Annotated in this window: 56 protein-coding genes and 1 tRNA gene (1 of these 57 running past the window's edge); 47 read left to right on the top strand and 10 right to left on the bottom strand. The window is 51.0% G+C overall.

The window, feature by feature from the left end:
• From rbsR to NGM66_RS01825, 7 genes are all read left to right on the top strand, one after another.
• Positions 1–732 carry the 3' portion of a ribose utilization transcriptional repressor RbsR gene (gene rbsR, locus NGM66_RS01855; RefSeq protein WP_208909404.1) on the top strand. Its footprint begins 276 nt before the window's first position, so the window shows 732 of its 1,008 coding nt (coding positions 277–1,008); its start codon lies beyond the left edge, outside the window; its stop codon occupies positions 730–732.
• Positions 733–865: 133 nt separating this feature from the next.
• Entirely contained in the window at positions 866–1,786 is a 921-nt protein-coding gene (gene rbsK, locus NGM66_RS01850; RefSeq protein ID WP_208909405.1) for a ribokinase, read from the top strand.
• A 313-nt stretch (positions 1,787–2,099) separates the two neighbouring features.
• Entirely contained in the window at positions 2,100–4,118 is a 2,019-nt protein-coding gene (gene tkt, locus NGM66_RS01845) for a transketolase (RefSeq protein ID WP_208909406.1), read from the top strand.
• A gap of 805 nt (positions 4,119–4,923) precedes the next feature.
• Positions 4,924–5,817 (top strand): C40 family peptidase, encoded by an 894-nt coding sequence (locus NGM66_RS01840; RefSeq protein WP_208909407.1) that lies wholly within the window; start codon positions 4,924–4,926, stop codon positions 5,815–5,817.
• A gap of 112 nt (positions 5,818–5,929) precedes the next feature.
• The gene (locus tag NGM66_RS01835) at positions 5,930–6,949 is read left to right on the top strand and encodes a DUF1002 domain-containing protein (RefSeq protein WP_208909408.1); all 1,020 of its coding nucleotides are present in this window, start codon (positions 5,930–5,932) and stop codon (positions 6,947–6,949) included.
• A gap of 494 nt (positions 6,950–7,443) precedes the next feature.
• Complete coding sequence (locus NGM66_RS01830) at positions 7,444–9,054, top strand: LysM peptidoglycan-binding domain-containing protein (protein ID WP_258115344.1); 1,611 nt, start codon at positions 7,444–7,446, stop codon at positions 9,052–9,054.
• 160 nt (positions 9,055–9,214) lie between these two features.
• A complete protein-coding gene (locus tag NGM66_RS01825) occupies positions 9,215–9,421 on the top strand; it encodes a hypothetical protein (protein WP_208909409.1) in 207 nt (68 codons plus the stop codon).
• 132 nt (positions 9,422–9,553) lie between these two features.
• Here NGM66_RS01825 and NGM66_RS01820 read toward each other — a convergent pair whose 3' ends face one another.
• From NGM66_RS01820 to NGM66_RS01810, 3 genes are all read right to left on the bottom strand, one after another.
• A complete protein-coding gene (locus NGM66_RS01820; protein WP_208909410.1) occupies positions 9,554–10,513 on the bottom strand; it encodes a diacylglycerol/lipid kinase family protein in 960 nt (319 codons plus the stop codon).
• 370 nt (positions 10,514–10,883) lie between these two features.
• A complete protein-coding gene (rnjA, locus tag NGM66_RS01815) occupies positions 10,884–12,563 on the bottom strand; it encodes a ribonuclease J1 (protein ID WP_125577174.1) in 1,680 nt (559 codons plus the stop codon).
• Positions 12,560–12,778 (bottom strand): DNA-directed RNA polymerase subunit epsilon, encoded by a 219-nt coding sequence (locus NGM66_RS01810; protein ID WP_135368679.1) that lies wholly within the window; start codon positions 12,776–12,778, stop codon positions 12,560–12,562. The genes rnjA and NGM66_RS01810 overlap by 4 nt, the downstream gene beginning before the upstream one ends.
• 200 nt (positions 12,779–12,978) lie before the next feature.
• Between NGM66_RS01810 and NGM66_RS01805 the strand changes: the two genes are divergently transcribed.
• Positions 12,979–13,482 (top strand): hypothetical protein, encoded by a 504-nt coding sequence (locus tag NGM66_RS01805; protein ID WP_208909411.1) that lies wholly within the window; start codon positions 12,979–12,981, stop codon positions 13,480–13,482.
• Between the two features lie 205 nt (positions 13,483–13,687).
• Here NGM66_RS01805 and def read toward each other — a convergent pair whose 3' ends face one another.
• A complete protein-coding gene (gene def / locus NGM66_RS01800; RefSeq protein WP_208909412.1) occupies positions 13,688–14,248 on the bottom strand; it encodes a peptide deformylase in 561 nt (186 codons plus the stop codon).
• A 281-nt stretch (positions 14,249–14,529) separates the two neighbouring features.
• On the opposite strand from def, the gene pdhA reads away from it, so the two are divergent.
• The 17 genes from pdhA (at position 14,530) to holA (ending at position 32,049) form a co-directional block, all read left to right on the top strand.
• Complete coding sequence (pdhA, locus tag NGM66_RS01795; RefSeq protein WP_208909413.1) at positions 14,530–15,645, top strand: pyruvate dehydrogenase (acetyl-transferring) E1 component subunit alpha; 1,116 nt, start codon at positions 14,530–14,532, stop codon at positions 15,643–15,645.
• A gap of 2 nt (positions 15,646–15,647) precedes the next feature.
• Positions 15,648–16,625 (top strand): alpha-ketoacid dehydrogenase subunit beta, encoded by a 978-nt coding sequence (locus NGM66_RS01790; protein WP_135368675.1) that lies wholly within the window; start codon positions 15,648–15,650, stop codon positions 16,623–16,625.
• An 80-nt stretch (positions 16,626–16,705) separates the two neighbouring features.
• A complete protein-coding gene (locus tag NGM66_RS01785) occupies positions 16,706–18,022 on the top strand; it encodes a dihydrolipoamide acetyltransferase family protein (protein ID WP_258115343.1) in 1,317 nt (438 codons plus the stop codon).
• Between the two features lie 7 nt (positions 18,023–18,029).
• Positions 18,030–19,457 carry a dihydrolipoyl dehydrogenase gene (gene lpdA / locus NGM66_RS01780; protein ID WP_208909415.1) on the top strand — a complete coding sequence of 476 codons (1,428 nt, stop codon included), beginning with the start codon at positions 18,030–18,032 and terminating at the stop codon, positions 19,455–19,457.
• A 206-nt stretch (positions 19,458–19,663) separates the two neighbouring features.
• Positions 19,664–20,572, top strand: a complete 909-nt coding sequence (locus tag NGM66_RS01775; protein ID WP_208909416.1) for a Rossmann-fold NAD(P)-binding domain-containing protein — start codon at positions 19,664–19,666, stop codon at positions 20,570–20,572.
• Positions 20,572–20,862 (top strand): UPF0223 family protein, encoded by a 291-nt coding sequence (locus NGM66_RS01770; RefSeq protein WP_208909417.1) that lies wholly within the window; start codon positions 20,572–20,574, stop codon positions 20,860–20,862. Before NGM66_RS01775 ends, NGM66_RS01770 begins: the two co-directional genes overlap by 1 nt.
• Before the next feature lie 2 nt (positions 20,863–20,864).
• Positions 20,865–21,656, top strand: coding sequence for an inositol monophosphatase family protein (locus NGM66_RS01765; protein WP_208909418.1), 792 nt, complete (start codon positions 20,865–20,867; stop codon positions 21,654–21,656).
• 136 nt (positions 21,657–21,792) lie between these two features.
• Positions 21,793–23,637, top strand: a complete 1,845-nt coding sequence (gene typA, locus NGM66_RS01760) for a translational GTPase TypA (RefSeq protein ID WP_208909419.1) — start codon at positions 21,793–21,795, stop codon at positions 23,635–23,637.
• A 219-nt stretch (positions 23,638–23,856) separates the two neighbouring features.
• Positions 23,857–25,011: an FtsW/RodA/SpoVE family cell cycle protein gene (locus NGM66_RS01755; protein WP_208909420.1), complete on the top strand. Its 1,155-nt coding sequence runs from the start codon at positions 23,857–23,859 to the stop codon at positions 25,009–25,011.
• A 21-nt stretch (positions 25,012–25,032) separates the two neighbouring features.
• Complete coding sequence (locus NGM66_RS01750) at positions 25,033–25,326, top strand: YlbG family protein (RefSeq protein ID WP_208909421.1); 294 nt, start codon at positions 25,033–25,035, stop codon at positions 25,324–25,326.
• Positions 25,323–25,886: a 16S rRNA (guanine(966)-N(2))-methyltransferase RsmD gene (gene rsmD, locus NGM66_RS01745; RefSeq protein WP_208909422.1), complete on the top strand. Its 564-nt coding sequence runs from the start codon at positions 25,323–25,325 to the stop codon at positions 25,884–25,886. The genes NGM66_RS01750 and rsmD overlap by 4 nt, the downstream gene beginning before the upstream one ends.
• Entirely contained in the window at positions 25,883–26,368 is a 486-nt protein-coding gene (gene coaD, locus NGM66_RS01740; RefSeq protein ID WP_208909423.1) for a pantetheine-phosphate adenylyltransferase, read from the top strand. Before rsmD ends, coaD begins: the two co-directional genes overlap by 4 nt.
• Entirely contained in the window at positions 26,369–27,418 is a 1,050-nt protein-coding gene (locus NGM66_RS01735) for a SepM family pheromone-processing serine protease (RefSeq protein ID WP_208909424.1), read from the top strand.
• Positions 27,419–27,543: 125 nt separating this feature from the next.
• The gene (locus NGM66_RS01730; RefSeq protein WP_258115342.1) at positions 27,544–28,239 is read left to right on the top strand and encodes a ComEA family DNA-binding protein; all 696 of its coding nucleotides are present in this window, start codon (positions 27,544–27,546) and stop codon (positions 28,237–28,239) included.
• A gap of 44 nt (positions 28,240–28,283) precedes the next feature.
• Positions 28,284–28,763: a ComE operon protein 2 gene (locus tag NGM66_RS01725; RefSeq protein ID WP_125577210.1), complete on the top strand. Its 480-nt coding sequence runs from the start codon at positions 28,284–28,286 to the stop codon at positions 28,761–28,763.
• Positions 28,763–31,024 carry a DNA internalization-related competence protein ComEC/Rec2 gene (locus tag NGM66_RS01720; protein ID WP_208909427.1) on the top strand — a complete coding sequence of 754 codons (2,262 nt, stop codon included), beginning with the start codon at positions 28,763–28,765 and terminating at the stop codon, positions 31,022–31,024. Before NGM66_RS01725 ends, NGM66_RS01720 begins: the two co-directional genes overlap by 1 nt.
• On the top strand, positions 31,021–32,049 hold the full coding sequence (holA, locus tag NGM66_RS01715; protein ID WP_208909428.1) for a DNA polymerase III subunit delta: 1,029 nt from the start codon (positions 31,021–31,023) through the stop codon (positions 32,047–32,049). Before NGM66_RS01720 ends, holA begins: the two co-directional genes overlap by 4 nt.
• Before the next feature lie 207 nt (positions 32,050–32,256).
• On the opposite strand, the gene rpsT is transcribed toward holA, so the two are convergent.
• Positions 32,257–32,511 (bottom strand): 30S ribosomal protein S20, encoded by a 255-nt coding sequence (rpsT, locus tag NGM66_RS01710; protein ID WP_208909429.1) that lies wholly within the window; start codon positions 32,509–32,511, stop codon positions 32,257–32,259.
• A 278-nt stretch (positions 32,512–32,789) separates the two neighbouring features.
• Between rpsT and rpsO the strand changes: the two genes are divergently transcribed.
• From rpsO to NGM66_RS01670, 8 genes are all read left to right on the top strand, one after another.
• Positions 32,790–33,059, top strand: coding sequence for a 30S ribosomal protein S15 (gene rpsO / locus NGM66_RS01705; protein ID WP_125577216.1), 270 nt, complete (start codon positions 32,790–32,792; stop codon positions 33,057–33,059).
• A gap of 205 nt (positions 33,060–33,264) precedes the next feature.
• A complete protein-coding gene (locus tag NGM66_RS01700; protein ID WP_208909430.1) occupies positions 33,265–35,130 on the top strand; it encodes a ribonuclease J in 1,866 nt (621 codons plus the stop codon).
• A gap of 70 nt (positions 35,131–35,200) precedes the next feature.
• Positions 35,201–36,139 carry a hypothetical protein gene (locus NGM66_RS01695; RefSeq protein ID WP_208909431.1) on the top strand — a complete coding sequence of 313 codons (939 nt, stop codon included), beginning with the start codon at positions 35,201–35,203 and terminating at the stop codon, positions 36,137–36,139.
• A 198-nt stretch (positions 36,140–36,337) separates the two neighbouring features.
• Positions 36,338–37,528: an elongation factor Tu gene (tuf, locus tag NGM66_RS01690; protein WP_208909432.1), complete on the top strand. Its 1,191-nt coding sequence runs from the start codon at positions 36,338–36,340 to the stop codon at positions 37,526–37,528.
• 267 nt (positions 37,529–37,795) lie between these two features.
• On the top strand, positions 37,796–39,100 hold the full coding sequence (gene tig, locus NGM66_RS01685) for a trigger factor (RefSeq protein ID WP_208909433.1): 1,305 nt from the start codon (positions 37,796–37,798) through the stop codon (positions 39,098–39,100).
• Positions 39,101–39,311: 211 nt separating this feature from the next.
• A complete protein-coding gene (gene clpX, locus NGM66_RS01680; protein ID WP_125577250.1) occupies positions 39,312–40,568 on the top strand; it encodes an ATP-dependent Clp protease ATP-binding subunit ClpX in 1,257 nt (418 codons plus the stop codon).
• Between the two features lie 176 nt (positions 40,569–40,744).
• Positions 40,745–41,338, top strand: coding sequence for a ribosome biogenesis GTP-binding protein YihA/YsxC (yihA, locus tag NGM66_RS01675; RefSeq protein WP_208909435.1), 594 nt, complete (start codon positions 40,745–40,747; stop codon positions 41,336–41,338).
• A 2-nt stretch (positions 41,339–41,340) separates the two neighbouring features.
• On the top strand, positions 41,341–41,640 hold the full coding sequence (locus NGM66_RS01670) for a nucleoside triphosphate pyrophosphohydrolase family protein (RefSeq protein ID WP_208909436.1): 300 nt from the start codon (positions 41,341–41,343) through the stop codon (positions 41,638–41,640).
• 736 nt (positions 41,641–42,376) lie between these two features.
• On the opposite strand, the gene NGM66_RS01665 is transcribed toward NGM66_RS01670, so the two are convergent.
• Positions 42,377–42,565 carry an SPJ_0845 family protein gene (locus NGM66_RS01665; RefSeq protein ID WP_125577230.1) on the bottom strand — a complete coding sequence of 63 codons (189 nt, stop codon included), beginning with the start codon at positions 42,563–42,565 and terminating at the stop codon, positions 42,377–42,379.
• Positions 42,566–42,718: 153 nt separating this feature from the next.
• Between NGM66_RS01665 and uvrC the strand changes: the two genes are divergently transcribed.
• Positions 42,719–44,536, top strand: coding sequence for an excinuclease ABC subunit UvrC (uvrC, locus tag NGM66_RS01660; protein ID WP_208909437.1), 1,818 nt, complete (start codon positions 42,719–42,721; stop codon positions 44,534–44,536).
• 87 nt (positions 44,537–44,623) lie between these two features.
• The gene (gene obgE, locus NGM66_RS01655; RefSeq protein WP_208909438.1) at positions 44,624–45,919 is read left to right on the top strand and encodes a GTPase ObgE; all 1,296 of its coding nucleotides are present in this window, start codon (positions 44,624–44,626) and stop codon (positions 45,917–45,919) included.
• Positions 45,920–46,071: 152 nt separating this feature from the next.
• Here obgE and NGM66_RS01650 read toward each other — a convergent pair whose 3' ends face one another.
• The gene (locus NGM66_RS01650) at positions 46,072–46,821 is read right to left on the bottom strand and encodes a hypothetical protein (protein WP_208909439.1); all 750 of its coding nucleotides are present in this window, start codon (positions 46,819–46,821) and stop codon (positions 46,072–46,074) included.
• Positions 46,822–46,834: 13 nt separating this feature from the next.
• Positions 46,835–47,113 (bottom strand): hypothetical protein, encoded by a 279-nt coding sequence (locus tag NGM66_RS01645; RefSeq protein ID WP_208909440.1) that lies wholly within the window; start codon positions 47,111–47,113, stop codon positions 46,835–46,837.
• Between the two features lie 210 nt (positions 47,114–47,323).
• Between NGM66_RS01645 and rnz the strand changes: the two genes are divergently transcribed.
• The 4 genes from rnz (at position 47,324) to NGM66_RS01625 (ending at position 51,657) form a co-directional block, all read left to right on the top strand.
• Positions 47,324–48,274, top strand: a complete 951-nt coding sequence (gene rnz / locus NGM66_RS01640) for a ribonuclease Z (RefSeq protein WP_208909441.1) — start codon at positions 47,324–47,326, stop codon at positions 48,272–48,274.
• Positions 48,274–48,663 (top strand): lipopolysaccharide assembly protein LapA domain-containing protein, encoded by a 390-nt coding sequence (locus NGM66_RS01635; RefSeq protein ID WP_208911020.1) that lies wholly within the window; start codon positions 48,274–48,276, stop codon positions 48,661–48,663. Before rnz ends, NGM66_RS01635 begins: the two co-directional genes overlap by 1 nt.
• Positions 48,664–48,800: 137 nt before the next feature.
• Entirely contained in the window at positions 48,801–51,116 is a 2,316-nt protein-coding gene (recJ, locus tag NGM66_RS01630; RefSeq protein ID WP_208909442.1) for a single-stranded-DNA-specific exonuclease RecJ, read from the top strand.
• A 22-nt stretch (positions 51,117–51,138) separates the two neighbouring features.
• Positions 51,139–51,657, top strand: a complete 519-nt coding sequence (locus NGM66_RS01625; RefSeq protein WP_125577246.1) for an adenine phosphoribosyltransferase — start codon at positions 51,139–51,141, stop codon at positions 51,655–51,657.
• A 716-nt stretch (positions 51,658–52,373) separates the two neighbouring features.
• Here NGM66_RS01625 and NGM66_RS01620 read toward each other — a convergent pair.
• Complete coding sequence (locus NGM66_RS01620; protein WP_208909443.1) at positions 52,374–52,820, bottom strand: universal stress protein; 447 nt, start codon at positions 52,818–52,820, stop codon at positions 52,374–52,376.
• 95 nt (positions 52,821–52,915) lie between these two features.
• Entirely contained in the window at positions 52,916–54,097 is a 1,182-nt protein-coding gene (locus NGM66_RS01615; protein ID WP_245155233.1) for an MFS transporter, read from the bottom strand.
• A 373-nt stretch (positions 54,098–54,470) separates the two neighbouring features.
• Between NGM66_RS01615 and NGM66_RS01610 the strand changes: the two genes are divergently transcribed.
• The 8 genes from NGM66_RS01610 to tnpB all read left to right on the top strand — a co-directional run.
• Positions 54,471–54,848, top strand: a complete 378-nt coding sequence (locus NGM66_RS01610; protein WP_258115356.1) for a hypothetical protein — start codon at positions 54,471–54,473, stop codon at positions 54,846–54,848.
• 140 nt (positions 54,849–54,988) lie between these two features.
• Positions 54,989–55,390, top strand: coding sequence for a TIR domain-containing protein (locus tag NGM66_RS01605; RefSeq protein WP_258115341.1), 402 nt, complete (start codon positions 54,989–54,991; stop codon positions 55,388–55,390).
• Positions 55,391–55,442: 52 nt separating this feature from the next.
• A tRNA-Ser gene (locus NGM66_RS01600) sits at positions 55,443–55,530 on the top strand.
• 176 nt (positions 55,531–55,706) lie between these two features.
• Positions 55,707–56,333: a hypothetical protein gene (locus NGM66_RS01595; protein WP_258115340.1), complete on the top strand. Its 627-nt coding sequence runs from the start codon at positions 55,707–55,709 to the stop codon at positions 56,331–56,333.
• Positions 56,317–56,628: a hypothetical protein gene (locus NGM66_RS01590; protein ID WP_258115339.1), complete on the top strand. Its 312-nt coding sequence runs from the start codon at positions 56,317–56,319 to the stop codon at positions 56,626–56,628. Before NGM66_RS01595 ends, NGM66_RS01590 begins: the two co-directional genes overlap by 17 nt.
• Complete coding sequence (locus NGM66_RS01585; protein ID WP_258115338.1) at positions 56,628–57,038, top strand: protein-export chaperone SecB; 411 nt, start codon at positions 56,628–56,630, stop codon at positions 57,036–57,038. The genes NGM66_RS01590 and NGM66_RS01585 overlap by 1 nt, the downstream gene beginning before the upstream one ends.
• Positions 57,039–57,203: 165 nt before the next feature.
• Complete coding sequence (locus NGM66_RS01580; RefSeq protein WP_208908786.1) at positions 57,204–57,386, top strand: hypothetical protein; 183 nt, start codon at positions 57,204–57,206, stop codon at positions 57,384–57,386.
• The coding region (tnpB, locus tag NGM66_RS01575; protein ID WP_258115337.1) for an IS66 family insertion sequence element accessory protein TnpB at positions 57,376–57,671 on the top strand (296 nt) is incomplete at its 3' end. The genes NGM66_RS01580 and tnpB, both read left to right, overlap by 11 nt.

Genomic DNA, 57,671 nt, shown 5'->3' with positions numbered 1-57,671 from the left:
CATTTTATTCCGCTGATCTTTGGCGCCAACCACGACGAAAAGCTGGAAAGCTATTACCTCGAAGAGCTGATCAAGCGGGCGGTCGACGGGTTGATCATTGCCAGTGCCTCCATCACAGGGGAAGCCATCGATAACATTTTGAAGAAAAACGGCATCCCTTACCTGCTGATCGATCAAAATGGGGGGCCGAGCCTAGACCGCGTGCAAATCAATGACGCGCAGGGCGGTCAGCTGGCGGCTGATCATCTGCTGGCGCTGGGACATCAGCGAATCGTCGTCTTGATGCCGGACCAGCCCACGCAAAACCTGCAGATTCGGGTGGCTGGGTTCAAACGGCGCCTGGCGGAGCACCACGTCGAATTGGCTGAGTCGGCCGTGATCCATTCACCGATGACCAAATTAGGCGGCTACCAGGCCACAACGGCCGTGATGGCGCAACACCCGACGGCAGTCTTTGCCATCAACGACGAAACGGCCCTGGGGTTGATGCGTGGCCTGCATGAACAGGGCGTTCGCGTGCCCCAAGACATTTCGGTGCTGGGCTACGATGATATCGACCTGGATGAGTACGTGGTGCCCAAGCTGACGACCATTCACCAACCGGTCGTTACGATGGGTCAGCAAGCGACGGGGTTATTGATCAACCGGATCAAGGACCAACGGCAAGCGGCCCAGCTGGTCGACCTACCAGTCAATCTGCAAGAGCGCGAGAGTACGGCGCCACTGAAATAAATTTCAATTAGTTCTTGTAAGCCTTTTCGAAACATGATACGCTAGGGGTAATCTAAACGTTTACCTCCGGTGTGTCAGCATGGAGTAAAACGTTTTACAAAATCGGACACTGTTTAAGGAGTGAAGGTACATTATGTCAAATAAAGTTACGGTTCTGGGAAGCTTGAACGTCGATACGACCCTGCGTGTGGCTCGGATGCCTCAGCCAGGAGAAACGTTGTCAACTGAAAACAAGAGTAGTGCCGCTGGTGGGAAGGGTGCGAACCAGGCCGTTGCTGCTGCTCGGGCCGGCGCCGAAACCAGCTTCATTGGGAAGGTCGGCAATGACGATGCCGGTCGCTTCATGGTTGAATCCCTGAATAACGACGGTATCGATACCAGCGCCATCATCACTGACAAGACGGTCGGCACGGGTTCCGCTTTTATCTTATTGGACGAAGCGGGCCAGAACAGTATCTTGGTGTACGGGGGCTCTAATCAACAGATCAAGGCAGCGGAAGTTGAAGCACGCGAAGACGAAATCGCCAAGGCGGACTTCTTAGTGACCCAGTTCGAAACGCCACAAGCCGCAACGTTAGCCGCCTTTAAGCTGGCAAAACAACACGGCGTGACGACCATCTTGAACCCAGCACCCGCCGCAACGATCGACCCAGAGATCCTGAAGGTCACGGACCTGGTCGTACCCAACGAAACGGAAAGTGCTGAACTGACTGGTATCGAAGTCACCGACGAAGCCTCCATGGATGCCAATGCCAAGAAATTCCGTGAAATGGGCGTGAAGAACCTGATCATCACGGTCGGCAGTAAGGGTGCTTACTACGCCACCGAACAAGCTTCTGGCTTCGTGCCAGCCTTCAAGGTCAAGGCCGTGGACACGACGGCGGCCGGGGATACCTTTATCGGGGCCCTCAGCTCACAACTGAAGCCTGACCTGAGCAACGTAGCCACTGCGCTGGTCTTTGCCCAACGTGCCAGCTCCTTGACTGTGCAAGGCTTAGGGGCTATGCCATCGATTCCAACCGTTGCGGAGATCGAAGCAGCTAGCAAAAAGTAAGCTTACAGAAAATAATTCGTAAAATCACCAACTTAACCGAAATTTTCGGAAAAGTTGGTGATTTTTTTTGCGTTTTGGGACAACCGGTTGCAACTAAGACGAATCGGTCTATTTGGTATATTCGACTTTATTCAAAGACAATCCCCGGTACAACAACTTCTATGAGAGGGGTTGCATTAATTAATTTAAATTGGTATAGTAATGAAAGTCGATGAACGAAATCGATTTTTACCGGTAAAATCAATGGATTTGTGCCATCAACCAAAAACTAGGCTGTGATTGGTCCGGCCGATTTAAGTGAGGTTATTTAAAAATGTTGAATGAAGAAGTCGTTACTAACCAAGTGAATTTTGACGAAACGGACACCCAAGCGGTCACGGCCGTGCGGATGCTCAGCATGGACATGATTTCGCGGGCCCACTCCGGTCACCCGGGGTTGCCGTTGGGGGCAGCGCCCATGGCGTACGTGTTATTCTCGCGGCATTTGCGGGTCGATCCCTCATTTCCGCAGTGGTTCAATCGTGACCGGTTCGTCCTGTCTGCGGGCCACGGTTCCGCGATGTTGTACAGCCTGTTACACCTGAGTGGCTTTGCGTTGGGTCGCGACGACCTGATGAATTTCCGGCAACTGGGCAGTAAGACGCCCGGTCACCCGGAATTTGGCGTGACGCCTGGCGTGGACGCCACGACCGGGCCATTGGGGCAAGGCATTGGGATGGCCGTGGGGATGGCGATGGCCGAGAGCCATTTGCGAGCAACGTATAATCAACCCGACTTAAATGTGGTTGACCACTACACCTACGCGTTGTGTGGGGACGGCGACCTGATGGAAGGCGTGGCTGCCGAAGCTGCCAGCTTGGCCGGCCAATTACAGTTGCACAAGCTGATTGTCTTATATGATTCCAACGATATTTCGCTGGACGGGCCGCTTAGCAACGCCTGCCATGACGATGTAGCCGCACGGTTCGAAAGCTACGGTTGGAACTACTTACGCGTGGACGACGGCGAAGACCTGACAGCAATCGACCGGGCTATTCGGTTGGCTAAGAACGCCCAAAGCGGGCCAACGCTGATCGAAGTGAAGACGCAAATCGGGGCCGGGAGCCCCAACGCCGGAACGAACAAGGTTCACGGTGCCCCGCTCAGTGAAGCGGATTTAGCAACGACGCGGGCCCATTACAACTGGAACTGTGATCCCTTCACGGTGCCAGCCGCGGTTCACGAACGCTTCATGACCACGATCAAGGCTCGGGGTTGGGCAAGCCATCAGGAATGGTCTAACTTGGTCGCGCGTTATTCAGACGTGCAACCAGAATTAGCCGCCCAATTTGCCCAAGGCGTCAGCAAGACCTTACCAGAAGATTTGGCCGACCAGTTGCCGACCTATTACAAGAAGGATAAGCTGGCCTCACGTGCTAGTGGCCATGAGGTGCTCCAAAAGCTCAGTGCGGCACTCCCGAATCTGTGGGGGGGCTCGGCGGACTTGTTTAGCTCCAACAAGACGGCGGTGAGTGACAGTGACCGGTTCAGCGTGGAGAATCCACAAGGCAAGAATCTATGGTTCGGCGTTCGTGAATTTGCGGAAGCGGCGGCCTTGAACGGTATCGCTTTGCATGGCGGTACGCAAGTGTATGGCTCAACGTTCTTCGTCTTCTCCGACTACATGAAGCCGGCGATTCGGTTGGCAGCCCTGCAACATCTGCCCGTGACCTACGTCTTCACGCACGATTCTTTGGCCGTGGGGGAAGATGGGCCGACCCACGAACCAGTGGAACAGTTAGCCGCATTACGCGCAATTCCAGGCTTGACGGTTTACCGCCCGGCCGATGGCAACGAGACCGCAGCGGCTTGGCTGGCGGCGGTTCAAGCGACGGACCATCCAACGGCCATCGTCTTGTCCCGGCAAGGCTTAGCCACGCTGCCCAAACCAGCCGCTGTTAAGGCAGGGGTCAAACGTGGTGGCTATGTGGTCGCCGACGCCCATGACCAAGCCGAAGGGATTTTGATGGCCTCGGGTTCTGAAGTTAATCTGGCGTTAGCAGCCCAGGAAAAATTAAGCGAATTGGGTCACGACGTGCGGGTCGTTTCCATTCCAAGTTTTGAACGCTTCAATGCCCAGTCGGTGGACTACCGTGAACGGATCTTACCGTCACACTTGCGCCGCCGGGTCGCTATCGAAATGGCCAGCGGGTTGGGTTGGTGCCAATACACCGGCTTGGACGGCACCATGTTGACGCAGGAACAATTCGGCGCCAGCGGTCCGGGCGAGGCTGTCACTGCCATGGCAGGGTTCACACCAGAACGCGTTGTGGAAGCGTATCTCGCGCTGTAAACGCTGTATTCGGGGAATCGATTATCGGAAAAAATAGGGATGTTAGTGAAGCAGACGGTGGCAGTGGTCACGGTCTGTTTTGCTTTCTTTTCTTAACTAAAGGTTGCAGGAAAACTAGTCTTTGAACGTCAGGTGGTCTGTGCTGGCCGCCTACCGTCCGCCAAATGTGTGATTGCTAATCGACAACTGGTTTGACCCTTTGTGTCTCTGATCTTACGGTTGGTTTTGGATTAATCCATGGTTTAGTACTGGTAAGCACTCATCCACTGGAGTCAACCAGCATTCAGCTGTAAATTGGGGTAAAACGCTCAGCAAACATTGTTGTCACAGCAGTCTTCATCTCGGATGGCCTTCGATTATGTCTGTGATCGACTAATAGCGTTAGTAGGAACATCGCTGGAATAGCAACGCTTATCTACATTAGTGGGTCATCTGCCACGTAGCCGAGAGTGAGCTAAATTTGGACTCAGCCGTGGGAGTTTGCAAGTGGTCTGCTTGGAAACTGGCGTCTTCGAGACGTGACTTTCGGCTCGAAGCGAGGTTGAAGACCGCCCTTTGGCTTCGACCGGTCCTTCCCACAGCGTCACGGTCCAAATTTGGCGAACGGCAAGGCGGCCAGCATGGACTACCTGGCGTTCAAGGACTTGCCGTTTATCACTGGAACCAAGAGTAACGCGTCAGAACCCACAATGATTTCCCCAAATACGAAAAATCAGCAAAAAAATCGGGAAAGGTGTCGGGATAATCTAGTAAGTTGGTTAAATTATTGGTATATTGGGGGTAAAGATACTGGAGGCGGTTTTTAATGGAGATTCGACGGATCAAGGTACCGACGGCGCTAGTCTGGTCAGCACCAACGGCCGTAACAAAAACAGATCGACCTTACTTGAAAAATGGGGACCTGACGGCGTGGTTAGCAAGCCTGAAGCCCGCAGAAAAAGAACAGTTAGCCGACCGCAATCGAACGGTGACGGAGGCCTTGTTCAACGACCGGGTCATTTTGGACCGGGTTGAAGGCGAATGGGCGCACGTCTTCGTTACGCGGCAAAATGGTCGCCAAGAACGGCGGGGCTACCCCGGCTGGCTGCCATTGACCCAACTGACCGCCAGTGACGAAGAACTCGAGTACCCAACCACGACGGTTCGGTTGGTCCATCCAGTTACGGCATTACTAGATGCCGACCGCAACCCCTTATTGGATCTGCCACTGGGGACGATTCTAACGACCACTGGCCAGGACGATGACTGGATTCAAGTCGTGACACCACTGGGCAAGGGCTGGATTGCGGCCGACGTAGCCAAATTGGGCATCAGTGGGGCAGACGATGGTCGCCGGCTCTTGATGTTGGGCCAGCAGTTCATTGACACGCCGTACCTCTGGGGTGGCATTACGCCACAAGGATTTGACTGTTCCGGCTTGATCTACGCGCTGCACCGGGCATTGGGGTACACGATTCCCCGGGACACGCAGGATCAATTTGCCAATGGCTATCCCGTGGCGCCTGAGGAACTGGTGATTGGCGACCTGGTCTTCTTTGCCCATGATCACGGGACGGGACAAGCCCATCACGTGGGGATGTACGCGGGCAACGGCCAAATGCTCCACGCGCCCAAGCCAGGCAAGACGGTGGAAATGGCCCCACTCACTACGACGGAATTGGCGCCTGAGTATGCGGGTGCCCGGCGTTTTTGGCAATAAACTGAAGTTGAAGAATTTTCTAAATTCATGGCAGGAACTCACGCAGGTGGTGGGGACCTGCTATACTTGTTTCAAGGGGAAGTGACTCCCAATGAAAAGAGAGGGATTACTCATGAAGATAAAACGCGTTATTTTAGGCCTAGCGGTGGCTGCTTTAGCCGTGGGCATTGGCGGGCAAACGTTGGCGGTTCACGCCGATACGACGGATGCCACCACTAGTACCAGTAGTTCCGCCACGAGCGGTAGTACGGTCCAGACCAAGGCACTGTCGAAAGCCTACGTGGTTTACGGTGCGGGGCTGGCTAGTGAAGACAAGGATGCCGTCGCGACGGCGCTCGGTGTCAAATCCAACTACACGGCGTTGACTGCGACTGGTAGCGACTACGCGCAGTATTTGAACTCAGCTGGGACCACGGACGCTAGCATGATCAGTTCCGTAGCGCTGGCACCCGCTGATCCCGGAACCGGGGTCAAGGTCAATATCGCCGAATATAATGGTAGCAATAACATTACGGAAGTGACCTCGCAACAATACGCCATGGTCGCCACGATGGCGGGGGTCAAGGATGTCATCATCACCGTCACGGCCGACAAGTCGGTTTCCGGTGAATCCGCGCTAACCGGGGTCTACAAGGCCTTAGCGTCTGACGGATTGACGTTGAACTCCGAAAACACGCAGGCGGCCAACGGTGTCTTAGATGCCACGCAACCGGCAATCGATTCCAACAGTAGCAATAAGAAGTACCCTGGGAAATTGATGTCCGCGGTAGGGTCGGTATCGTCAGATCTGGCCAAGCAACGGCAAGACGGTAATGACCTCGCCACTAAGGCAGACATTGAAGCGATGCTGCAAAAGGCACTGGCCAAGCAAGGGATTGACGGTCAGACCAGTTCCACGCAGATCACCAACATTGCCATTGCCTTGAGCAAGGTGCAACAAGCGCCGGTCTCCACCAGTAAGAACTACATCTCCAACGTCACGAACGTTGCCAATAACCTGGCAAATAGTATCGGTGATAAAATGGCTGGTGTGAAGGATTTTGCCAATAGTGCAGATGCGCAAAAAGCCGAGAATTTTGTGGTCCAAATTTGGCAAAAGATTGTCAACTGGTTCAAGGGATTATTCGGTTAATTTCAGTAAGAATAGCGACTTAACAAATAAACGGGCGGGTGACGCCCGCTTTTTTTGTGCAGATTTTTAAATTTCACAAGCTAGGCGATCGTCCCGATAGTTGTACGATACAGAAAGCGACATCAATATTCACTTGTATCTTGCAAGCGACAGTGAAATATCACAATTTTGCAAATTCGTGGCAGTGACACGTAATCGGTTGAAGGATGAAAAAGAACAGACGTTTCAGCAATGATCAGCCGAAAATCACTGATTTAAAGCGTTTTCAAGATAACAATTTCTTTCAGAAAGGACTGAAGGGAACATCAGTTTATCAGTAAAAATCCGTTAATAATTCCTTAATATTTCACAATAAACTGGAAAAACGTGTGGTAATATTAGTTTGTGATTCGTATTGACTATGAACGACTGGGGTGCGAACTGAATTTTCGTTTGACAACCCGTGTTCAAATTTGTTTGAAAATCTAAAGTCATAAAAGGACGTGTTGGTGAAGATGAGTACAGGACAACGAAAGACAAAAGCAGTTGTTGGCGTCGTCGGTGCCATTGGGGCATTCGCGGCGGGCGCAACGATTACCGCAAATGCGGATAGCATCCAGGTGAAGCAAGGGGATACCGTGTGGGATCTTTCACAAAAACTCGGGGTCTCCGTTCAGGACTTAGAACAACAGAATTCAATCGATGCCAAGACAGATCTGATCTTCGTGGGCCAACGGCTTCAAGTGAAGTCCGCCAAGACCACGAAGACGTACACCGTCAAGTCTGGGGATACCCTGTGGGACCTCGCCCAGACGTATCACATTTCCGTGGCACAACTGCAGAAGGCCAATAAGCTTACTGGCGATATGCTGAGTGTCGGTCAGAAATTAACGATTCCACAAACGTCAGCGAATAAGACCAGTCAGACACAAACAACTAGCGCAACGCCAAAGACTAGTGCAACGCGGCAAACGACGCAGAAGGCCAACGCCGTGCAGGCACAAATCGTGGCCGCACAACAGGCAGCCGCTAGCAAGCAAAAGCAACAGACTGCCGCAACCAGTAGTCAATCGAGTCAATCGGTAACGTCACAGGCCACTAGTCAAGCCGCAACCTCGTCAACGCACAGCACTAGTCAACAAACGGCGACGAGCAAGGCCCAAACCGCTGCCTCAACGTCATCAAGTGCAACGCGTCAGTCAGCGGCAACCAAGACAACTAAGACCATGAAACACACGCAGGTCGCACAAGTCGTTCAACAGCCGTCTCAAGCTAAGGTCACTCAATCAGCATCAACGAGCAGTGCAGCCGCACAAACGTCTTCTACGGCCGCTCAGACGCCTTCAACGACGTCTTCCACGACGAGTACTAGTGCCAGCGTGACTAGCAGTAGTAGTCAGGCAACCGCAAGCAGCGTGAAGCCAGCTCGGCAGAGTCGGATGGCAGCGCCAAAGACGACGAGTCAAAGCCAATCAGTTCAAAGTCAAGCAACGCAAAGCCAGGCAACCGCAAGTCAAACCAGTCAGAGTCAACCAGCCGCAACCAGTCAATCCGTGACAACGGGTAGTCAAAATGCAACGGCCACGACGACGACCAAGAAGACGAAGCGCTTGAAGACGACCACGCGTTCTGCGGTGGCTCGTCAATCCACGACGGCTTCTAGTGCCCAAGGGTCAACCAGCACCAGTAGTAGTGCAGCGGCTAGTTCAAGTACCGTTGCGACGAGCACCAGCACCAAGAAGAAGACCAGTACGGCCGGCTTAACCTCTGGCTCAGTTACGGGTTTGGCGTTGAAATTAGCCTCTGCCAACATCCCTTACGTTTGGGGTGGCTCTTCGTTGAGTGGGATGGACTGCTCCGGGTTAGTGGCGTATGTTTACCAACATGCTTTGGGTGTCAGTCTGCCACATAACACGGTTTCCCAAGAAGCATACGTGTCAACGCATTCCGTGGGTTCAGCTAAGCCAGGGGACATCCTGTTCTGGGGGTCCAAGGGCGCCACGTACCACGATGCCATTTACTTAGGGAATAACCAGTTTGTTGCGGCACCAGAACCTGGGCAAAACGTTAAGGTTCAGTCGATCAGCAAGTACTTCATGCCATCATTCGCTGGAACCCTGAAGTAGAGCGCTTTCAAGCCGACCGTCTGTTTTAGCCACTTTTGGAATTTCGCTGAGAAAAATTAAGATTATCGTTAACAAATCCGAGCCTAAGTGTTATGATTCTTTTTGTCATTTAGAGACACGAGCTAATCATAAATAAAACTAGGTTAAGGACGTGAGAAAGATGAGTAATCGAATTGAAATTCTGGAAGAATATCGTCGCGCTAATTCGCAATTAGCCACGTTAAAACGACAGGAGTCGGAGAGTGTTCATTCAAGTTCGGAGACGGTCCGGATTGAGCCGCGCTACGGGGATGAAATGAACGATTTGACCAATAAGTGCGCTCAGCTGGACATGATCTTGGAAGCCATGGCGGCCTCCGAGGATTAATCTAAACGAAATCAAAAAGAGGGTTCACCCGGAAAAGTTAGGGGTGAATCCTCTTTTTTTACGGCTTAATTAGTGAAATCAGCGTCGTCGATCAACAATGCTGCTTGTCACCGGTCATGCAATGACACAGATCTAAATTGTCAGGTCAAACCAAAACGGGTACTGGGTAACACCGACGTAAACGTCAAAGAACCGGCCACCCATTTCCTCGCCGTCGAGCTGGCCATATTCGATGGCCGGAACGGTGAGATGAACTTTGTCGGTCTCATAGTAGTGCACGGCCTTGGACGACAAATGGCGTTTGAAGACCAGTCGTAGGGCGAGCCACAACAGCTTGAAGAAGTTGGGCTTTTCAATAACGACCAGGTGGAGCTGATGGTCGGTAATCGTGGCTCCGGGAGCGATACCCACACCACCACCGAAGTAGGGATGATTAGTTGTAGTTACCAAGAAGGCGTGCGGATAGATATCCCGTTGATTGCCAACGTGAACCGTTAGGGTGAAGCCCGTTTGGTTGTAATATACATCTAATGCCGAAGCCAGGTAAGACAGTGACCCCAAATGGTGTTTGTTGAGCCAAATCTTAGCTTTCGACTGGTTGGCCTGAGAAATGATGGCGGCGTCAAAGCCGATGCCCAGGTTGTTCGTGAAGACGCCACGTTCCTGCTTGATGGTCTCGTTGTAAGTCCCCACGTCGTAGTTGGTCGCGTGGGTGCAGTGGATGACCTGGTCAAAGGCGTCTTCCCATTTCAGAGATAACCCAGCGCCTCTGGCAAAGTCGTTGCCGGAACCAATCGGGAGGTAGCTGACGGGAATCGGATAATTCCGCTGGTGTTTCGTTAGGCCATTGATGGCCTCGTGGAGGGTACCGTCGCCCCCGATAGCTAAAACGACCCAATCTTGGTGGGGTTCATCGGGGAGCTGTTTTGCGAATTGCTCGCTTAGGAGAACTGTGTGGTGGGGGTAGGCCGAAACTGCTAGTTGGTAGGAGACCTGAGCAGTGTCTAGTCGCTCTTTGATCTGAGGCCAAAGCGTACCGGCGCGACCGCTTCCCGCATGTTCATTTAGGATGATATAGAACTGGACACTCACCGTACTGCTCCTCTCAATTTTTAGTCCATTTCATTATAAACGAAAACGTGCGGGGTGCCTAGTAATTATCGCAGTCTTTCCATAGTTGTAACATATTGGTCGGTCAACGGCTTTGCCCGGAAACTTTGCGGTTAGTGGTGACCGGCTGCCTGTAATCGTTTCCAAACGTTATCAACATAATACCCAGCTGATGGGGAGTCAGGCCGTTAAATTAGTTCACGCCCATCACCTGCGGCCAGTCCTTCCCACAGCGTCACGGTCCAAATTTGGCGAACGGCAAGGCGGCCAGGACGAATCACCTTGCGTAGGGATAGCGATAGCCGCGCAACAAAAAAGGCGCGAGGCTATCGTCTCGCACCTTACATAGCAGTTACTTTGTCATGATGAACATTGGGAGAATCATTGGGTGACGCTCTGTCTTCTCGAATAAGAAGTTTTGCAAGTCATCAATGACGGCGTTGCGGATGGAGGCTTCAGTTGCCTTCGGGTTCCGCATCGCCCGGCGAATCGTCTGGAAGACGCGCCGACGACCCTCGTTGAGCAGCTCACCGGATTCACGCATGTAGACGAATCCACGGGAGAGCAGGTCAGGGCCGGCCTTGATTTCTTGGTTCTTCAGGTCGATGGTCGCCACAACGACGACTAAACCTTCTTCGGAAAGTAATTGACGATCACGTAGCACAACGTTGCCAATATCACCGATACCAGAGCCGTCGATGTAGACGTCTCCCGCCGTGAAGTGACCAGCGACGCGGGCTGAATCCTGGGTCAACGCTAACACGTCACCATTTTGGAGGATAAAGCTGTGGTCGAGTGGCACGCCGCATTGTTCAGCCAGCTCGGTGTGAATCTTTAACATCCGGTACTCCCCGTGAATCGGCATGAAGAATTTCGGTTGCATCAACCGGAGCATCAGCTTCTGTTCTTCTTGGCCACCGTGACCGGAAGTGTGAATGTTATTGACCTTACCGTGAATGACATTGGCGCCAGCTTCTTCCAGCTCGTTAATGACCCGGTTCACGGAAATCGTGTTCCCAGGAATTGGGTTACTGGAGAAGACGACGGTGTCACCAGGCTGAATCGAGATCTGCCGGTGGGTCCCGTTGGCAATCCGTGAAAGGGCCGCCATGGGTTCACCTTGTGAGCCGGTACAGAGGATCATGACCTTATTGGCCGGCATCGACCGAATGGTGTTGGCATCAACGAGCGCTTCATCAGGGATGTTTAAGTACCCGAGTTCACGACCGTTAACGATGGCCGCTTCCATGGACCGTCCGAAGACAGCAATCTTGCGACCGTGAGCCAGCGCTGTTTCACAGGCCGTCTCGATCCGAGAAATGTTGGAAGCAAACGTGGCAAAGATGACCCGGCCCTCGACTTGGTCAAAAATCTTGCGGATGGACTTACCCACCCATTTTTCTGACTTCGTCCAGATCGGGCGTTCGGCGTTCGTGCTATCAGACATCAAGCACAAGACACCTTCGTCGCCCAGCTTGGCCATCTTTTGTAGATCAGGCGGCTGGTTGGTGACGGGTGTTAAGTCGAACTTATAGTCACCCGTTTCCACAATGGTACCGACTGGTGTGTGAACAGCGATTCCCAACGTATCGGGAATGGAGTGGGTCGTCCGGAAGAAGGTCACACTCATCTTCCGAAATTTGAGCACAGTGTCATCGTCAATTGTGTGTAGTTCAGTCGATTTAAGTAATCCGTGTTCTTCAAGCTTGTTTTTGATCAATGCTAAGGCTAACGGCCCCGCGTAAACGGGAACGTTGAGCGCTTTGAGTAAATAAGGAATACCGCCAATATGGTCTTCATGGCCGTGGGTAATCACTAGCGCCTTGATTTTGGCTTGGTTTTCGACGAGGTACTGGTAGTCAGGGATGACATAGTCAATCCCTAACAGTTCGTCCTCTGGAAATTTAATCCCGGCATCAATTAGGATAATCTCATCCTGAAATTGAATACCGTAAGTGTTTTTCCCGATTTCGCCAAGTCCACCCACGCCAAAGATAGCGGTCTCGTTATTTTTGACGTTTAACTTGTTCATTCAGTGAACTCCGTTAATTTGTAATTCGGATTCTGTTGTTCGTAAGCTAAGGTGTTGCCCTCGATAGCTTCAATGAATTCGATATTGTGGTCCGTGTGGGCTTCCACTTGTGCCCGGGCTTCAACCTCGGTTGGGGCCTCCAGGTACAGAGAGTGCGTATCCTCGCGCTTAGGATTCCGCTTCTTATCTTCTTGGTAATATACTTTGTAAATCACAGACAAAACTCCTTTAATTAAACGATTTAATTTATCGATTCGTGAGAGAACGATAGATTATTTATGTTCTGCCGAACTGCGGGTTGCTTACACAACAATTAGCACAATTTTAGCATAGTTTTCGCCGATTGTATAGAATTACCACTGGACTGGAAAACATGCTATGATTAGACTAGCGTGAAGTGAACGGAGGAGACGTCATGGCTCTAATAGTAGAAATCGTGATTGGCATCATCATTGCCCTAGTCATTTATGTAATGATTCACCGGATGATCGTCCAACGGGCAACCCGAATGGTCCGGCGAAATGCCCAGGATGAAACGGATGTGGCGGTCAAGGCGGCCTTGCAGCGGCTGGTCAACGATGACGTGCTGACAGAAGAAGAATGCCACATTAAGTCAGCGGTCACGGTGGCCGACGTCTGGGGACGGGGCGTCATGGCCTTTGAATACGCGATGCCGATTGGTATGGACGCGGAACGCCGCTTGCCCCAACTCGAAGCCGCCTTTAATGAAGCGTTGGCAAGTTTTAGTGCGGATCACGACATCAAGGCGGTCGTCGCGGGACCGGCCTTTGTGGTCAGTGACATTTGGCTGTATGAGGGCCAACTCCACGTTGACGTGGCTTACCTGATGAATGAATCCACCGTGGAATATTTGAAAGATTTAAAGAAACTTAATGACCCGGCGGTACGGGATCTTTAGGGAACAATAAGAGATTGTTAAAATAATCACAATATAATAGAAGAAACGCGTTCGTTAACTGGCCCCAATCGGCTAAGAAACGGCGCAGTAGGGCGCATTCAGCTGGTTGTGGTAGCTGAATACGCCTTTTCACATCAAAAAGAGCTTGACCGCAAACGGTTCAAGCTCTCAGTCGGTTCATATTTTAGTGACCACTAATGGGAAACTACTCAATCATGACCATATCATCGTTGCGGGCAAATGGTTCGTCCTTATTGATGTGGTCGTAGAACAGTGTCCGGTGCATGTGGTCGATTTCGTGTTGGCAGACGATAGCGGGGTAATTCTTCAGGCGAACCTGATGCTTTTCTCCATTAACGTCAAAGTAACGCAAGGTGATGCGATCATGGCGGGGGACGAAGCCCGGCACGTCACGGTCGACCGACAAGCAGCCTTCGCCCTCGGTCAAAGCCCCCATCTGAACAGATTCGGAGACAATCACGGGGTTAATGATGACATCGGTGAAAGGCGACTTGCCACCGTCTTCAGGAGCGGGCACCAAGACGGATGCCATTTTCTTGGAGACCCCAACTTGGGGGGCAGCGAGGCCGACGCCGGCACGCAAACCATATTTCTTACATTGTTCTGGATCTTGCGAAACAACTAAGTATTCCATTAAGTCCTTGGCGAGTTGTTGATCCTCCGCCGAGAGGGGGAACGTGACGTCCGCAGCCTCTTGGCGTAAGACGGGGTCACCGTCACGGACAATATCTTTCATGAGAAACACGAGCAATTACCTCCGCTTAAATTTAAATCTAGTTACATTCCATTGTAACATACCCACGAAAAGAAATGAAATGAAAAGAAAACGGTTACTATTTTCAAAAAAAGACGAAAACGGATAATCACAACTGGGAGTAGGGGTTTGGCCGAATCCCTTTATTTGTCCCAATGAAAGGGCTTGCATGACTTCTGAAAAAATGGTACATTTTAAACGTAGTCAGGAAACGCAACGTTAACTCACTTTTAGTTAACAATTTCATATCAAGTGAAAGGAAAGTGTTACTTATGGCTAATGGAAGCAAACAGATTGTAGACTTTGCCAAAATCAAAGCTACGATGGCTGATCCGTATAAGCACCCGGTTCAAGTCATCAATGGAGATGGCAAGGTTGTTGATCCAGACACGTTGGCAAAATATTCAGATGACCAACTTGTTGACTTCATGAAGAAAATGGTTTGGGAGCGTACTTTACACGAACAAACAATGAACTTCTCCCGTCAGGGTCGCCTCGGTTTCTATGCTCCAACTGCCGGTGAGGAAGCCAGTGAAATGGGAAGTGTTACCGCATTTAAGGAACAAGACTTCCTGTTACCTGCATACCGTGATTTACCACAAATGATTCAACACGGTACTACCGTTGCAAAAGGTTTCTTATGGTCAAAGGGTCATGTGTCAGGGAACCAATACGAAAACCCTAACATGTTATTCCCACAAATTATCATTGGTGCCCAATACGCCGAAACTGCTGGTGTTGCTCTGGGTATCCAAAAGAACGGCGACAAAGACCGTGTAGCCTTTGTTTACACCGGTGATGGTGGTACTTCACAAGGGGACTGGTACGAAGGAATTAACTTCACCAGTGCTTATCAAGCACCTGCCGTATTCTTCGTTCAAAACAACGGTTGGGCAATTTCCGTTCCACGGAAGAAGCAAACCGGTGCCGAAACGTTAGCACAAAAGGCCGTTGCCATGGGTGTTCCTTCCGTCCAAGTTGATGGGATGGATATCGTGGCCGTTCACGAAGTTGCTAAGGCAGCCCGTGACTTTGCTGTTGCCGGCAATGGTCCTGTTGTAATTGAAACCTTAACTTACCGTTATGGTGCTCACTCCTCTGCTGGTGATGATCCTTCTCGTTACCGGACTAAGGAAGAAGAAAAGCCTTGGTTCGATGCCGATCCATTGATTCGTATGCGGAAGGTCTTAACTGACAAGGGCGTTTGGTCACAAGATCAAGAAGACAAGTTAGTTGAAGAATACAAAGACGAATTCAAGGAAGCAATGAAGGAAGCTGAAGCAGCACCTGCACAAAAGGTTTCTGACTTCTTGAAGTGGACTTACAATGTTCCTACTCCAGCCGTTAAGAAACAAATTGCAGAATTCGAAGCAAAGGAGTCGAAGTAATCATGGCTAAAATGACTTATATCAAAGCGATCACTTCTGGTCTGGATCAAGTCTTAGCGGATGATCCTAAGACATTGATCTTCGGTGAAGATGTTGGTAAAAACGGTGGTGTGTTCCGGACTACTGTTGACTTACAAGACAAGTACGGTGAAGACCGGGTCTTCGATACCCCACTTGCTGAATCTGGTATTTTAGGATTAGCTATCGGGTTATCTCTGACTGGTTGGCGGCCAATTCCTGAAATCCAATTCATGGGCTTTACTTTCGAAGCTATGGATGGGATCGTTGGGCAATTAGCTCGTGACCACTACCGCTTCGGTGGCCAAAAGAACTTCCCTGTTACTATCCGGACACCATTTGGTGGTGGGACTCATACCGCTGAAATGCACGCCGATAACTTGGAAAACTACTTTGTTAGCACCCCAGGTCTGCGGGTAGTTACCGCATCTAACCCATACGATGCTAAGGGCTTGGTTATTTCCGCTATTGAAAGCGACGACCCAGTTCTGTTCATGGAAAACTTGAAACTTTACCGTTCAATGAAGGATGAAGTTCCAGATGACAAGTACACTGTTCCGTTGGACTCCGCTAAGGTTGTTCGCGAAGGTACTGATATTACCCTCGTGGCCTACAGTGCTGAAGTCAACGAAGCTTTGACCGCTGCCGATGCTTTAGCTAAGGACAACATCTCTGCTGAAGTTATTGACCTGCGTTCCTTGTCACCAATTGACACTGATACGATCTACGCTTCTATTGACAAGACCCACAAGGTTGTTGTCATTCAAGAAGCACAACGGATGGCCGGTGTCGGCGCCGTGGTTGCATCAGACATTGCTGAAGACAAGATTATGTCATTGGATGCCCCAATCGGCCGGGTTGCTGCGCCAGATAGCGTTTACCCATTTGCCCAAGCTGAAAATGACTGGATTCCTAACTCCGATGATATCGAAGCTAAGGCTCGCGAAATCTTCAACTACTAAAATTAACATCTAAACATTAAACGATAAAATTAACGATGTGGGAGACATCCTGCATTAGATGAAAGAAAGGAAGTTTTCCCATGGCTTATACGTTCAAACTCCCAGAGCTTGGTGAAGGAATGGCCGAAGGCGAAATTTCTTCATGGCTTGTTAAAGAAGGAGACGCAGTTAAGGAAGACGACACGTTAGTCGAAATCCAAAACGATAAGTCTGTTTCGGAATTACCATCACCCGTTGCTGGTACTGTATCACAAATTGTTGCACAAGAAGGGGACACTGTTGAAATTGGCGATCCACTGATCGTTATTGACGATGGTTCTGATACCCCTGCTGACTTGAGCAAAGCTAGCGACTCTGCAGACGACGCTCCAGCTGAAGAAGCTGCCCCAGAACCTGAACCAGCACCAGCCGCTGTTGCACCTGCTCCAGCTGCTGCGCCTACTGGTGTGCCAGCTGCTTCAGACCCTAACAAGTTGGTTATGGCAATGCCATCTGTCCGTCAATATGCACGTGACAAGGGCGTTGACATTACCCAGGTTGCCCCAACCGGGAACCACGGGCAAGTTTTGAAGGCTGATATCGACAACTTTAATGGCGCCGCTGCACCTGCAGCCGCTGCTGCTCCAGCTGCCGAAGTTGGTGGCAAGGCCGTTGCTGGTCAAGCTATCAAGCCTTGGAACGCTGACAACCCAGATCTTGAAACTCGTGAACCAATGTCACCAATGCGGAAGATCATTGCGAAGAGCATGCGAACTTCCAAGGACATTGCGCCTCACGTAACGTCATTTGACGAAGTTGAAGTATCTGCTTTGATGGCCAACCGGAAGAAGTACAAGCAAGCTGCCGCTGACAAGGACATCCACTTGACCTTCTTACCTTACATTGTTAAGGCATTGGTTGCTGTTATGAAGAAGTACCCTGAATTGAACGCATCTATTGATGACACGACTCAGGAAATCGTTTACAAGCACTACTACAACATTGGTATCGCAACCAACACTGATGATGGTCTTTACGTACCAAACATCAAGGCTGCTGATTCCAAGGGTATGTTTGAAATTGCTAAGGAAATCACTGAAAACACGCAAGCCGCTTACGACAACAAGTTAAGCCCAGCTTCCATGGCCGGTGGTTCTGTCACGATTTCTAACGTCGGTTCAATCGGTGGTGGCTGGTTCACACCAGTTATCAACCAACCTGAAGTTGCTATTTTAGGTGTTGGCCGGATTGAAAAGGCTCCTGTTGTTAACGAAGATGGCGACATCGTTGTTGGCCGCATGTTGAAGCTTTCTCTGAGTTACGATCACCGTCTGATTGATGGTGCCTTAGCTCAAAATATTTTGAACGACATGAAGGCATTGTTACATGATCCTGAAATGTTGTTAATGGAAGGGTAGGAATAATATGGCAGATGTTGAAAAAAAGGACACCGTCATCATTGGTGCCGGACCCGGCGGTTACGTTGCCGCTATTCGGGCTTCTGAATTAGGCCAAAAGGTCACTTTAGTTGAAAAGTCCGATACCCTTGGTGGTGTCTGCTTAAACGTTGGTTGTGTACCTTCTAAGGCCTTGATTCAAGCGGGTCACCGTTTGGAACAAGCTAAAGACGGTTCCACCTACGGGATTTCTACGAAGTCAGCTACGATTGATTTCGCTAAGACTCAGGACTGGAAGCAAAAGAAGGTCGTTGATCGGATGACCAGCGGCGTTAAGATGCTGATGAAGAAGCACCACGTTGACGTTGTTAACGGGGAAGCTGTCTTCCTGAGTGATACCCAATTACGGGTTATGCCTACAGGTGAAAAGCAATTCATGTCCACTGATACGGGCCAGACCTTCGAATTCAATAATATTATTATTGCATCCGGTTCTCACCCAATCGAAATCCCTGGCTTCAAGTTTGAAGGTCGGGTCGTCGATTCTACTGGTGGCCTGAACTTGCCTGAAATCCCTAAGGAATTCGTTGTTATCGGTGGTGGGTACGTTGGTACCGAATTAGCTGGTGCTTACGCTAGCTTAGGTGCTCACGTAACGATCCTCGAAGGCACGAACTCAATTCTGCCTAACTTCACGAAGGACATGGTTTCCGTTGTTCTTAAGAAGTTGAAGAAGAAGGGCGTTGACGTTATCACCAACGCGATGGCTAAGAGTTCCAAGCAAGACGACAACAGTGTCAGTGTGACCTACGCTGTCGACGGCAAGGAATCTACGATTAAGGCTGACTACTGCATGGTCACCGTTGGTCGTAAGCCAAACACGGATGACTTAGGCTTGGAATACACCAAGGTTAAGTTGACTGACCATGGTCAAATCAAGGTTGATAACCAAGGCCGGACTGACTCAGAACACATCTGGGCTGTCGGTGACGCTGTTCCTGGTGCTGCATTGGCTCACAAGGCCTTTGCTGAAGCCAAGACTGCGGCTGGTGCCATCTCCGGTAAGAAGACGGCTAACGACTGGCTGAGTGTGCCTGCTGTCTGCTTCTCCGATCCTGAAATTGCAACTGTTGGTTACAACGAAGCTGCAGCTAAGGACAAGGGGATCAAGGTCAAGACCGCTAAGTTCCCATTTGCTGGGAATGCTCGGGCCGTTTCATTGGACGCTCCTGATGGCTTTGTTCGGTTCATCTACACGGATGACGACAACAAGAACATCGTGGGTGCCGAAGCGGTTGGCCCTGAAGCCAGCACCATGGCTGGTGAATTGTCAATCATCGTTAACGACGGCTTGAACGTTGAAGACGTTGCTTTGACCATCCACCCACACCCAACATTGAACGAACCAATCCAAGAAACTGCCGATATCGCGCTGGGCTTCCCAACCCATATCTAAAGTCACTTGTGATTGTTAAATCTGAAAAGGACTGCCAGCGATGGCGGTCCTTTTTGTATGGGTCAAGAAATGCGGTGAGAGGCAGTCGGCTAAGTCGGGGATTTTGAAGAATCCAGCTTGCTATCCGGGGGCGTTCACTTATAATGGAACTATGACTTGCGTTACACTGAATTCACAAGCACTGTTCGTAGAGGAGGCGGTCACTCGTGAAACCAACGTTAATTGTCCAGGGAAACTTTGATCAAGCCAGTCGGTTGATTCGTCAGCTGATGGTTGCTGATTTGCCGGTCGACTGTGTCGTGATGCCCAACGTGACGGACGATACACCCCGGTACCAGGCACTCGTGGTGGCCAGTGCGCTGTGTCCGCAACTGACATTACGGGTCGGCACGGCCGCAGACTATGGCCAAGCCACTTGGTTAGTCATTTTGGATCGGGCTGCCGTCACCACTGATCCTGCCATGAAAGTTGCGGAATTGCGGTTGTTTATGAACCGCATCGTTGAAAATGGTTTCAAGGGCCAGTTGGTCTTTTGTGGCGAGCATGACGAGTTACTGACCTACTTCGCTTGGAAATTCTCCGGCCTCAACCAGAGCCAAATCTGGGGGCTGGGCACGTTCCCGTTGACGCGTTTGTTAACGTACCGGTTGGCGGAACGCCTGGGCGTCGGAGCCGCGGCGGTGCAGGCTGCAGTGGTCGGCACGGCGGCGGATCCCATCGTGGCCTGGAGTCGGACCTATGTTGGGCCAGCCCCCATTTTGATGTACTTGGCCAACGAAGACGCCAAGTTTAGTGCGGATGATTTGGGCAAGATGGGCAGCTGGTTACAGCGTGAGGCCCACGAGGACCAGTGGATGTTACGCTCAATGGCGCTGATTCAGCTGTTACGGGCGGTCTTGGCCAATCAACCCCTGATTGCTTCGGTCACCAACATTCACGCTGAGACGCCCGTTTTCGCGGCTGCTTCGCCGGTGCTGGTCAATGCCAGTGGGGTTAAGCACCTGACCAACCTGGTCTTGTCCGAAGACGAGCAGCAGGAATACGTCACGACGATCACCGCGTTACGTGAAAATATTGCAACCATTGAAGGTCAACAAACGGAGGGACACGCCTAATGCAACCGAAAAATTACGCATACCCATTACAACCAGACTGGTCGACGGCCGATATCGTGGCGGTCACGACACTCTACCAACGCGTTGAGGATGCCTACGAATTACCCCAGGGGGTAGCCAGTGCGACATTACTGGCAGCTTATCGTGATTTTCAGACCGTGGTACCGCAAAAATTCGAAGAAAAGCAATTAGACAAGGAATTTGAAACCGCGGCGGGTTACAGCATTTACCGCACCATGAAGCGGGCTCGCACGGAACAAGGACAAATCAAAATGAAAGGACAGGCGTAGTCATGAGCCAAGACTGGCAGCAATTAAACACCGACGTCATCGCGTTACTCAAGGAGGCCCGGCAAAATGTCTTGCAAAAGATGCGGGCACCACTAACGGTGGCAGAGAAGACAAGTCGCAAGGATCTGGTGACCAATGTCGACAAGGCTAACGAAAAATTTTTAATCGAAGGCATTCGTCGTTTGGACCCCGATGCACAAGTCTTGGGTGAAGAGGGCTTTGGCGATCAGTTGACTAGCTTGGCTGGCCGGGTCTGGATCGTGGACCCCATTGATGGCACCATGAACTTTGTGAAACAACAAGATAACTTTGCCATCATGATTGGCATTTATCAGGACGGCGTGGGCCAGTTGGGCTATATCTTTGACGTCATGGCCAACGTCTTGTACTTCGGCGGACCGCAACTGGGCGGCGTTTGGGCCAATGACCGCGAAATTCAGGCACCGGCAGATATCGCCTTGGCGGACGGCTTGATTGGGGCCAGTGGTCCACTAGTTATTCATGACGTTGCGCACATGCAAAAGATCGTTCACGACAGTGCAGGCATGCGAATCTCTGGAAGTGCCGGTATTGAAATCATTAATATCATGAAGGGGGAGACCCTGGGTTACATTTCGCACCTGAAGCCGTGGGACATTGCGGCGGGGCAAGTCTTGATGAATACACTGGGTGTCCGAGTTTCAACTATTGACGGAAAACCACTGAATATGTTATCATCTAACCTTGTACTAGTAGCGACGAAAAAAGCGCAACGTGATATTCTCCAAATCGAAGAAGATGACGTCTCACTGTGACCCTGTCACAGTTTTTTTATGCGGCTGGCCGATACGGATGGACTTTACCAGCTATTGACGCTACAATAAGCGTACTTACAGACGTAAGCATGCCGTGATCCATCTAATTCACCAAGCACGAAAGGAAGAAATACACTTGAAAATCAGAGATGATATCCGCAACATTGCCATCATTGCCCACGTTGACCACGGGAAGACGACCCTGGTTAATGAAATGATGAAACAATCCGACACGTTAGACGAACACGCTTCTATTGAAGATCGTGCTATGGATACGAATGCTATTGAAAAGGAACGGGGCATTACGATCCTGTCCAAGAACACCGCTGTTCGTTACGGCGACAAGCAAATCAATATCTTGGATACCCCAGGACACGCCGACTTTGGTGGTGAAGTGGAACGGATCATGCGCATGGTTGACGGCGTTTTGCTGGTTGTTGATGCCTACGAAGGGACGATGCCACAAACCCGTTTCGTTTTGAAGAAGGCCCTCGATCAACACTTGACCCCAATCGTGGTCATCAACAAGGTTGACCGTGAAGGCGCCCGTCCTTCCGAAGTCGTTGATGAAGTCTTAGACCTCTTCATCGAATTAGGTGCCGACGAAGACCAATTGGACTTCCCAGTGGTTTACGCCTCAGCTATGAACGGGACTTCTAGCTACGAGCCAGAAATCTCCTCTCAAGAACACACCATGAAGCCTGTGTTTGATACCATTATCAAGCACATCCCAGCCCCAATTGACAACAGTGACGAACCTTTACAGTTCCAAGTTGCCATGCTCGATTACAACGATTTCGTTGGTCGGATCGGGATCGGCCGGATCTTCCGTGGGAAGGTTAAGGTTGGTGACAGTGTTACTGTTATGAAGCTTGACGGTTCTAAGCAAAACTTCCGGGTAACCAAGTTGTTTGGTTACTTTGGGTTGAAGCGTTTGGAAATCAACGAAGCCAAAGCTGGTGACTTGATCGCCGTTTCCGGGATGGATGAAATCAACGTTGGGGAAACTGTTGTGGCCCCTGACACGTTGGAACCACTTCCTGTCTTACGGATCGACGAACCAACGCTGCAAATGACTTTCCGGACCAACGACTCACCATTTGCTGGTCGTGAAGGGAAATTTGTGACGTCTCGTCAAATCGAAGAACGCTTGAAGCGTGAACTGCACACCGACGTTTCCTTACGGGTTGACGACACTGACAACCCTGGTGCTTGGATCGTTTCCGGTCGTGGTGAACTACACCTGTCCATCTTGATTGAAACGATGCGTCGTGAAGGTTACGAACTACAAGCTTCTCGTCCAGAAGTTATCTACAGAACTATTGATAACCAACGTTGCGAACCATTTGAATCCGTTCAAATCGATACGCCAGACGAATACACCGGTTCGATCATTGATACGCTTTCCCAACGGAAGGGTGAAATGAAGAACATGGAGGCCGTTGGTAACGGTCAAACCCGTCTGACTTTCTTGGCCCCATCTCGTGGGTTGATCGGTTACTCGACTGAATTCTTGTCCTTGACTCGTGGGTATGGGATCATGAACCATACGTTCTCCAAGTACCTGCCAGTGATCAAGAACTGGAACCCAGGTCGTCACAACGGGACTCTGGTTTCCATCAACTCTGGTAAGGTCACGACTTACGCCATCATGGCCGTTCAAGACCGTGGGACGATCTTTACCGAAGCTGGGACTGAAGTTTACGAAGGGATGATCATCGGCCAAAACAGCCGTGACAACGATATCTCCGTAAACATCACCCGTGGCCGGAACCAAACCAACGTCCGGGCCGCCGGTTCAGAAGATATTGCCAAGGTTAAGACGCCACTTAAGATGTCTCTGGAAGAATCACTGGAATTCATCAATGATGACGAATACTGTGAAATCACCCCAGAACACGTGCGTCTGCGGAAGCAAATCCTGAACACGAGTGAACGGGAAAAGGCTGCCAAGAAGCGGAAGACTGCTTCACGGAAGTAATTTAAACTTAATTAAAACTTTAGCGGCAAGACTAGTGGGGTGACTCACGGGGCTTGCCGCTTTTTTTAGCTGGGGAACTGACTTTAGCGACTGTATTTTTTAAAATTCCCATAATAACGCGGTAAGTGGATTAACGGTTCCCAATGGAATCCCTGGTGTAGTATAATAAGACCATTCGATTATCGTCAACTGACGGTAGACTTGGAGCGATTTCATCGTATGCGAAAGTTAAAATATTTAGATTATTGGTTATTGGTTCCGTATCTCATTTTGAGCGTCTTCGGTATCGTGATGGTCTATTCGGCCAGCGCGGATATCGGCTCCCAAAATGGTGGGAGTCCCGGTAGCTATTTGATCAAACAGACGATCTTTGTTGTCATGGGACTGGTGATTCTGGGATTCATGGTAGCGGTGAACATTGAGAAACTGCGCAACCGGAATTTGCTCCGGTTAGCAGGGTACTTGGCCTATGCGGCGTTGGGGTTTCTACTGGTGATTGGCCAGACCGTCAACGGGGCCGCTGGTTGGATCCATTTAGGACCAGTCAATTTACAGCCAGCTGAATTCATCAAGTTCTATGTCATTATCTGGCTAGCTAACGCCATTGCGGAGCGTCAAGACGACCTGCAGGCCTACACCTGGTGGTCGACTATGCGTCAGCCACTGCTGGTTTGTCTGCTCATCATCGGGTTGATCTTTGTACAACCCGATTTAGGGGGCGCGGCCATCAACGGGGCTATCATGTTCGTGCTGTTCTTGAGCAGTGGGTTCAGTTCGCGGTTGGCTAAGTGGCTTTTTTCGGGCGTCATCATCGGCGGCTTTGGCGTGGTGATTCCGTTGTTAGCTTGGATAGCTGGCTTATCGGTCGGCCAACATTCCTATCAGCTACAACGGATTGTGGCCTTTTTGAATCCTTTTAAACATGCCCAAGGTGTCGGCCAACAGTTGGTGAACTCCTACTATGCCATCAGTAACGGTGGTGTCTTTGGTGTCGGCTGGGGAAACAGTATTCAAAAAACCGGGTACCTGCCCGAACCCAACACCGACTTTATCATGGCCATTTTGACCGAGGAGTTGGGACTCATCACGGCGCTGGGGGTTATTGCACTACTGTTTTTAATTATTTTGCGGACCGTGTTGGTCGGTGTGCGCACCAACTCGACTTACCAGGCATTGGTCTGTTACGGTGCGGCGACCTATTTGGCCGTGCAAACGGCATTTAACTTAGGTGGGGTGTTGGGATTTCTACCCATCACCGGGGTCACGTTCCCTTTTATCAGTTACGGGGGGTCCAGTACCTGGACCTTGGCGTTGGTCATGGGCGTGGTTATGAATATCAGCGCCCGGCAGAAACGTTACCGGATGACGCATTAAGTATTTTAAGGAGGTCAGACCTTGGCATTTGAAATGCAAGCACGACAGAGTTTAATCGTGTACACTTACAGTTTGAAACAAACCCGGCAGCTTAAACGCTATGGGACCGTCATGTACGTGTCCAAGAAGATGCGCTACGTGGTGTTGTACGTCAATCAAGCAGACGTCGCGAGCTTGTCGGAACAGTTAGGCAAGTTGCGGTTCGTGAAGCGCGTGGTTGCCTCGAAACGACCAGAAATCAGTGAAACATTCAACGGGGTGGCTGAAGAAATGGCCACCGGTAAGAATTCAGACGCAGAGGATGATGACGAATGAGAATTGTAGCAGGTGACTTTGGTGGGCGACGGTTAAAGGCCGTGCCCGGCATGGCGACCCGGCCCACTACGGATAAGGTCAAGGAGGCCCTGTTCAACATTATTGGCCCGTACTTTGATGGCGGGCGGAGTCTGGACCTGTTCGCCGGATCGGGCGGCCTCAGTATTGAAGCCGTTTCGCGGGGCATCGACCAGGCCGTCTTGATTGATCGGCAGTACGCGGCCATCAAGACCATTCAGGATAACGTGGCCGTGACCAAGGCCCCAGACCGGTTTGAAATTTTGAAACGCGATGCCAACCGGGCACTCCAAGAATTGGCGGACCGTGGCGATCAATTTGACTTGGTCTTCTTTGACCCGCCGTACGCCCAGCAGAAAATCGTGGCGCAAATGACGCGCTTACGGGAATTAAACCTGTTGACACCGACAGCCCGCATCGTGTGTGAGACGGACCAAAAGGCCCAGTTGCCCGATGATGTGGACGGGTTTTATTTTATCGAGCGCCGGGATTATGGGATTACAGAATTGACGATTTATGGGTTAGGAAGTGAAGCCGAGTGACGATTGCAGTCTTTCCAGGAAGTTTTGACCCCTTGACCAATGGCCATTTAGACCTGATCACCCGGGCCAGTAAAATCTTTGACCAGCTGATCGTGGCGGTTGGCCAGAACACCTCGAAGCGCGGCGTCTTCACGACCGCCGAACGGGTGGCCTTTATTGAAGAGACGACTCGCGACATGCCCAACGTGTTGGTGCGCGTCGAAAGCGGCCTCACGGTGGACTTCATGCGTGACAGTCACGCGACCGTCTTGGTACGGGGCATTCGCAACAGCGTGGACTTCGAGTACGAACAGGGAATTGCGGGGATGAACCGCACCCTGGATGCCAACGTGGACACGGTTTGTCTCATGGCCGCCCCACAGTATCAATTTGTCTCCTCCAGCCTGTTACGTGAGGTCGCGCGCTTCGGTGGCGACCTGACGAATCTGGTACCGCCCGTGGTGGCCCACGCCATGGTTGACCGACTGGCAGGTGACCAGTAAATGGGCAAATTTACGCGGCGTGAATGGCGCCAGATCATCATCACGGTGGGGCTCACGCTACTGATATTGGCCTTCTTCTTCCTACCGCTCCCCAAGTACATCGAGGGGCCGGGTGAGGCGGATAACCTCAAGACCTTTGTCAGCATGCCAGGCCATCCTGATAAGCATGCCGGCAAGTACATGATCACGTCGGTTGCGCTGTCACAGGCGCGGCCCGTCAGCTATCTTTACGCAAAGCTGAACCCCATCTACAGTATTGAAAGTGTGGATGACGTGACCGGCGGCGAAAGTAATGCCACCTACGACAAGGTCCAGGACTTCTACATGCAGAGTGCTATCAATGAATCGATCTACACGGCCTACAAGGCAGCCCACAAGTCGGTGACGCGCCACTATCTTGGCATTTATGTGCTGAGCGTAGATGCCAAATCACCGTTTGCTGGGAGCCTGCAGGTCGGCGATACCGTGACCAAGGTCAACGGCCGGCATTTCAATTCGATGGTCGGCTACCAGCATTACATCCAGCAACAAAAGGTTGGCCAATCTGCGACCATCACGTATCAACACAATGGCAAAACACGACACGTGACCCGCAAGCTGATGCGGCTGCCAACTAAGAAGGCGGGCATTGGCATCACGCTGACTGACAACGTCAAGGTCACGGCCAAGCCGAAAGTCACGGTTGATCCTGGCCAAATCGGTGGGCCCTCTGGTGGCCTGATGTTTAGCCTGCAGATCTACACGCAGGTCACTGGGCAAAATCTCCGTCACGGCCAAAAGATTGCCGGGACGGGGACGGTCGACGGTGACGGCAACGTCGGTGAGATCGGTGGTATCGACAAGAAGATCGTAGCGGCGAAAAAGGCCGGCGCAACCGTCTTCTTTGCGCCATACGTCAAGCCTAGCAAGCTGTTATTGAAGTACGAAGAACATCATCAGACCAATTACCAACTGGCCAAAGCGACCGCGAAGAAGTACGCGCCTAACATGAAGGTGGTTCCGGTCAAGACCTTCAATGACGCTGTGAAGTATTTGCAAGCCCATCATTAATTTTTTGAAACGTCCAGGTCGAACATGGCCGGACGTTTTTTGTTGGCAGTATTTTTGAAAAATTTTAGAAAATAAAAAAATATTGTCCGCGTTTTACGGAGTTGATTCGTAAAGGGGGCAATGTGATGGGACAGAGGATTCAAGAATGGTGGTTTGGCCTGCCACGTCAACGGCAGTTGTTGGCAGTATTGGGTGGCATCGGTGTGTTAGTGATTGGCGGGTGGCTGATGCTCCACCAGCCGGCGTCAGCGGCCTTGCCCGCGGCAATTCCGCCAGCAACGACCAGCAGCGGTCGGGTCCAGTCTACGACGAGTGGACACCCACAGGCGGCGAGTCAGGCCAGCAGTCACGATACCCGGGTCTTCGTGGACGTTCAAGGTGCGGTCAATCATCCGGGGCTTTACCAATTTTCACCAGAAATGCGGGTAGCCGACGCCATCAAGGCTACGGGTGGACTGGTCGCGCGTGCGGATCGCCAGCAGATCAATTTAGCGACGCGATTGACGGATCAGCAGCAGTTGTATTTGCCACTGAAGGGTGAAAAACGTCCGGCAACCGCTACGAGTAGCAGTACGCCGGCCAGCAGTGGGAGTGGCACGTCGGCTAACAGTAGCAGCGGCAGTGCAACTGTGGTGAATCTCAATACGGCGACGGTAACCGACCTCCAGCAGCTGACCGGGGTGGGCGCAAAGAAGGCGCAGAAAATCGTGGACTACCGCACGGAACACGGGAGTTTTCAAAGCGTCGCCGACCTGGCCCAGGTGCCGGGATTCGGTGAAAAAACGGTTGCGAATCTACAGGATCAGCTCACCACCTCATAACTGGTGGTATACTTAAAACTAAAATTTGCAAAGGGGTAATCAACGTGAAACGCGAACGAATTCCTTGGGATCAATACTTTATGCTCCAGGCACTGGTGATCTCTACCAGAAGCACCTGTAACCGGCTATCGGTCGGGGCCACGGTGGTCCGGGATAAACGCATCATTGCAGCGGGCTACAACGGTTCGGTATCGGGTGACGACCACTGCTTAGACGAAGGCTGCTACATCGTGGACGGCCACTGCGTGCGGACCATCCATGCAGAGATGAACGCCATTTTACAGTGTGCCAAGTTCGGTGAGGCTACGGACGGTGCTGAAATTTACGTCACGGATTTCCCGTGTCTTCAGTGTACAAAGATGTTGCTGCAGGCGGGGATTCGCAAGATTACTTACATGCGGAACTACCACAACGACCCGTACGCGCAGAAATTGATTGCGTTGAAACATGTCGAATTGAACCAGGTCACGGTCGACCCCGCCTTATTGGCAACGTTGCCGCTTGACCAGCCAAAGCAGGATTAGTGGCGGCCAACCACGGCTTCTTAGTGGTACTGCCGGTGGCGGCGCTCAGTGTGGCGTTGGGTGGTCATCCTTGGGCCGGGAGCGGGTTGTTATTGCTCGCGCTTGCCCGGGTATGGACGCTGCGTGCACGGCAGACCTGGGTGATCACACTCTTACTCGTGGGCGTATTCGGCGGGTATAGTCTCTGGCGGGACCGGCAGCTGACACAACATCAATTGCCGTTTGATTCAGCCCGGACCGTGTCTGCGAGCTTGCGAGTCCAGCCGGATGCGGTGGTGGTCCGGGGTGCCATGTATTATTTTGTCGGCGAGAACAGTCAGACTGGCGAGCACCTAACCGTGCGGGGAGTGGCTAAATCGGCCGCTGAGCTACACGCGTTGCAGCGATTGACCCGACCAACCCTGTGGCAAGTCAGTGGCCAGCAGCAGGGTATCCTGCCCGCAACCAATTTCAACCAATTCGACGGCGCGGCTTACTGGCGGCACCGGGGCATCGTGAATACACTCAAGCTGGCCACCATACACCAACGCGTGACCGTGCCCACGTCGGGCTGGCGCTGGTTTAGCGACTGGTGGCACGGTTGGCGGGCCAAGCTGATCCATTACTGTGAGCGGCTACCGGGGGCGTTACGGGTGTATGCCTTGGGACTGTTACCGGGGGCCAAGGCTGCGGAGACCATGGGTGAACTGCAGGGGATGCAGCGGCTGGGGTTATTGCATTTATTTGCCATTTCTGGGATGCACGTGGCGTTACTGTTGACGGCGGTCGAATGGGTGTGCGTTCATCTACGGCTCCAGCGAGAACACTGGGAATGGGGGATGTTGCTGGGATTACCGGCGTATTTCATCTTGGCCGGTAGCGGGAGTGGCGTGTTGCGCGCTTGCCTGATGCGCGGGGTGCAATTAACCGGCAAACGCTGGCGGCACCCGATTGGCACGCTGGATGCTTGGTCACTGGCCTTTTTGATTGGCCTGTTCGTGAATCCCGGCCTGTTGTATGAACTGGGCAGTCAGTTGAGCTACGGCTTGTCCTTAGGTTTGATCTTACTGCAGAGTGAATCCCGTGCTTGGCGACAGGGGGGACTGACCTTACTGGGATTGCCCAGTCTGTTAACGGGCGTATTTCAGTGGCACAGCCTGACCTTGCTGGCCAATTGGGCGGTGGTCCCGTTATTTCCCGTGATCATTTTGCCGTTGACCCTGGTGGGGACGTTCTTGCATCCTTGGGTGCCCGCAGTGAGCCAAGGCTGTGCGTGGGTTCTGCGGCAATTCGATGCTGGCTTGGCCTGGTTCGCACAGTTACCTGGTAACGTGCCCTTCGGTAAACCGGCGTGGTGGGTGGCCTGGTTGTGGCTAGCGGGGACCTGGTGGCTCTTTACCCGTCCACCGCAACAGCGTCGTCGCTGGCTACTGGGCTTACTGGCCAGTTATGGCTTGGTCTACGGGGCGATTCATCTGCCGGTGACGGGGGAAGTGACCTACTTTGACGTGGGCCAGGGCGATAGTATCCTGATTCGCGAGCCCTTCAATCGACGGGTCACGCTGATCGATACCGGTGGCCGGCTAGGCTTTCGGCAACCGGATTGGGTTCCGGCCACGCCACCTAGTTACGCGGCGCTACGAACCAACATCAACTACCTCAAGAGTCGTGGTATCGATCATGTTGATGACTTGTACTTATCACACCATGATGCGGATCATATCGGCGACCTGCCGGCATTTCTCGCGGAGTTGCGCGTCAAACGATTGCTGGTACCGGCGGGGATGGAGGCTGAACCGGCTTGGCAACAGAAGTTGCGGGGCAAACTGCCACCAGTGGTGCCACTGCAGGTGGGTCAGGCCATGCCACTGGTGGTGCGCCACCCGTACCAGGCCGCACCTGCGGAAAATGAAAATTCGTTGGCGCTTCAAGGGACGTTTGGTGGCCTGAGTTTCTTATTCATGGGCGATTTGGACCAAGCAGGTGAACGAAAAATGTTGGCGGCGGATGCGCAGCTGCACGCCGACGTGTTAAAATTAGGACATCACGGCAGTAAAACGGCCAGCGCGCCTGAATTTATTGCGCAGTTGCGGCCACGGTGGGCGATCATTTCTGCCGGCCGACAAAACCGCTACGGCCATCCCAATGCGGAAACGTTGGCGACGTTACGAGCGGCCAACGTACAGGCGGTCAGTACTCAGACCAGTGGGATGATCCGCTACACGTATCGGGGGACGCACGGTTATTGGCAAACTAAACTTAAAGGGGCACACGAATCGTGACAATTAATGAACTCTTAAAAACTTTGAAGACTGGCGGGCAATTGGCCAACGTGTACCTGATCTTGGGGCAGGCGGATTATTTACAACGCCGACTCAAGACGGGGTTCAAACAAGCGGTCCCCGCCGAGGAGCAGACCATGAACTTTGCCAGCTATGACATGGACACGGTTCCGTTGGCAGTGGCGTTAGATGACGCCATGGCCGCCCCGTTCTTTGGCGAACGCCGCGTCGTGTGTATCGACAATCCCCAATTCTTAACCGGGGAGACCAAGAAACAAAAGGTCGACCACGACATCGACAGTCTACAGACCTACTTAGGGTCACCGATGCCTAGCACGGTGCTGGTCTTCTTTGCGCCCTATGAGAAGTTAGATGGCCGCAAGAAGGTCAGCAAGCAGCTGAAAAAGGTGGCCACGACGATTGAAATCGGTAATTTCTCTGAACGCGATGTCCGGCAATTTATCGCAGACCAGCTAAAACAAGATGGCTACACTATGGCGCCAGCAGCGTTGAACGAATTGATTCAACGCACAGATGCCGACCTCACGCTAATGATGAGTGAGCTCCCCAAGCTGGAGTTATTTGCCTTGCCACAAAAGACGATTGAATTAGACGCGGTCACCGGCTTGGTTAGACAGACGCTGACGCAAAACGTCTTTGACCTGGTCAACCGGGTCTTGGCCAAGAATACGGCCGGGGCGGTGACGCTCTACCGGGAGCTGTTGCAGGCCAAAGAGGAGCCGTTACGGATCAATGCTATCTTACAAGGCCAATTCCGCCTGTTGATCCAAACTAAGGTCTTGGCCAAGCAGGGATACAGTCAAGGCAAGCTCGCCAGTATTCTGAAGGTCCATCCGTACCGCATCAAGTTGGCCTTACAGAGTCAGCGGCGGTTTCAGTTGACCGACTTGAACAGGGCCTACCTGGGGCTGTTTCGGGTCGAACAACAGATGAAGTCGTCGACCATGGATCCAGAAATGCTGTTCTCGCTATTTATGACGCAGTTTGCGGGACAGGCGGCCTAGAGCGGCTACCGAGTTGAAAGTAACGAATAATTAGTAGAAATGCCAGTAGACTAAGCTAAGTACTGTCGGGGCCCTTAGGGGTGACGGTGCTTGGCTTGGTCTATTTTGGTGTGGACGTCGGAATAAATCCATTGTTGCAAAAAAGGAGGCCAGCCATTTTCATGGTCGTCCTCCTGATTGCATCATCTAATCGTTTTGATTAATTGATTACTTAGCTAAACGTGCAGCCATCCGTGACTTGTCACGGGAAGCCTTGTTCCGCTTGATCAAGCCCTTTGAAGCAGCCTTGTCAACTGCGGCGCTAGCTTGGCGGTATAATTCTTCCGCGTTGTCGGCACCAGCGGTCTTAGCTTGTTCAAAGCGCTTAACGGCAGTCCGCATCGTGCTCAGTTGTGCTGAGTTACGTTCGTTGGCCTTAACGTTAGTCTTGGCACGTTCGATTGCTGATTTGATAATTGGCATGAAAATTTCACCTCCGAATGAGAAATCCTTAGTACCGGAAATCTTAATTTCAACGTATGTTATTATACAGAAGGCTAGGACCGAATGCAATAGCTAGTCGAGATAAATGTAAAGTAATTTTACTTGATAGGCGTTAATGGGAAAAGACTTGCACTTTTCAGGAAAGTCCCGTATAGTAGATAACTGTGCTCAGGCACAAACCCCTAACTTAGTTCGCCTGGCGGCCACCGCCGACTTACTCAGTTTCGGGCACTTATTTGAAAGGTGGTATATTTACCATGGCTATTAGTCAAGCAAAGAAAAACGAAATCATCAAGCAATACGCTCGTCACGAAGGTGACACGGGTTCTACTGAAGTCCAAGTCGCTGTTTTGACCGCTGATATCAACGAAATCAACGTTCATATGCAACAACACCGGAAAGACTTCCACTCACAACGTGGTTTGATGAAGAAGATCGGTCACCGTCGTAACTTATTAGCTTACTTACGGAAGACTGACGTTCAACGTTACCGTGAATTAATCAAGAGCTTAGGTCTGCGTCGTTAATTCGCCGCACCGGAGTCCCTCGCCAGCAATGGCTTGGGGCTTTTTCTTTTGCCCACATGTTATCTTAGTACTGCTCACCGGTAAAGTATGGTAGAATGGAGAAAGATTTAATTATGGACGAATCTGGGCTTTATGACCCAGCAGAAAATACTGACGTTATTTGTCAGAATCGTTAAAACTATACGAAGATTCTTGAGGTGAACTTATGAGTGCAAAGATTAAGATTATCCCGTTTGGCGGTGTTCGCGAAAACGGGAAGAACATGTATGCCGTCGATGTTAATGGCGGAATTTACATTTTAGATTGTGGGTTAAAGTATCCGGAAAATGAACTTTTGGGGATTGACGTGGTCATTCCTGACTGGGCTTACCTGCGGGAAAATAAGGACCGCATCGTCGCCGTCTTCTTGACGCACGGCCATGCCGACGCCATTGGTGCGCTACCTTACTTTTTAAGCGAGTTCAACGTTCCCGTCTTTGGGTCCGAAATGACGATTGCCTTAGCGAAGATTGGCGTCGCCGCTGAACCCAACGTGAAGGACTACGATGATTTTCACGTGATTGATGAAAAGACGGAAATCGACTTCGGTGACGTGGTCGTTTCCTTCTTCTCCACGACCCACTCGATTCCAGAATCACTGGGGATCGACCTGAAGACCGACGAAGGCCAGATTATCTACACCGGGGACTTTAAGTTCGACCAAACGGCCAAGCCCGGTTACCAGACGGATTACGCCCGGTTAGGGGCCATCGGTCAAGCCGGGGTCTTAGCCGTTCTGAGTGACTCCGCCAATGCTGAAAATCCGGCCATGAACGCGTCGGAACAGACGATTGCCGAGGACATTGAAGAGACGTTCCACTATCAAAACGGCCGGGTTATCGTGGCCTGTGTGGCGTCCAACATTTTACGGATCCAACAGGTCTTTGACGCCGCGCAACAAACGGGGCGGAAGGTGTGCTTGACGGGCCAAGATCTGGAAAAAATCGTCAACACGGCCATGAAGTTGGGCAAATTGTCCTTCGCTGATGATCTATTAGTGACACCAGCCCAATTGGATAGCTTAACGCCGGGCGAAACGGTCATCTTACAGACCGGGAAGATGGGCGAACCCATCAAGGCCTTACAACGCATGGCCAACAAACAAGAAAAAGACTTAAACATTCAGAAAGGCGACTTGGTCTACATCACGACCACGCCATCCCATGCTATGGACACGACCGTTGCCCAGACCCGGGATATGATCTACCGGGCGGGTGGTGAAGTCAAGGCCATTTCTGATGAATTGAACTCATCAGGTCACGCCTACAAGCGGGACCTGCAATTAATGCTGAACCTGTTGAAACCAAAATATTTGGTGCCTATTCAAGGGGAATACCGGTTGTTAAATGCCCACGCCAACGCTGCGTTGGAATTGGGGATGCCGGCTGATCACATTTTCATCCTGGCAAAAGGGGACGTGTTGACTTATGCTGACGGCCAAATGAGCCTAGGCGAAGGCATCGACGTCACGGATACCATGATCGATGGGATCGGTGTCGGCGATATTGGGAACATTGTGTTGCGTGATCGGAAAGTCTTAGCCGACGACGGCATCTTCATTGCGGTCGTGACCATCGACCGGAAGAAAAAACAAATCGTGGCGGACCCCAAGATCACGTCCCGTGGCTTCGTTTACGTGAAGGCCAACAAGGACTTGATGCAAGAAAGTGCCCAGATCATTCGCAAGGCGGTTCAGAATAACTTGGATAACAAGGAATTCGATTGGGGCCATTTGAAACAAGACGTGCGTGAACACCTGAGCCATTACTTATTCGAGCAAACGCACCGTCGGCCAGTCATCTTGCCAGTCATCATGGAAGTCAACCAGCACCATCGCCGAAGCACCAGCAAGGCCAAGGAGGGCGGTAAGGCCGCTACTCCGGCACCTGAAGCTAAGGCCAAGAAAGCTAAGGCGAAGGCTAAAAAGCCGGCCAAGGCGGCTAAGCCCGGTCAACCGGCTAATAAGCCACATCGCAATCGGAAACGTCGGCACAGCAACAAGCCAGCCGCGACGGTTGAGAAACAAGATTAATCAAAAACGGGCCAACCGCCAACAGTGGGTGTGGTCCGTTTTGAATTCTGCTTTTTAAGGGGGAACGACCATGTCAGATTTTTCCAGTCCTGCTGCCCGAGATAACGCCTTTAAACGGGCCGTAGCGGCTTTTGACGACCGTCACTGGTCAACAGCCAGCGATTTGTTTGAAACGCTGTATCACGACCAGCAAACACCAGAATTGAACCGGTATCTGGTCGCCAGTCTCTATCAAGATCAAAAGTACCTATTGGCCGAACAATATGCCGCCGAACAGGATCCCATTTATTTGGATTCGGCGCAGCATTTTCAACTGCGTTTAGACGTGGCCCTTAAGAATCAACAGTTTATTTTTGCACGCGAATTTTGTCAGGTGGCCCAAGCGGACAGCTGGCGGGCAGGGGGATTGGCGCAGGTTGAAGCCGCTGAAGCCGCCGCAACGACCGAACTGGCCGCCACCCAGCGGGTTATTGCCAAGCAATTCTATCATCTAGGTGATGTGCCCTTCAACGAGCAACGCCAACGTCTAGAGCGGGCCCGGCAGCTGCCACTCAAGCTCTATTTGCAGGGCGTGCAATACCTGTTGGTCGATCCGTTCTTGCATCCTTTATTACGAGCAGATCTGTTAGAGGGGTTAATGCGCCTGCACGTTGAGCAGTCCGTCAAACTGCACTGGCTCGATGACCAGATCTACCCGGTTGCCACGGGCGACCTGCGACCGGTCAATGAGAGTCAGGCGGCACAAGCCATCCAGGATTATTTACAAAATGACCTGGGACAAACGGACCCGATGCTAGCGGCCAACTTACAGCAGACGGTGACGCTTCAATTGATGATGCTCTATCCGTTCATTGATCGGACCATCACGACACCGGTGGCTTGGGTCCAAACCATCGCCGGGTTGCCGCTGACGACGCTCCTCAGTGACCAAGATGCAAAAACCATGCAAAGCTGGCAAACGACGCTGAACCGCTATATGGCTGAACTTTTCGGGGCAATTGACCATTAAAATCCGGAAAAACTCGAAAATGAGTGAAATTTTAGTTTACAAATAATTCTTCAGCATATATACTGGTCAAGGATTCTTTTTTGGGAGGGTTCCAGCTTTCCCTTTCTGAAAAGAAGTAGTATAATTTTACGCAAAGGGTGATTTGTTTTCTTCGGAAGACGGATTGCACTTGCGATAAAATACAGGAGGGTTTCATTAATGGCTGAAAAAGAACATTATGAAAGAACTAAACCCCATGTAAATATTGGTACTATTGGCCATATTGACCATGGGAAAACGACGTTAACTGCTGCAATCACTAAGGTACTTGCTAGCAAAGGTTTAGCAAAGGCCGAAGATTACGCTGATATCGATGCTGCTCCAGAAGAACGTGAACGTGGTATCACGATCAACACTGCCCACGTTGAATACGAAACGGAAAAGCGTCACTACGCGCATATCGATGCCCCAGGACATGCTGACTACATCAAGAACATGATCACTGGTGCTGCCCAAATGGACGGTGCTATCTTGGTTGTTGCCGCTACTGATGGCCCTATGCCACAAACCCGTGAACACATTTTGCTTGCTCGCCAAGTTGGTGTTGAATACATCGTTGTCTTCTTAAACAAGACTGACCTTGTTGACGATGACGAATTGGTTGACTTAGTTGAAATGGAAGTTCGTGAGCTGTTGTCTGAATACGATTACCCTGGTGATGATATTCCAGTTGTTCGTGGTTCAGCTTTGAAGGCTCTTGAAGGCGACGAAGAACAAGAAAAGGTTATCCTTCACTTAATGGATATCGTTGACGATTACATCCCAACGCCAGAACGTGAAAACGACAAGCCATTCTTGATGCCAGTTGAAGATGTCTTCACGATCACTGGTCGTGGGACTGTTGCTTCTGGCCGTATCGACCGTGGGACTGTTAAGATTGGTGACGAAGTTGAAATCGTTGGTTTACATGACGACGTATTGAAGACGACTGTTACTGGTCTTGAAATGTTCCGGAAGACGTTGGACCTTGGTGAAGCCGGGGATAACGTTGGTGCTTTGCTTCGTGGGATCAACCGTGAACAAGTCGTTCGTGGACAAGTTTTGGCTAAGCCAGGCTCGATCCAAACGCACGAAAAGTTCAAGGGTGAAGTCTACATCTTGAGCAAAGAAGAAGGTGGCCGTCATACGCCATTCTTCTCAAACTACCGTCCACAATTCTACTTCCACACCACTGATATCACTGGTGTTATCGAATTGCCTGATGGCGTAGAAATGGTTATGCCTGGTGATAACGTGACGTTCACTGTTGAACTGATCCAACCAGCTGCCATTGAAAAGGGTACGAAGTTCACTGTTCGTGAAGGTGGCCACACCGTTGGTGCCGGTACCGTTACGGAAATTGACGACTAATTTTAATTAATTAGCGTATCTGCAAGAGGGGTCGAAAAGGTAACTTTTCGGGCCCTTTTGTTTTGGCCAAAATTGGTACGGGGGTCGGCGACACGAGACGGCTTTCAATTTGTGATTTTTCTAGGAAAATATTGCAAAGAATCCGCGCCATTCACGGCGTTTCAGCAAAAATCATTTTACAATTTGGGTAGCATAAGGTACACTAATACAGTATGCAATTGCTAGAATTGTAAATAGTAATATCTTTTCATTTCGGAGGGAAAATTAATGGCTGCAAAGTGGGAAAAAAAGGAAGCTAATCAAGGCGAATTAACCTTTGAAATTGCTCCTGATAAGATCAAGGAAGGCTTAGATAAAGCATTCCAACGTACCAAGAAGAATTTAGCGGTTCCAGGTTTCCGTAAGGGCCGGGTACCACGTCAAATCTTTAACCAAATGTATGGTGAAGAAGCTTTGTACCAAGACGCTTTAAACATCGTCTTGCCAGAAGCTTACGATGCTGCCATTAAAGAAGCTGGCATCGAACCCGTTGACCAACCTCAAGTGGATGTTGAATCCATGGATAAAGGTAAGGCTTGGGTTTTAAAGGCCGTTGTAACGGTTAAGCCAGACGTTAAGTTGGGCGAATACAAGAACCTTAGTGTTACGAAGCAAAACACGCGGGTTTACCAAAAGGACATTGACGCTGAATTAGAAAAGCAACGTCAACAACAAGCTGAATTAGTCTTGAAGGAAGACGAAGCCGCTGCTAAGGGCGATACTGTTGTGATCGACTTTGACGGTTACGTTGACGGCAAGCAATTCGACGGTGGTAAGGCTGACAACTACTCCTTGGAATTGGGCTCTAACTCCTTCATTCCTGGCTTCGAAGACCAATTAGTTGGTCACAAGGCTGGCGAAAACGTGGACGTTAAGGTGACGTTCCCTAAGGACTACCAAGCCGAAGACTTACGTGACAAGGAAGCCACTTTCAAGGTTACCATTCACGAAGTTAAGGAAAAGCAATTACCTGAATTGGACGATGAATTCGCTAAGGACGTTGACGAAGACGTTGACAGCTTAGAAGAATTAGAAGCCAAGACGAAGGATAATCTGAAGGAACAAAAGACGACCGCTGCACACGACGCTATCGAAGACGAAGCTATCAGCGAAGCCGTTGACAACGCCGAAATCGGTGACATCCCAGAAGCTATGCTGAAGGATGATATCGATCGTCAAATGGATCAGTACCTGGCTAACATGCAACAACAAGGTATCGAACCTAAGATGTACTTCCAATTGACTGGTACGACTCAAGACGACTTGCGTAAGCAATTCACTGACGGTGCTGACAAGCGGGTCAAGACCAACCTGGTTCTTGAAGCGGTTGTTGAAGCCGAAAAGATCGAACCTTCCGAAGACGAAGTTGCTAAAGAAGTCAAGGACTTGGCTGCACAATATGGGATGGAAGAAAGTGCTGTTCGCAGTGCCCTTTCTGATGACATGCTGAAGCATGATATCGCCATCAAGAGTGCCGTTGACTTGATTGCCGACTCCGCTAAGCAAGACAAGAAGAAGGACGCCGAAGACTAATTTTAACGGTTAGTTAACGACTTGACCGGGATGACAGTCGCTGTTGTCCCGGTTTTCTGTTATTTCCAGGCTGACGAGGCGAATTGATTTTCAGACGCCGTTAACTGTGGTATAGTACACGATTGACGGGGAATCCAGTTAGTTCGATGGGTTTACTGAACCAAAGAATCATTTAGTTAAGGCTTAAGCCTGGAGAGAAAGGGTGAGTTTATTGTTTGAAAACACCGACGAAACGAATGGCCCAGTAGTTTGCTCGTTCTGTGGCAAGTCGCAAGACCAAGTGCAGAAGATCGTTGCTGGCCCAGGTGTTTACATCTGTAACGAATGTATCGACCTTTGCAAGGAAATTATCGACGAAGAATTCAGCCAAGATGCTGCCCAAGAAACCTTAGCAGTCCCAACGCCAGCTGATATCGTCAAGACGCTTGACCAATACGTGATTGGCCAAACGGAAGCAAAGCGCACACTGTCTGTAGCGGTTTACAATCACTACAAGCGGGTCAATGAAATGGCCCAGGCGGATGATGAAGGCCCTGAATTGCAAAAGAGTAACATTGCGGTGATTGGACCCACTGGTTCCGGGAAGACTTACCTGGCACAAAGCCTGGCTAAGATCTTAAACGTGCCATTTGCCATTGCCGATGCCACGACGCTGACGGAAGCCGGCTATGTGGGTGAAGATGTGGAAAACATCCTCCTGAAGCTGTTACAAAACGCCGATTACGACGTGGACCGCGCAGAAAAAGGCATCATCTACATTGATGAAATTGATAAGATCGCGAAGAAATCTGAGAACGTCTCCATCACGCGGGATGTTTCTGGTGAAGGGGTCCAACAGGCCTTACTGAAGATCTTGGAAGGGACCATTGCCAACGTGCCGCCTCAGGGTGGTCGGAAGCATCCCCAACAAGAATTCATTCAGATCGACACCACCAACATCCTCTTCATCGTGGGTGGGGCCTTTGACGGCATTGACGGTATCGTCAAGCGGCGTCTGGGGGACCAAACGATTGGGTTCGGTGCCGACACCAAGGAACAAGACGTCTTGGCTTCGGGTGATAGCCTGATGCAACACGTCATTCCAGAAGACCTGCTCCAATTCGGGTTGATTCCTGAATTTATCGGGCGGTTGCCAATTCTGACGGCGCTGGAAAAGCTGGACGAAAATGATTTAGTCCGGATCTTGACCGAACCGAAGAATGCGTTGGTTAAGCAATACGAAAAGCTCTTGTCGTTGGACAATGTCGACCTGCAGTTCCAGCCAGCAGCGTTACGTGAAATGGCCAAGTTAGCCATTGCCCGCAACACTGGGGCCCGGGGCTTGCGGTCTATCATTGAAGACGTCATGCGTGACATTATGTTTGACCTGCCAAGTCGTAACGATGTGGCCAAGGTCATCATCACGGCCGATACGGTCACGAATCACGCGGAACCTGAATTAGTTTTGAAGGATCAAAAGGCTTCTTAAGTTGAAGTCGCTGGGTGACCGAGGAGAAATCTTCGGTCACTTTTTTTACGGAAGCAAACGTTGGCGGGGCCGGGCTTTTGCCAAACGTCACCGAAAATCCCCACAGGTTTCCGCCATTTCCGGGGGCGTTGTGTGTTAGAATGGTGAAAGATATTTTGGAGAGGATGGACTAACTAATGGAAGTCAATCATGTAGAACTCGTCATGAGCGCGGTCGACCCCGTGCAGTACCCGACAACGGGATACCCAGAAATTGCCTTGGTGGGTCGTTCTAACGTGGGTAAATCCTCGCTAACGAACGTCCTGATCAACCGGAATTCCTATGCCCGGACATCGAGTCAACCCGGTAAGACGCAGACCCTGAACTTTTACAACGTGGAGGACCAACTCTACTTCGTGGATGTGCCGGGGTACGGCTACGCCAAAGTCTCAAAGACTGAGCGGGAAAAGTGGGGGACGATGATCGAAACCTACTTGACCCAACGCGACCAATTAAAGGGCGTTGTATCGCTGGTAGACGCCCGTCACGCCCCAACCGAAGATGATGTCCAGATGTACCGTTGGTTGGCCTATTACGGCCTGCCAACGCTGATTGTGGCCACCAAGAGCGATAAGATCGCCCATGGCAAATGGAACCAGGCCGTCAGTCGCATTAAAAAGACGATGGACCTGCCAAATACGGACAACATCATCATGTTCTCGGCCCCTAAGAAGATCGGCAAGGATGCCGTTTGGAATTGGATCGAGCAACAAGCCTTTGGGGAGGAATAGAAGTGGAATTTAACGAATATCAAAAAGCTGCCAACCGGACGTTGTACGGCAACGAACAGGTGCTAACGAATTGTGCTCTGGGCTTAGCCGGTGAAACGGGCCAGGTCGTGGATCTGGTCAAGAACTACACCTTTCACGGCAAGGACATGGACCACGACGCCATCGTTAAAGAAATGGGCGACGTGCTGTGGTACCTCAGCCAAATTTCTCAGTGGGCCGATATCGACTTCGAGGAGGTTGCCCAAGACAACATCAAACGGCTGAACGCCCGGTATCCGCATGGGTACCAACCGAATCACTAGCCAACCGCCTTCGATTGTAAGTGCAAAAACACTTAGTAATACCCAGCTGACAGGGACTCTGGATATTGAATCAGTCCACGCTACCACCTGCGGCTGTCAAAGATTTCGGTAGCTGTGGGGAACGTCAGCGGCCTGAGAATCGGTCCGCCGGCTCGGTTTGAAGCCTGACCAATCCCGTCAGTCTCCAAACGCGTCCCACGCTGTAAGCTGAGAAAACCGCTCAGCTAACACCGTTGTCACAGCAACCTACACCTTTGACTGCCTCCGGTTACGTCAGTGATTATCCACGAAGTTAGCAGGAGCATCGCTGGAATGGTAACATTCATCTACATTAGTGGATAGTCCGCCAGGTAGCCGTGAGTGAGCTAAATTTGGACTCAGCCGTGGGCGTTTTCAAGTGACCTGCTTGGAAACTGGCGTCTTCGAGACGTGATTTTCGGCTCGAAGCGAGGGTGAAGACCGCTCTTTGGCTTCGACCGGTCCTTCCCACAGCGTCACGGTCCAAATTTGGCGAACGGTAAGGCGGCCAGTACGGACTATCTGGTGTGCAGCTGTGCGGTCGACGGAGACTAAGACGATATCAGTAGTCATTACCTGTGATTCACGGCATCAGCCAGAAACGGTACCAGCTGTGCTGAAACGACTGGCTTTCCGTGAACTGACGGTGGCATCTGATTTTATCATAAGACACAAAAGGACCCACGCGGTAAATTACCGTGTGAGTCCTTTTCGCAACCTAGTCGTGTTCGTGTTTTTGCTCGTGCTTGATCTGGTCATCCTTGATCAAGCCCTTACCCTTCTTGTCGTTCTTGTGTTCATCGTTGCGCTTCAAGAACTTGTCACGCTTCACATCCGTTGGGTCCATTTGGGCAAATTTACCGAACATGGAATCCAGGTCGTCTTGACGTTTAACCTTTAATGCCAAAGCGAACCACCTCCTTGCTTTTTCAGTAATCATAGCAGAATTAGACCGATTTGTCATTTTTAAAGCGGCCAGGGGGTTTCGCTTGCACCAAACAGACATTCGGCCTATACTTTAAAGGCTTATCATAACGATTAAAAACGGGAGGGATCTTCCTTGGCGTCGGAATATTTGGAGCATAAACTAGCGTTACTGCCGGGCCTTCCCGGCTGTTACCTGATGAAGAATATTAACAGTCAAATTATTTACGTGGGTAAGGCCAAGAACCTGAAGAACCGGGTGCGGTCTTACTTCAAGAGTAGTCATACTGGCAAGACGGCCCAGTTGGTCAGTGAGATCGTCGACTTTGAAACGATCATCACTTCGACCGATAAAGAGGCCTTTTTGCTCGAAATCACGCTGATTCAAAAGCACCAGCCGTACTTTAACATCAAGCTGAAGCGGGGGACGGGGTATCCTTATATTAAGATCACCCATGAACGCGACCCTCAACTCCTGCTGGTCAGTGATATTCGCAAGGATGGCGCCTACTACTTTGGCCCGTATCCCAACGTTTATGCGGCCGAAGAGACCATGCATTTCTTACAGAAGGTTTACCCGTTGCGCCGGTGTACCGGTTACCAGGGGCGGCCGTGCCTGTATTACCATATGGGCCAGTGCTTGGGTGCTTGCTTCAAAGAGGTGCCCGAGGCCGATTATGATCACCAGATTCGTCAGATCAAGTCCTTTTTAAATGGCAACGTGGCACACGCCAAGAAAGAACTCAGCGAGCGGATGGCCAAGGCGGCTAGCGACATGGAATACGAGCGGGCGGCCGAGTTACGTGACCAGATCCGTTATATTGAAGCGACCGTGGAAAAGCAAAAGATTATTTCCAATGACAACACGCCCCGGGACATTTTTAACTTTTACCTGGACAAGGGCTGGCTGTCGATTCAGGTCTTCTTCATTCGCCAGGCGCGACTGATGAAACGCGAGAAGCGCCTGTTCCCAGTCATCAACTCGGCCGAAGAAGAATTGGCCAGCTTCATCGTTCAGTTCTATCAACGGAAAAACACGGTCCTGCCACGGGAGATCTTGGTGCCGGCCAGCATCGACCATGAGGTGATCGAAGAACTGCTGAAAGTGCCCGTTAGAACGCCGCAGCGGGGGACCAAACGGGATTTGCTGGAGATGGCCGGTAAGAACGCCAAACTGGTCTTAGACGAGAAATTTCGGCTCTTGGAGCTGGATGAAAGCAAGACCACGGGGGCAATGAAAGAAATCACTGATGCCCTGGGCATTGCGCCCGGTCACAAGATCGAAGCTTTTGACCACTCACACATTCAAGGGGCCGACCTAGTTTCCGCAATGGTCGTCTTCGTTGATGGTCAACCCAATAAGAAGTTGTACCGGAAGTATAAATTACGAACGGTCGATCACGCGGACGAAACGGCCAGCACGCTGGAAGTCATTCGGCGTCGCTATGGTCGGCTCTTAAAGGAACATGCGGCGATGCCCGACCTGATTTTGATGGATGGGGGCGACATTCAAATGAATGCCGTCAAGGAGGTCCTAGCCGACGAATTTGACCTGCACATTCCGGTGGCGGGGATGGTCAAAAATGACCACCATAAGACGGCCGACCTGTTATTTGGTCCCGACGACCACCACGTGCATTTGGACCCCAAGAGTCAGGGCTTTTACCTGGTTCAGCGGATTCAAGATGAGGTCCACCGTTTTGCCATTACCTTCCACCGGCAGGTCCACACCAAGCACTCCTTGAGTTCGCGGTTGGACCGGATTCCCGGTGTTGGGCCCAAGACCCGCAACAAGCTCTTACGTAAGTTCGGGTCGACCAAGAAGATCGGTGAAGCGGACGTCGATGACCTGCGGAAGTTAGGCATCAGTCAGACCGTGGCCCAAACCATCCATGTCACGTTAGCAGCGGAGACGGCTGAAATAAAAAGTCCGCGAACGCCAACCAATCTTTGACGTGGCGGCCGTTTGCCGGTATACTGGCTAGCAGGAGTCACACTGAGAAAGCAGCACGCGCTGGTTTAGAAAACGAGGAATAAAATTATGTTTGTAGATCAAGTTAAAATTAACGTGAAGGCCGGAAACGGCGGGAATGGCATGGTGGCCTTCCGTCGGGAAAAATTCGTGCCCAACGGTGGCCCAGCCGGCGGTGACGGTGGTCGTGGTGGGAACATCATTTTCCAAGTCGACGAAGGCTTACGGACGCTGATGGATTTCCGGTATTCCCGGAAGTTCAAGGCTAAAAACGGGGGCAACGGGGCCATCAAGTCCATGACTGGTCGCGGTGCCGAGGATACCATCATCAAGGTACCTCAAGGCACGTCAGTCATTAACCTGGAAACGGGCGCTGTCATGGCCGACCTGGTGGCGAGCGACGATTCTGCCGTGATCGCCAAGGGTGGTCGTGGTGGTCGGGGCAATATCCACTTTGCCTCCCCTAAGAACCCTGCCCCAGAAATTGCCGAAAACGGTGAACCAGGACAGGAATTTGAAGTGCAATTGGAATTAAAGGTGTTGGCCGACGTCGGCTTAGTTGGGTTCCCGTCAGTCGGAAAATCCACGTTACTGTCAACGGTCACCAGTGCCAAGCCTAAGATTGCGGAATACCACTTTACCACGTTGGTCCCGAACTTGGGGATGGTCCGGTTACCAGACGGTCGTGACTTTGTGATGGCCGACTTACCAGGGCTGATTGAAGGTGCCGCTAACGGTGTCGGCTTAGGATTCCAATTCTTGCGGCACGTGGAACGGACGCGGGTCATCTTGCATCTGATCGACATGAGTGGCTTAGAAGGGCGTAACCCTTACGAGGACTTCGAGAAGATCAACGAGGAACTCAAGACCTATGATCCGGACATTTTGAAACGGCCACAGATCGTGGTTGCCAACAAGATGGACATGCCCGATTCTGCCGACAATTTGGCCCAATTCAAGGAAGACTTGAAGCAAGACCAACTGTTGGCCGAAACGCCGGAAATCTTCGCGGTATCTGCCTTGACGCATGATGGCTTGACCCCACTGTTGGGGCGGACCGCCGATATTTTGGCCGAAACGCCACAATTCCCAGTCAAGCAGCCGGAAGTGGCCACGTCTGCGGAATACACGTTCAAGCCAGAGGCGGCGTTCACCATCGATCAAGACGAAGATGGCACTTGGCTCTTAGGCGGCGACAAGCTGGAGAAACTGTTCCAGATGACCGATATCAACCACGACGAAAGCCTGTTGCGCTTTGCTCGGCAAATGCGGGGCATGGGCATCGACGATTCGTTGCGTGAACACGGCGCGAAGAACGGCGATCTGGTTAAGATCGACGACTTCACCTTCGAGTACATGGCCTAAGACAACGGCGCGTTTGCCGTGTGTCAGGGACCCATTAAAATTGACACAATCAAAAAGGAATCGTCAGCAAGATGCGGGGATGTTACCCAGTCTTGAGGACGGTTCCTTTTGTGTTTCGTATTCGGTTTGTGTGCAGTGGACCCGCAATCAGCCTACAGTGACAGCTTCAACCAGCCTGTAGGTGAGACGACCTGCTTATTGTCAGCGTAAGCCCCAGCAAAGGCAATCTTCACGGTCTTGAAGGTCGGCTGTTTCTTTTCACTCGCTAAGCCGGTCGCAAAGGTTGTCAGGTGACCGCGGGCGGGGATGGTCTTACCAGCGCTGGCATCGCTGAGTTGTCCCGCCGCGTTTAGTTGGCGATTCTGACTGAGACGTAGCGTCTTGATGCCATCGGTGGTGAGGTCTTGCTTGCTGCGGTTGGTAATGGTGAACTTCACTTGAATCGTGTAGTAAGGGCTCTTGATGCTGGCCAGGTTCAGGGCTTGGGCGGCCATGCGTTTTGCGGCGGCCGTCTTAGCCGTATTCTTGAGGATGCGGACCGTTGTGACTTTGTAGGTCAGGGGGCCACGCTTGATGGTGGTCCGGGGATGCTTGACCTGGTCGAGCTGAAGTTTCGTGCCGACCTTGTCGTACGTGTACTGACCCGCCGTCTTTAATTTACCAGACTTGACGTAGTGCGGACTCTTGGTCTGCGCCGTCTTGGGGCGATAAGTCTGGGCCTCTTTTTTGGTCGATGACGATCCGGAGACCGCCGCGTCGGGTTTGGGCGCGTGGTAACTGCTGGATTTTGCTGAACTGTTTTTAAAGCTGGCGGTACTCTTGTCGGCGCTGGATTGACACCCGGCCAGGCCGAGAACCAAGAGACTCAGCCCCACGAGGGCCAGTGATGAGTGAAAACGCATGATAAAACTCCTTTCAACCGAGTAAAATTTGGTGGGGAACGAGGCGATAACCGTAGAGGCGAATCGGTGTGTCCGCCGCCATGAAGAAGGTGGCGTGCGCATCGGCCTGCTGGCAACGGGTCCGGAGCTGGTCTAAGGTCAACGGATGCCCGTCACCACTGACCAAGACGATGCGTTGTTGGTTGGCCGGCAAGATGTCGACAACGGGCGTGGTGACGTGGTCGTGTTCCCAATACAACTTGAGAGCCGGATGAAGATCAATGGTAGAACGGTTAAAATCGATGAGGCGCAATTAAACTCCCTCCCCAGTACGTGACTTTACCTCAGTATACCGAATTTTTCCGGCGAACCCTAGGGCGGACCCCAGAATTTTTAAAATTCGTTGGTAATCCCACCAGCCGTGACAGGTTTTGCGAGAATCGGGGAAGGAAAAGTTGCGGTTTGGGTGAAAATCCCCTAAAATAGTGCTTGGACTTAAAAACAGGATAGGAACGAAAAAAATATGGAAATTGAATTCTTAGGGACCGGCGCCGGTTCGCCAGGAAAGTTCCGCAACGTGACCAGTACGGCCTTGCGCCTGCTGGATGAGCGGAATTCCGTCTGGTTGTTTGACGTGGGTGAAGCGACCCAGCACCAAATTTTACGGACGACGTTGAAGCCTCGTAAAATTGATAAAATTTTTATTACACACTTACATGGTGACCATATTTTTGGCCTACCAGGGTTATTAAGTAGTCGGTCATTTCAGGGCGGCAATGAGCCCCTCACGATTTATGGCCCCAAGGGGATTCGTAATTTTGTCGAGGTCAGCTTGCGCGTGTCTGAGACCAAATTATCTTACAAGATCCACTATCAAGAATTGACCGCGGATGGGTTGATCTTCGAAGATCCTAAGTTCCGCGTGTACGCACAACATCTGGATCACCGGATCGAATGCTTCGGTTACCGGATCGAAGAAAAGGACCATCCGGGCGAACTCCAAGTTGAGAAGCTCAAGGCGGCGAAGATTCCATCAGGGCCGGTCTATGGCCAACTCAAGGCCGGGCAGACCGTAACCTTACCGGATGGCCGGACACTTAATGGGCAAGACTTTTTAGGCCCAGCGCAACCAGGTCGCATCGTGGCGATCTTAGGGGATACCCGACAGACGCCCGGCGAGGAAAAGCTGGCGCGTGACGCAGACGTCTTGGTTCACGAAAGTACATTTGCCAAGGGCGAAAGCAAGTTAGCGCGGTCGTATTATCACTCGACCAACATTCAGGCGGCCGAGTTAGCCAAACGGATGCACGTTAAGTTATTACTCTTGAACCATATTTCCGCGCGTTACACGGGGAAGATGGCGTTAGATCTTCAGCATCAAGCACGGGAAGTCTTTAAGAACACCAAAGTGGTCAAGGACTTTGACGCGGTCGATGTGCCATTTCAAAAATTAATCAAGGCGGGTGCTAAGTGATGAAAAATCAGTGGCGAATTGTGGTCAGCATTTTATTGGTTATCGTGGTTGCGGTCTTTGCAATCTTAAACGTGGCAAGTGTGCCCGTCTCCTTTGGGTTCACCACGGTTCATTGGCCACTGATTTTGATTCTTCTGGTCTCCATCTTGATTGGAGCCGTGTTGATGATTCTATTTTCGACCATCAATACGGTTCAACACAACCGGGCTTACAAGGCATTGGAGAAGACCAGCAGTGAACATCTAGCTGAACTTCAAGCAGAAAATGACCGGTTGTCCAAGCGGCTGCAAAACTCTAACAGTAAGCAAGCGGCCGGGTTACAGGAAAAGCAAATCAAAGAGCTGCGTGCCCAGGTGGCCGACCTGCAGGCGAAGTTAGCAGCGAAATAGGATATTTCAGTGACAGGTCAACGTTGAAACGGGTGGGCGTTGCGGAAGTTAGCGAGTTATCAGCACTAATTTCTGTGGCGTCCGTTTCTGTTTTCCTAACTGTCGCACGTAGATAAAAATAGAAAGGATGGTTGTTGGTGATTGCCGCACAGTATCGCTGGAACATTAAAGACGTGAACCAGCCGTCAGAAGAAGCGCTCAAGCTGGCTGAAGAGACGGGAACGCCGCCGATTATTACCCAGATTCTGGTGAACCGGGGGTATCAGACAGGCGACGCGATTCAGGCATTCTTGAATCCTGGTCCGGAGCAGCTACACGACCCGAATCTCTTGCACGACATGGCCAAGGGGGTCGAACGCATTGAGGACGCCATTGGTCAAGACCAGCAGATCACCATTTACGGCGATTACGATGCCGATGGGGTCACGAGCACGTCCATTCTCTACGAGACACTCAACGAGATGGGGGCTAAGGTCAATTACTACATCCCTAATCGTTTCACGGACGGGTACGGGCCAAACGTCGCGGCCTTTCAAAAGTTGATTGCGGCGGGCACCCAACTCTTCGTGACCGTGGATAACGGGGTGGCGGGCAACGATGCCATCGCAGCGGCCAATGAAGCGGGCGTCGACGTGGTCGTGACCGATCACCATGAGTTGCCCCAAGAATTACCGGACGCCTATGCCATTATCCATCCCCGTTACCCGGGGGCTGAATATCCCTTTGGTGGCTTGTCCGGCGCGGGTGTGGCCTTTAAGGTCGCCCAAGCCTTGCGCGAAGAGATTCCCCAGGACCTGCTGGACTTAGCCGCCATCGGGACGGTCGCCGATCTGGTGCCATTGATCGACGAAAACAGGGTGCTGGTCCATTACGGCCTGCAACTGTTGGCCCAAGACGAGCGGCCGGGTTTACAGGCATTAATGCAAGGTGCTGGCTTGAAGCCCGCCGAATTGACGGAACAATCCATTGGCTTCGGCATCGCACCGCGGCTGAATGCGCTGGGCCGTCTGGACGATGCCAGCCCAGCGGTGGAGCTCTTGACCACGCTGGATGAAGGACAAGCGACGGCGCTGGCCAAGGACACAGAAGCCAAGAATCGTCATCGCCAGGACCTGGTCAAAGACATCAGTGCGGCGGCCTTGGCCCAAGCGGCTGATGCGGACCACGCCCACCGGCCGACGCTGATCATCAGTGGTCACGACTGGCACGAAGGCGTGTTGGGCATCGTGGCTAGCAAGGTCGTGGAAACGACGGGGAAACCCACGCTGGTGGTCAACGTAAAGGATGGCCGGGCCAAGGGATCAGGTCGGAGTGTCGAGGCATTCAATCTCTTTACGGCGTTAGATGGCCACAGAGACCTGATGACAGCGTTTGGGGGTCATCACATGGCTGTGGGGTTAACCTTCCCTGAGGACCAATTAGGGGCCTTGGCGGATGCCTTGGATGCTGAAGCGGCCGAGCAGAAATTAACGGAGAGTGGGCCCAGTGAATTGCTGGTCGCCGCAGCGTTGCCGGTCAAGGACGTGACGATGGATCTCTACCAACAGTTGGCGAAGCTGGCGCCGTTTGGTCCGGACAATCCCCAGCCGTTATTTGCCTTCAAGGCAGCCAGTGTGACCCAGGTCAAGGCAATCGGTCAGGACCACAGCCATTTGAAATTTCAATTGACAGAAGACAATCATCAACTCAACGCCATTCAGTTTGGTGCGGGGCAAAATGTCCCGGCGTTAACAGCTGATCCGGACGCAGTCGAGGTCTTAGGGACCATTGAAGATAACGTCTGGCAGGGACGGCATTCCTTACAGGTGATGGTCAAGGACTTGAAGCAGGTGGCCCGGCCAATCGTAGATGCACGGACCACGCAACTCCACCAGGCCATGTTTCAGGCGTTTGGTGTCTACGTGTTCTTCCACCGCAATGTGTACCAACAATTAGCGGGTCAGCTGCCAACCGGGGCGACGGCGTTATTGTTTGACGGTGCCGTGCAACAGCCAGTGGCGGCGGACACGCCCGTCTTCATCGTCGATTGTCCGGACGCCACGGCCGATTTGACCAGCGTTTTACACCAGCTCAAACCCACGCAGGTGACAGCTTATTTGTACAAGAGAGAAAGTCTTTCGCAATTAGGGATGCCAACTCGCGCGCAATATGCTAAACTGTTTAAGTTCATTGCAACACATCAACAAGTCGATATAGGTCATCAGCTGGACCAATTGGGCAAATTTTTACAGATTCCGCGGACCCAGCTGGTCTTCATGATTCAGGTATTCTTCGAGTGTGGCTTCATCACGATCGATCACGGAATCATGAACGGCGTCGCGCACCCGGAGCACAAGGATTTGGCTACCGCTCCGAGTTACCAACTCAGACAACAGCAAATGCAGACGGAAAACGAGTTGTTAGCTTGTTCAACCGCAACACTCGTGCAGCATCTGCAGGCCTCATTGGACTAAAATAAAGGAGCAACTTTATCTTATGGCAACTGATTTTACGAAATACATTGCAAGCGTTCCGGACTACCCTGAAAAGGGCATCATGTTCCGGGACATCTCCCCATTAATGGCAGACGGCGAAGCCTTCCATGCCGCCACTGACGAGATCGTCAAGTACGCCAAGAACAAGGGCGTTGAAATGGTCGTGGGCCCAGAAGCCCGGGGTTTTATCGTCGGCTGTCCAGTCGCTTACGAAATGGGCATTGGGTTTGCCCCAGCCCGGAAGCAAGGAAAATTGCCACGTAAGACGGTCAAGGCTAGCTATGACTTGGAATACGGCCAATCCGCGCTGTACATGCACGAAGACGCCATCAAACCGGGCCAAAAGGTCTTGGTCACTGATGATTTATTGGCAACCGGTGGGACCATTGGCGCAACGATTCAGTTGGTGGAAGACCTCGGCGGTATCGTCGTGGGAACGGCCTTTCTGATCGAGCTCAAGGACCTGCACGGCCGCGACAAGCTCAAGGGCTACGATATCTTTAGCCTGATGGAATACTAATTTAATTGCATGATAAAAAGGTGCCAACCACGGAAATTCGCTCGTGGTTGACACCTTTTTGAGTGGTTGCTAGAAGTCGCAAGTTTGAAAGTAGCCAAATTCAGTGTGATAGCAGGGGTTGTAGCGATAAAGTTAGTCCTTGAATGTAAGGTGGTCCGTCCTGGCCGCCTACCGTCCGCCAAATATGGGTCGGAACGCAGTGGGCGGACGGGGCGAGCCGAAGGGCGGTCTCGACACCTCGTCTTTGAGCCGAAGGTCACGTCTCAAAGTCGCCAGTTTCCTAAGCGGCATGAATCGCGCCGCTAAAGAAACTCCCACGGCTGAACCCACATTTGGCGAACTCTCGGCTACGTGTGTGATTGCTAATCGACAACTAGTTTGACTCTTTGTGTCTCTAATCTTACGATTGGTTTTGGACTAACTCATGACTTAGTGTTGGCAAGCATTAATCCGCTGGAGTCAGCCAGCATTCAGCTGTAAGCTGAGGAAAAACGCTCAGCCAATAGTGTTGTCACAGCAGTCTTCGTCTCTGACGGCCTTCGGTTATGTCTGTGGTCGACTTAGCGTTAATAGGGGCAACATTAGTGGCTGATCTGCCACGTAGCCGTGAGTGAGCTAAATTTGGCTTCGACCGGTCCTGCCCACAGCGTCACGGTTCAAATTTGGCAAAAGTAAGGCGACTAGCACGGACTACCTTCGTCAGTTAGTAAAGAAACTTAATCTTCTGGAATATCGTTGACGACAAAGACATTTGGCTGGGCGTGCTGGACAATGTAGGTCGTCGTTGACCCGACCACGAGCCGGGAGAAAGCGTTGGTTCCGGATTTACCGATCACGATTAAATCAATGCCGTTTTCGGTGTCGTTGGCAACATCGGTAATCTGTTGCTTGGGGGAGCCTTCAAGGTTCGCCGTGGTAACGGCCACGCCGGCTGCGGTGGCTTGTGCCTTGGCCTGAGTCATCAATTCCGTAGCGTTTTCACGCATGGTGGCAACGATTTCCGTGTAGGCCAGTCCGCGACCGTAGCCACCGAACTGATTGATGTCGGTCACGTGTAGGAGTAGGAGCTTGGCGTGCCAGTCCTTAGCGAGAGAAATGGCTTCCTTGAGCGCTTCATTGGCGTTACTAGATCCGTCGAGCGGTACTAAAATATGCTGGTACATCTGATGACCTCCTCATCGTTGGTTGGCAAAGAAATTTAGTTTATGGTTATATTATCCATAACCGCATACATATAGTCAATCGTTATGCTCACGGGTTAATCTGCGATAATGGCGTGACGGTCAACGACGATACCGGTCACAGTCAAGGCAAGAGAAAAGGCGACCAGGAGCAGTAGAACTGGGTTCCAGGCGTGAAGACTGGTGGCCAGCGTGCCGAATAAGATGGGGCCAACTGCCGCCAATAAATACCCCGCCGATTGGGCCATGCCGGAAATCGCTGCCGTTTGGTAAGGGTTATGAGTCTTTTCGGTAAAGAACATGATGGCCAGGTTAAAGGCGACCCCGGAGCCCAGCCCACTGATTAGGGCCATGACCGTGAGAAAGGGAAGCGAACGGGTCGGCAAGATAAAAGTGAGCGGCGCCACCACGTAGCCTAGCGCCATGATGGTCAAGAGCACGGGCACCCCGTGGCGTTTATTGAACAGGTAAGGCACCAGAAATGCTAGGGGCAGGCCACTGAGCTGAAAGAGCGTCAAGAGATTGCTGGCGACGATGGTGGACACGCCGTGGGTGGTGAGAATCGTGGGCAGCCAGGTCAACAAGACGTAATAAACTAGCGATTGCAGGCCGAAGAACAGGGTGATCAGCCACCCGGATGGTTGCCGCCAGACACTGTGAAATTGCGGGACCCGTGCGCGTTGTTGCGGCGTGAGAGCCACCGATTGGTCACTGCGCAGGTTGGGCAGCCAACAGATCACGGCAACGATGCTGATGATGCCCAAGATTGCCTGAGTCGCGCCAAAACTCAGCGTCGAGATGAGATACCCGGCCGCTGCGGTGCCCAGCGCACCGACCAGTAACATGGAGAGCGTATACAGGCTGGTCCCCAGTTGAATCTGGTTGGGGACGCGCTCCTTGATCAAAGCAGGAATTAAGACGTTACCACTGTCGACGCCGATGCCGACCAAGAAGGTGCCGAAAAACAGGGTGGGGACACTGGGGATGATGCGCCCGTAACTGCCGAGAATCAGCAGTAAAAATAATAACAGGACGGTGCGGGCATTGCCCCAACGCTGCGCCAATTTCACAATGATGGGTGAGAAGATGGCAAAGGTCACCAGTGGAATCGATGTCAGTAGGCCGGCCAGTGAGCTTGGCAGGTGTAGCGTTTGCTCCAGGTTGGGGAGCAGGGGTGGAATCAACGTAATGGGGAGCCGCAGGTTGGCGGCGATGAGCATCATACTAAAGAGAAACCAGGAACGTTTGGGTTGAGACACAACGAATCCTCCTCGAAAAAAGTGTTTAAAATCAGTATAGACCTGAAAACGCCACCAGCCAAAGTGAAAATTAGCAACAAAAAACCAGGACCGTGGGAGGCGGCCCTGGCTAAGAAGACAACAGTCCGTTGAGGAGGACTGTTTAGGGGGATGCATCAAGATGTGTTCAGAATCCGTGAGAGTGGTGCAAAGGGGAGAAAAATATGTTTATCAACTAATCATTTTGATTAGTTTGTTGTTATATTATGCCGCAATAAATCCCCAACCGCAACCAATATGCTCAGCCGTAAAATGTGTTACCGGAAAAACCGATAAGTGGGTCCTGCATTTCGTGTGATTTCCAGGTAAAATGGAGGAAAGGAAGATGATAACGATGGACTTTATTGATTTGACGCCCATTCAGCTACGCCACACGCCCCTAGGAACCCGCCAGCAGGCGCCTAAGCAACATGACTGGCAATTAGACTGGGACAAGCTGGCGGCGCTGATACGCGATAATGGCGACATGATGGCGGTCGTCCAGGCGGGGCTGGCAGAAGACTGGTTGAATACGCAGGGTACGATTTGGGATGAGGAGTGGGGCTATCATCGTTACCCCAATGATAACCGTGAGCCGGATGATACCGTGTTTTGGGCGGCGTCGACCTGGGCGACCCCAGCCATTTTGGTGACGTTTCACAATGAACTGACCCGGGCATTTGCCTGTTACCGGGAAGGCCGCGACCCGGATTTTCACTACCTAGGACGCTAATACTTGAGAGACACAATCGTTATGACTCGAAAGTAAATTAGATTTGTTATATAGTATTCATTAGAAAAACACCTATTTGTAATCGTTTTGACTTTTAAGGCAGTTACAATTAACCCAAGTCAACGAAGAAGGGAGTTTGGATGATGAGTGATCTATTTATCAGCTACCAGTCAGCCGATCCGTTAGCCCATTCGTTTCAAGTCCAACTCCAAGAATGGGCAGACAAGTACTGGGAGTTCCCGACGGTCAGCTTTCATGAGCAGGAACCACCGGTGTGTTTTAACTGCACCAGCGCTAAGCAAATCCGCCGCCACTTGCGTAAAGAAATCAAGGCAGCCAATCAACTGCTGATTATTGTGAGTCGGGCCACCTGGCAGTCGGAGTGGACCGACTGGGAAATTGCAACGGCGCAAAACGCGGACAAACAATTGTTGGCGGCCAAACTGGATAGCACCAACATTTCACCGATTGGGCTGGTGGATACGGCGCCGATTTGGATCGATCCATTTGATCCGGTGGTGTTGACGCAACGAAAATTTTAAAACATGCTTGCATTTATAGTCATTATTGGTAAAATATATTAAGTAGTGACTTGGAGAGTTGGCAGAGTGGTAATGCAACGGACTCGAAATCCGTCGAACCGGCTAATACCGGCGCGCAGGTTCAAATCCTGTACTCTCCTTAGAATATCAACTGATCTTGTTTAGACGTTGCCGAAGTTTTTGGTAACGTCTTTTTATGAAGAAAACAGTTTGAAGCGGTTCTTTCAGTTTCTAATTGGGTAGTTTTACTTGCTGACGTTAGGGATGTACTGTATGATAAAAAGCAGCTACAGCTAGTGTGTTGGGAGAATTGATTGTGAACTTTCCAGATATGATTATTCCGATTTATCATTCGGATATTGAGAGTAGAAATAATAAATTCGTGTCCGGTAGTTTTTTTCAGTCTGATGAAGATGGAAAATGGTGTGGCAAGGGAATGTACTTTTGGGATAATATTGCAAATGCTAAGTACTGGAAAAAGCGAAAAGAATCATCTAATCGTGATGATAGTGGCGTAGCTATTAGTATCGCCAGAGCCTCATTAGTATGTAGTCAGGCCGAATTACTGGATCTAACTGATGTAGATGTAGGAAAGAGTTTAAAAGTTGCTGGGATTCTATTTGCAAAAAAGTATGGAATAACACTAAATCTTCATAACAATGGAAATGTCATTAACTTTGTACATGACGCAATGACCCGTGAAAACTTGAATTCTGAGCGAGAAGAGTTGCCATATCCTACGATATTTTCAGTTGTAAAAATGGCTGGGAGATATCCATATAACACGAAAGGATTGATTGGCGGCAATGATCATGGTGGCAATTTCCCAGCGGCAACTACACAGATACGAATGATCTACGCAGTAAGAGATGAAAGTTTGGTTCAACGGCGAAGTATTATTGATCCTACGAAGGAGGAAATTTCTAATGACTTTTCATTTTGATCTAGAAAAAATCAGAAACACTAAGACAAAATTAAATGACTCAGAAATTGCTGAGATGAAGCGCAAATATGAAGATTCATCGAATGGCTGGAATTCATCTTTTGCTATGGATGGGTTTGTTTTCTTAGACCCCACAATCAGTGATCTTGCTGAAGCCTCTACTGATGCTCAGAGCAATGGACATGTTACTAGAAGCACTGAAATTTGCGTTGAAGAGGTACAAGCTATGATAGTGAAAGTGAATGATAGTTCTTCAACTTTTGAAATGAGTATTTCAGGGAGTGAGGCAGCGTAATGGCAGTTATTCAATTTGAAGGCTATGAGGTTACGCAAATGCATTATGAAAAAAATAAAAATTTCAAGCGGCCGGAAAATGGAAAATTAAAAATAGCTCCTTTATTTTCGGTCAATGTTGAAGAAAAAAATGATAATGAGTCAGCGGTGCTCTTGTCTGTCTCTTTAGAAAAAGGTGCACCATTTAATTTGCAGGTTTCTATTGAAGGATTGTTTAAGTATAATGCTGAGGAAGATAAGAGTGATTTTGGGAAGAACAATCTGTTTTCGACCAACGCCGTTGCAATACTCTTTCCGTATTTGCGGAGTTGTGTTTCAGCATTAACAAATTTATCGAATGATGCGCCAGCATTGATTTTGCCGACTATGAACATAGTTGAACTTTTGAAAAAGCAAGATATGCAGGGTTAAAAAAACGAGTTAGTCAGCAAAATGACCAGCTCGTTTTTATTTGGATTTGTGATAAGATCTTATGGTTGGATGAAGTTAATGTAAGCACCTAATAACTGACCGTCTATGATTGGCGGCCGCAAAACGATATGATTACCTCATCAAATAAATTGGTGAGGTTTTGTTATGGATAAACCAGATATCGTACAAGTTAAAGTGCCGCGTCAGGCTGCTGGAACAACGCCAGTTGTTCCCAGCCGGGCAGTTCAACTCAAAGTAGGCAAGAACAAGTCAGTTATCATCTACAATAAGGCTAATGGCTACATCGTTGATGCCCTCTTAAAGGCGGTGTTTAGCGATGCTCATTGATCCAAACAAGGTTGGACAAGTCTATATTGTTTGTGGCAAGACTGACCTCCGTCGTGGAATTGATGGCTTAGCTGGTGTTGTTCAGGAACAGTTTGATCTTGATCCATATAATCAGGCGCTCTACTTATTTTGCGGTACCAGAAAGGACCGTTTCAAGGCCCTTTACTGGGATGGTGATGGCTTTCTATTGTTATACAAACGGCTAGAAAATGGCCGGCTTCAATGGCCAACAAATCAGGATGCCGTGCGAAAGCTGAATTATAAGCAGTTCTCGCGTCTTCTCAG

Origin of the sequence: Levilactobacillus yiduensis (assembly GCF_024718525.1) — a bacterium.
In the GTDB taxonomy this organism is placed as follows: domain Bacteria; phylum Bacillota; class Bacilli; order Lactobacillales; family Lactobacillaceae; genus Levilactobacillus; species Levilactobacillus yiduensis.
The sequence above is the reverse complement of the archived record's forward strand: the minus strand, read 5'-3'. Positions and strand labels throughout refer to the sequence as shown.

Coding starts and splice junctions, on each gene's coding strand:
- rbsK (WP_208909405.1), top strand. CDS start 866: ATGTCAAATAAAGTTACGGTTCTGGGAAGCTTGAACGTCGATACGACC.
- tkt (WP_208909406.1), top strand. CDS start 2,100: ATGTTGAATGAAGAAGTCGTTACTAACCAAGTGAATTTTGACGAAACG.
- NGM66_RS01840 (WP_208909407.1), top strand. CDS start 4,924: ATGGAGATTCGACGGATCAAGGTACCGACGGCGCTAGTCTGGTCAGCA.
- NGM66_RS01835 (WP_208909408.1), top strand. CDS start 5,930: ATGAAGATAAAACGCGTTATTTTAGGCCTAGCGGTGGCTGCTTTAGCC.
- NGM66_RS01830 (WP_258115344.1), top strand. CDS start 7,444: ATGAGTACAGGACAACGAAAGACAAAAGCAGTTGTTGGCGTCGTCGGT.
- NGM66_RS01825 (WP_208909409.1), top strand. CDS start 9,215: ATGAGTAATCGAATTGAAATTCTGGAAGAATATCGTCGCGCTAATTCG.
- rnjA (WP_125577174.1), bottom strand. CDS start 12,563: ATGAACAAGTTAAACGTCAAAAATAACGAGACCGCTATCTTTGGCGTG.
- NGM66_RS01805 (WP_208909411.1), top strand. CDS start 12,979: ATGGCTCTAATAGTAGAAATCGTGATTGGCATCATCATTGCCCTAGTC.
- pdhA (WP_208909413.1), top strand. CDS start 14,530: ATGGCTAATGGAAGCAAACAGATTGTAGACTTTGCCAAAATCAAAGCT.
- NGM66_RS01790 (WP_135368675.1), top strand. CDS start 15,648: ATGGCTAAAATGACTTATATCAAAGCGATCACTTCTGGTCTGGATCAA.
- NGM66_RS01785 (WP_258115343.1), top strand. CDS start 16,706: ATGGCTTATACGTTCAAACTCCCAGAGCTTGGTGAAGGAATGGCCGAA.
- lpdA (WP_208909415.1), top strand. CDS start 18,030: ATGGCAGATGTTGAAAAAAAGGACACCGTCATCATTGGTGCCGGACCC.
- NGM66_RS01770 (WP_208909417.1), top strand. CDS start 20,572: ATGCAACCGAAAAATTACGCATACCCATTACAACCAGACTGGTCGACG.
- NGM66_RS01765 (WP_208909418.1), top strand. CDS start 20,865: ATGAGCCAAGACTGGCAGCAATTAAACACCGACGTCATCGCGTTACTC.
- NGM66_RS01755 (WP_208909420.1), top strand. CDS start 23,857: ATGCGAAAGTTAAAATATTTAGATTATTGGTTATTGGTTCCGTATCTC.
- rsmD (WP_208909422.1), top strand. CDS start 25,323: ATGAGAATTGTAGCAGGTGACTTTGGTGGGCGACGGTTAAAGGCCGTG.
- NGM66_RS01735 (WP_208909424.1), top strand. CDS start 26,369: ATGGGCAAATTTACGCGGCGTGAATGGCGCCAGATCATCATCACGGTG.
- NGM66_RS01730 (WP_258115342.1), top strand. CDS start 27,544: ATGGGACAGAGGATTCAAGAATGGTGGTTTGGCCTGCCACGTCAACGG.
- rpsT (WP_208909429.1), bottom strand. CDS start 32,511: ATGCCAATTATCAAATCAGCAATCGAACGTGCCAAGACTAACGTTAAG.
- rpsO (WP_125577216.1), top strand. CDS start 32,790: ATGGCTATTAGTCAAGCAAAGAAAAACGAAATCATCAAGCAATACGCT.
- NGM66_RS01700 (WP_208909430.1), top strand. CDS start 33,265: ATGAGTGCAAAGATTAAGATTATCCCGTTTGGCGGTGTTCGCGAAAAC.
- NGM66_RS01695 (WP_208909431.1), top strand. CDS start 35,201: ATGTCAGATTTTTCCAGTCCTGCTGCCCGAGATAACGCCTTTAAACGG.
- tuf (WP_208909432.1), top strand. CDS start 36,338: ATGGCTGAAAAAGAACATTATGAAAGAACTAAACCCCATGTAAATATT.
- tig (WP_208909433.1), top strand. CDS start 37,796: ATGGCTGCAAAGTGGGAAAAAAAGGAAGCTAATCAAGGCGAATTAACC.
- yihA (WP_208909435.1), top strand. CDS start 40,745: ATGGAAGTCAATCATGTAGAACTCGTCATGAGCGCGGTCGACCCCGTG.
- obgE (WP_208909438.1), top strand. CDS start 44,624: ATGTTTGTAGATCAAGTTAAAATTAACGTGAAGGCCGGAAACGGCGGG.
- NGM66_RS01650 (WP_208909439.1), bottom strand. CDS start 46,821: ATGCGTTTTCACTCATCACTGGCCCTCGTGGGGCTGAGTCTCTTGGTT.
- rnz (WP_208909441.1), top strand. CDS start 47,324: ATGGAAATTGAATTCTTAGGGACCGGCGCCGGTTCGCCAGGAAAGTTC.
- NGM66_RS01635 (WP_208911020.1), top strand. CDS start 48,274: ATGAAAAATCAGTGGCGAATTGTGGTCAGCATTTTATTGGTTATCGTG.
- NGM66_RS01625 (WP_125577246.1), top strand. CDS start 51,139: ATGGCAACTGATTTTACGAAATACATTGCAAGCGTTCCGGACTACCCT.
- NGM66_RS01620 (WP_208909443.1), bottom strand. CDS start 52,820: ATGTACCAGCATATTTTAGTACCGCTCGACGGATCTAGTAACGCCAAT.
- NGM66_RS01610 (WP_258115356.1), top strand. CDS start 54,471: ATGGACTTTATTGATTTGACGCCCATTCAGCTACGCCACACGCCCCTA.
- NGM66_RS01605 (WP_258115341.1), top strand. CDS start 54,989: ATGATGAGTGATCTATTTATCAGCTACCAGTCAGCCGATCCGTTAGCC.
- NGM66_RS01590 (WP_258115339.1), top strand. CDS start 56,317: ATGACTTTTCATTTTGATCTAGAAAAAATCAGAAACACTAAGACAAAA.
- NGM66_RS01585 (WP_258115338.1), top strand. CDS start 56,628: ATGGCAGTTATTCAATTTGAAGGCTATGAGGTTACGCAAATGCATTAT.
- NGM66_RS01580 (WP_208908786.1), top strand. CDS start 57,204: ATGGATAAACCAGATATCGTACAAGTTAAAGTGCCGCGTCAGGCTGCT.